The organism is Pararhizobium sp., assembly GCF_965279435.1.
Taxonomy (GTDB): domain Bacteria; phylum Pseudomonadota; class Alphaproteobacteria; order Rhizobiales; family Rhizobiaceae; genus Pararhizobium.
The window spans coordinates 1,207,722-1,262,702 of sequence record NZ_CBDIHY010000003.1 but is presented as its reverse complement, the minus strand read 5'-3'; the positions used below and the strand labels follow the sequence as shown (position 1 = coordinate 1,262,702).

Annotated in this window: 54 protein-coding genes, 1 tRNA gene and 1 pseudogene (2 of these 56 running past the window's edge); 25 read left to right on the top strand and 31 right to left on the bottom strand. The window is 60.6% G+C overall.

Going from position 1 to position 54,981, the window contains the following annotated elements; translation table 11 throughout:
* Positions 1–71, bottom strand: partial view of a GTPase ObgE gene (gene obgE, locus ACQY8Q_RS11650; protein ID WP_426238497.1) — the beginning only. Its footprint begins 940 nt before the window's first position; 71 of the gene's 1,011 nt are visible here — the first part of the coding sequence; the start codon lies at positions 69–71; its stop codon lies beyond the left edge, outside the window.
* A gap of 82 nt (positions 72–153) precedes the next feature.
* Between obgE and ACQY8Q_RS11645 the strand changes: the two genes are divergently transcribed.
* The gene (locus ACQY8Q_RS11645) at positions 154–1,014 is read left to right on the top strand and encodes an endonuclease/exonuclease/phosphatase family protein (protein ID WP_428426726.1); all 861 of its coding nucleotides are present in this window, start codon (positions 154–156) and stop codon (positions 1,012–1,014) included.
* A gap of 49 nt (positions 1,015–1,063) precedes the next feature.
* Here ACQY8Q_RS11645 and ACQY8Q_RS11640 read toward each other — a convergent pair whose 3' ends face one another.
* From ACQY8Q_RS11640 to rplU, 4 genes and pseudogenes are all read right to left on the bottom strand, one after another.
* Positions 1,064–1,645: a GNAT family N-acetyltransferase gene (locus ACQY8Q_RS11640; RefSeq protein WP_428426725.1), complete on the bottom strand. Its 582-nt coding sequence runs from the start codon at positions 1,643–1,645 to the stop codon at positions 1,064–1,066.
* Positions 1,642–2,298 carry a GNAT family N-acetyltransferase gene (locus ACQY8Q_RS11635; RefSeq protein ID WP_426129885.1) on the bottom strand — a complete coding sequence of 219 codons (657 nt, stop codon included), beginning with the start codon at positions 2,296–2,298 and terminating at the stop codon, positions 1,642–1,644. Before ACQY8Q_RS11635 ends, ACQY8Q_RS11640 begins: the two co-directional genes overlap by 4 nt.
* 129 nt (positions 2,299–2,427) lie before the next feature.
* On the bottom strand, positions 2,428–2,697 hold the full coding sequence (rpmA, locus tag ACQY8Q_RS11630; RefSeq protein WP_037096930.1) for a 50S ribosomal protein L27: 270 nt from the start codon (positions 2,695–2,697) through the stop codon (positions 2,428–2,430).
* Between the two features lie 101 nt (positions 2,698–2,798).
* Positions 2,799–3,107, bottom strand: a pseudogene (gene rplU / locus ACQY8Q_RS11625) (50S ribosomal protein L21); the annotation flags it as partial.
* Positions 3,108–3,394: 287 nt separating this feature from the next.
* Between rplU and ACQY8Q_RS11620 the strand changes: the two are divergent.
* The 7 genes from ACQY8Q_RS11620 (at position 3,395) to ACQY8Q_RS11590 (ending at position 9,949) form a co-directional block, all read left to right on the top strand.
* A tRNA-Ser gene (locus tag ACQY8Q_RS11620) sits at positions 3,395–3,484 on the top strand.
* A 237-nt stretch (positions 3,485–3,721) separates the two neighbouring features.
* Entirely contained in the window at positions 3,722–4,633 is a 912-nt protein-coding gene (gene osmF / locus ACQY8Q_RS11615) for a glycine betaine ABC transporter substrate-binding protein OsmF (protein ID WP_428426724.1), read from the top strand.
* 25 nt (positions 4,634–4,658) lie between these two features.
* A complete protein-coding gene (locus ACQY8Q_RS11610; protein ID WP_428426723.1) occupies positions 4,659–5,876 on the top strand; it encodes an ABC transporter permease in 1,218 nt (405 codons plus the stop codon).
* Positions 5,873–6,811, top strand: coding sequence for an ABC transporter ATP-binding protein (locus ACQY8Q_RS11605; protein ID WP_428426722.1), 939 nt, complete (start codon positions 5,873–5,875; stop codon positions 6,809–6,811). The genes ACQY8Q_RS11610 and ACQY8Q_RS11605 overlap by 4 nt, the downstream gene beginning before the upstream one ends.
* Positions 6,808–7,560, top strand: a complete 753-nt coding sequence (locus ACQY8Q_RS11600; RefSeq protein ID WP_428426721.1) for an ABC transporter permease — start codon at positions 6,808–6,810, stop codon at positions 7,558–7,560. The genes ACQY8Q_RS11605 and ACQY8Q_RS11600 overlap by 4 nt, the downstream gene beginning before the upstream one ends.
* 164 nt (positions 7,561–7,724) lie before the next feature.
* The gene (locus tag ACQY8Q_RS11595; RefSeq protein ID WP_428426720.1) at positions 7,725–8,861 is read left to right on the top strand and encodes a cache domain-containing protein; all 1,137 of its coding nucleotides are present in this window, start codon (positions 7,725–7,727) and stop codon (positions 8,859–8,861) included.
* On the top strand, positions 8,858–9,949 hold the full coding sequence (locus ACQY8Q_RS11590; RefSeq protein ID WP_428426719.1) for a hypothetical protein: 1,092 nt from the start codon (positions 8,858–8,860) through the stop codon (positions 9,947–9,949). The genes ACQY8Q_RS11595 and ACQY8Q_RS11590 overlap by 4 nt, the downstream gene beginning before the upstream one ends.
* Here ACQY8Q_RS11590 and uxuA read toward each other — a convergent pair.
* Positions 9,946–11,121 carry a mannonate dehydratase gene (uxuA, locus tag ACQY8Q_RS11585; protein ID WP_428426718.1) on the bottom strand — a complete coding sequence of 392 codons (1,176 nt, stop codon included), beginning with the start codon at positions 11,119–11,121 and terminating at the stop codon, positions 9,946–9,948. The two genes, ACQY8Q_RS11590 and uxuA, sit on opposite strands and share 4 nt — an antisense overlap.
* A 123-nt stretch (positions 11,122–11,244) precedes the next feature.
* Between uxuA and ACQY8Q_RS11580 the strand changes: the two genes are divergently transcribed.
* From ACQY8Q_RS11580 to ACQY8Q_RS11570, 3 genes are read left to right on the top strand one after another with little or no spacing between them, the layout of a single operon-like run.
* Positions 11,245–11,985, top strand: coding sequence for a FadR/GntR family transcriptional regulator (locus ACQY8Q_RS11580; protein WP_428426717.1), 741 nt, complete (start codon positions 11,245–11,247; stop codon positions 11,983–11,985).
* Entirely contained in the window at positions 11,978–12,763 is a 786-nt protein-coding gene (locus tag ACQY8Q_RS11575; protein WP_428426716.1) for an SDR family NAD(P)-dependent oxidoreductase, read from the top strand. Before ACQY8Q_RS11580 ends, ACQY8Q_RS11575 begins: the two co-directional genes overlap by 8 nt.
* Before the next feature lie 22 nt (positions 12,764–12,785).
* Positions 12,786–13,472 (top strand): D-lyxose/D-mannose family sugar isomerase, encoded by a 687-nt coding sequence (locus ACQY8Q_RS11570; RefSeq protein WP_428429754.1) that lies wholly within the window; start codon positions 12,786–12,788, stop codon positions 13,470–13,472.
* Between the two features lie 332 nt (positions 13,473–13,804).
* Here the strand turns inward: ACQY8Q_RS11570 and ACQY8Q_RS11565 are convergent, their stop codons facing one another.
* The 10 genes from ACQY8Q_RS11565 to ACQY8Q_RS11520 all read right to left on the bottom strand — a co-directional run bounded on the left by ACQY8Q_RS11565 (position 13,805) and on the right by ACQY8Q_RS11520 (position 25,196).
* Positions 13,805–14,455: a glutathione S-transferase family protein gene (locus ACQY8Q_RS11565; protein WP_428426715.1), complete on the bottom strand. Its 651-nt coding sequence runs from the start codon at positions 14,453–14,455 to the stop codon at positions 13,805–13,807.
* Positions 14,452–14,892, bottom strand: a complete 441-nt coding sequence (locus ACQY8Q_RS11560) for an SRPBCC family protein (RefSeq protein ID WP_428426714.1) — start codon at positions 14,890–14,892, stop codon at positions 14,452–14,454. The genes ACQY8Q_RS11565 and ACQY8Q_RS11560 overlap by 4 nt, the downstream gene beginning before the upstream one ends.
* On the bottom strand, positions 14,889–15,203 hold the full coding sequence (locus ACQY8Q_RS11555; protein WP_428426713.1) for an ArsR/SmtB family transcription factor: 315 nt from the start codon (positions 15,201–15,203) through the stop codon (positions 14,889–14,891). Before ACQY8Q_RS11555 ends, ACQY8Q_RS11560 begins: the two co-directional genes overlap by 4 nt.
* Before the next feature lie 119 nt (positions 15,204–15,322).
* Positions 15,323–16,066 carry a 2-keto-4-pentenoate hydratase gene (locus ACQY8Q_RS11550; protein WP_428426712.1) on the bottom strand — a complete coding sequence of 248 codons (744 nt, stop codon included), beginning with the start codon at positions 16,064–16,066 and terminating at the stop codon, positions 15,323–15,325.
* A gap of 115 nt (positions 16,067–16,181) precedes the next feature.
* Positions 16,182–17,552, bottom strand: a complete 1,371-nt coding sequence (locus ACQY8Q_RS11545; RefSeq protein WP_428426711.1) for an alpha-glucosidase/alpha-galactosidase — start codon at positions 17,550–17,552, stop codon at positions 16,182–16,184.
* A gap of 16 nt (positions 17,553–17,568) precedes the next feature.
* Complete coding sequence (locus tag ACQY8Q_RS11540) at positions 17,569–19,239, bottom strand: ABC transporter ATP-binding protein (protein ID WP_428426710.1); 1,671 nt, start codon at positions 19,237–19,239, stop codon at positions 17,569–17,571.
* 10 nt (positions 19,240–19,249) lie between these two features.
* Positions 19,250–20,371 carry an ABC transporter permease gene (locus tag ACQY8Q_RS11535; RefSeq protein WP_428426709.1) on the bottom strand — a complete coding sequence of 374 codons (1,122 nt, stop codon included), beginning with the start codon at positions 20,369–20,371 and terminating at the stop codon, positions 19,250–19,252.
* A complete protein-coding gene (locus ACQY8Q_RS11530; RefSeq protein WP_428426708.1) occupies positions 20,368–21,381 on the bottom strand; it encodes an ABC transporter permease in 1,014 nt (337 codons plus the stop codon). Before ACQY8Q_RS11530 ends, ACQY8Q_RS11535 begins: the two co-directional genes overlap by 4 nt.
* Before the next feature lie 79 nt (positions 21,382–21,460).
* Positions 21,461–23,548, bottom strand: coding sequence for an ABC transporter substrate-binding protein (locus tag ACQY8Q_RS11525; RefSeq protein WP_428426707.1), 2,088 nt, complete (start codon positions 23,546–23,548; stop codon positions 21,461–21,463).
* A gap of 175 nt (positions 23,549–23,723) precedes the next feature.
* Positions 23,724–25,196: an alpha-glucosidase/alpha-galactosidase gene (locus ACQY8Q_RS11520; RefSeq protein ID WP_428426706.1), complete on the bottom strand. Its 1,473-nt coding sequence runs from the start codon at positions 25,194–25,196 to the stop codon at positions 23,724–23,726.
* 210 nt (positions 25,197–25,406) lie between these two features.
* Here ACQY8Q_RS11520 and ACQY8Q_RS11515 point away from each other — a divergent pair, with 210 nt between their 5' ends.
* Positions 25,407–26,321 carry a helix-turn-helix domain-containing protein gene (locus ACQY8Q_RS11515; protein WP_428426705.1) on the top strand — a complete coding sequence of 305 codons (915 nt, stop codon included), beginning with the start codon at positions 25,407–25,409 and terminating at the stop codon, positions 26,319–26,321.
* 18 nt (positions 26,322–26,339) lie between these two features.
* Here ACQY8Q_RS11515 and ACQY8Q_RS11510 read toward each other — a convergent pair whose 3' ends face one another.
* Positions 26,340–26,516 carry a hypothetical protein gene (locus ACQY8Q_RS11510; protein ID WP_428426704.1) on the bottom strand — a complete coding sequence of 59 codons (177 nt, stop codon included), beginning with the start codon at positions 26,514–26,516 and terminating at the stop codon, positions 26,340–26,342.
* Positions 26,517–26,815: 299 nt separating this feature from the next.
* On the opposite strand from ACQY8Q_RS11510, the gene ACQY8Q_RS11505 reads away from it, so the two are divergent.
* Positions 26,816–27,364, top strand: a complete 549-nt coding sequence (locus tag ACQY8Q_RS11505; RefSeq protein ID WP_428426703.1) for a flavin reductase family protein — start codon at positions 26,816–26,818, stop codon at positions 27,362–27,364.
* A gap of 75 nt (positions 27,365–27,439) precedes the next feature.
* Here the strand turns inward: ACQY8Q_RS11505 and ACQY8Q_RS11500 are convergent, their stop codons facing one another.
* Together ACQY8Q_RS11500 and ACQY8Q_RS11495 are read right to left on the bottom strand one after the other, a co-directional pair.
* Positions 27,440–27,943 (bottom strand): pyridoxamine 5'-phosphate oxidase family protein, encoded by a 504-nt coding sequence (locus tag ACQY8Q_RS11500; protein ID WP_428426702.1) that lies wholly within the window; start codon positions 27,941–27,943, stop codon positions 27,440–27,442.
* Between the two features lie 26 nt (positions 27,944–27,969).
* Positions 27,970–28,530, bottom strand: coding sequence for a type 1 glutamine amidotransferase domain-containing protein (locus ACQY8Q_RS11495; RefSeq protein WP_428426701.1), 561 nt, complete (start codon positions 28,528–28,530; stop codon positions 27,970–27,972).
* A 126-nt stretch (positions 28,531–28,656) separates the two neighbouring features.
* Between ACQY8Q_RS11495 and ACQY8Q_RS11490 the strand changes: the two genes are divergently transcribed.
* Together ACQY8Q_RS11490 and ACQY8Q_RS11485 are read left to right on the top strand one after the other, a co-directional pair.
* Entirely contained in the window at positions 28,657–29,889 is a 1,233-nt protein-coding gene (locus ACQY8Q_RS11490; RefSeq protein WP_113247095.1) for a putative DNA modification/repair radical SAM protein, read from the top strand.
* Complete coding sequence (locus ACQY8Q_RS11485) at positions 29,889–31,397, top strand: UdgX family uracil-DNA binding protein (protein ID WP_428426700.1); 1,509 nt, start codon at positions 29,889–29,891, stop codon at positions 31,395–31,397. The genes ACQY8Q_RS11490 and ACQY8Q_RS11485 overlap by 1 nt, the downstream gene beginning before the upstream one ends.
* 2 nt (positions 31,398–31,399) lie before the next feature.
* Here ACQY8Q_RS11485 and ACQY8Q_RS11480 read toward each other — a convergent pair whose 3' ends face one another.
* The 3 genes from ACQY8Q_RS11480 to ACQY8Q_RS11470 all read right to left on the bottom strand — a co-directional run bounded on the left by ACQY8Q_RS11480 (position 31,400) and on the right by ACQY8Q_RS11470 (position 34,837).
* Entirely contained in the window at positions 31,400–32,527 is a 1,128-nt protein-coding gene (locus tag ACQY8Q_RS11480; RefSeq protein WP_428426699.1) for an NAD(P)/FAD-dependent oxidoreductase, read from the bottom strand.
* Positions 32,528–32,626: 99 nt separating this feature from the next.
* Positions 32,627–33,583 (bottom strand): LysR family transcriptional regulator, encoded by a 957-nt coding sequence (locus tag ACQY8Q_RS11475; RefSeq protein ID WP_428426698.1) that lies wholly within the window; start codon positions 33,581–33,583, stop codon positions 32,627–32,629.
* A 12-nt stretch (positions 33,584–33,595) separates the two neighbouring features.
* Positions 33,596–34,837 (bottom strand): M24 family metallopeptidase, encoded by a 1,242-nt coding sequence (locus ACQY8Q_RS11470; RefSeq protein WP_428426697.1) that lies wholly within the window; start codon positions 34,835–34,837, stop codon positions 33,596–33,598.
* 139 nt (positions 34,838–34,976) lie between these two features.
* On the opposite strand from ACQY8Q_RS11470, the gene ACQY8Q_RS11465 reads away from it, so the two are divergent.
* Positions 34,977–36,164, top strand: a complete 1,188-nt coding sequence (locus tag ACQY8Q_RS11465) for an acyl-CoA dehydrogenase (RefSeq protein WP_428426696.1) — start codon at positions 34,977–34,979, stop codon at positions 36,162–36,164.
* A gap of 8 nt (positions 36,165–36,172) precedes the next feature.
* The gene (locus ACQY8Q_RS11460) at positions 36,173–37,345 is read left to right on the top strand and encodes a CaiB/BaiF CoA transferase family protein (RefSeq protein ID WP_428426695.1); all 1,173 of its coding nucleotides are present in this window, start codon (positions 36,173–36,175) and stop codon (positions 37,343–37,345) included.
* Positions 37,346–37,352: 7 nt separating this feature from the next.
* Here the strand turns inward: ACQY8Q_RS11460 and ACQY8Q_RS11455 are convergent, their stop codons facing one another.
* Both ACQY8Q_RS11455 and ACQY8Q_RS11450 read right to left on the bottom strand, forming a co-directional pair.
* Positions 37,353–38,810 carry an NAD-dependent succinate-semialdehyde dehydrogenase gene (locus tag ACQY8Q_RS11455; protein WP_428426694.1) on the bottom strand — a complete coding sequence of 486 codons (1,458 nt, stop codon included), beginning with the start codon at positions 38,808–38,810 and terminating at the stop codon, positions 37,353–37,355.
* A 146-nt stretch (positions 38,811–38,956) separates the two neighbouring features.
* Positions 38,957–40,225, bottom strand: coding sequence for a 4-aminobutyrate--2-oxoglutarate transaminase (locus tag ACQY8Q_RS11450; protein WP_428426693.1), 1,269 nt, complete (start codon positions 40,223–40,225; stop codon positions 38,957–38,959).
* Positions 40,226–40,440: 215 nt separating this feature from the next.
* Here ACQY8Q_RS11450 and ACQY8Q_RS11445 point away from each other — a divergent pair, with 215 nt between their 5' ends.
* Positions 40,441–41,268 carry a MerR family transcriptional regulator gene (locus ACQY8Q_RS11445; RefSeq protein WP_428426692.1) on the top strand — a complete coding sequence of 276 codons (828 nt, stop codon included), beginning with the start codon at positions 40,441–40,443 and terminating at the stop codon, positions 41,266–41,268.
* Between the two features lie 142 nt (positions 41,269–41,410).
* Positions 41,411–42,190, top strand: coding sequence for an ABC transporter substrate-binding protein (locus ACQY8Q_RS11440; protein WP_428426691.1), 780 nt, complete (start codon positions 41,411–41,413; stop codon positions 42,188–42,190).
* Positions 42,191–42,252: 62 nt separating this feature from the next.
* Here ACQY8Q_RS11440 and ACQY8Q_RS11435 read toward each other — a convergent pair whose 3' ends face one another.
* Both ACQY8Q_RS11435 and ACQY8Q_RS11430 read right to left on the bottom strand, forming a co-directional pair.
* The gene (locus ACQY8Q_RS11435) at positions 42,253–42,687 is read right to left on the bottom strand and encodes a DUF1801 domain-containing protein (RefSeq protein ID WP_428426690.1); all 435 of its coding nucleotides are present in this window, start codon (positions 42,685–42,687) and stop codon (positions 42,253–42,255) included.
* Between the two features lie 43 nt (positions 42,688–42,730).
* Complete coding sequence (locus ACQY8Q_RS11430) at positions 42,731–43,726, bottom strand: MDR family oxidoreductase (RefSeq protein ID WP_428426689.1); 996 nt, start codon at positions 43,724–43,726, stop codon at positions 42,731–42,733.
* Positions 43,727–44,101: 375 nt separating this feature from the next.
* Here ACQY8Q_RS11430 and ACQY8Q_RS11425 point away from each other — a divergent pair, with 375 nt between their 5' ends.
* On the top strand, positions 44,102–44,224 hold the full coding sequence (locus tag ACQY8Q_RS11425) for a hypothetical protein (RefSeq protein ID WP_274534236.1): 123 nt from the start codon (positions 44,102–44,104) through the stop codon (positions 44,222–44,224).
* On the opposite strand, the gene ACQY8Q_RS11420 is transcribed toward ACQY8Q_RS11425, so the two are convergent.
* Together ACQY8Q_RS11420 and ACQY8Q_RS11415 are read right to left on the bottom strand one after the other, a co-directional pair.
* On the bottom strand, positions 44,221–45,630 hold the full coding sequence (locus tag ACQY8Q_RS11420; protein ID WP_428426688.1) for a sensor histidine kinase: 1,410 nt from the start codon (positions 45,628–45,630) through the stop codon (positions 44,221–44,223). The genes ACQY8Q_RS11425 and ACQY8Q_RS11420 overlap by 4 nt on opposite strands.
* Positions 45,630–46,304, bottom strand: coding sequence for a response regulator (locus ACQY8Q_RS11415; protein ID WP_428426687.1), 675 nt, complete (start codon positions 46,302–46,304; stop codon positions 45,630–45,632). Before ACQY8Q_RS11415 ends, ACQY8Q_RS11420 begins: the two co-directional genes overlap by 1 nt.
* Positions 46,305–46,382: 78 nt before the next feature.
* On the opposite strand from ACQY8Q_RS11415, the gene ACQY8Q_RS11410 reads away from it, so the two are divergent.
* The 5 genes from ACQY8Q_RS11410 (at position 46,383) to ACQY8Q_RS11390 (ending at position 51,059) form a co-directional block, all read left to right on the top strand.
* Positions 46,383–47,450, top strand: a complete 1,068-nt coding sequence (locus tag ACQY8Q_RS11410) for an ABC transporter substrate-binding protein (protein ID WP_428426686.1) — start codon at positions 46,383–46,385, stop codon at positions 47,448–47,450.
* A gap of 262 nt (positions 47,451–47,712) precedes the next feature.
* Positions 47,713–48,657 carry a Bug family tripartite tricarboxylate transporter substrate binding protein gene (locus tag ACQY8Q_RS11405; protein WP_428426685.1) on the top strand — a complete coding sequence of 315 codons (945 nt, stop codon included), beginning with the start codon at positions 47,713–47,715 and terminating at the stop codon, positions 48,655–48,657.
* Positions 48,654–49,145, top strand: a complete 492-nt coding sequence (locus tag ACQY8Q_RS11400; RefSeq protein ID WP_428426684.1) for a tripartite tricarboxylate transporter TctB family protein — start codon at positions 48,654–48,656, stop codon at positions 49,143–49,145. The genes ACQY8Q_RS11405 and ACQY8Q_RS11400 overlap by 4 nt, the downstream gene beginning before the upstream one ends.
* 9 nt (positions 49,146–49,154) lie before the next feature.
* Entirely contained in the window at positions 49,155–50,672 is a 1,518-nt protein-coding gene (locus ACQY8Q_RS11395; RefSeq protein WP_428426683.1) for a tripartite tricarboxylate transporter permease, read from the top strand.
* A gap of 219 nt (positions 50,673–50,891) precedes the next feature.
* Entirely contained in the window at positions 50,892–51,059 is a 168-nt protein-coding gene (locus tag ACQY8Q_RS11390; protein WP_318414815.1) for a hypothetical protein, read from the top strand.
* Between the two features lie 272 nt (positions 51,060–51,331).
* Here ACQY8Q_RS11390 and ACQY8Q_RS11385 read toward each other — a convergent pair whose 3' ends face one another.
* The 3 genes from ACQY8Q_RS11385 to ACQY8Q_RS11375 form a co-directional block, all read right to left on the bottom strand.
* Positions 51,332–52,396 carry a DUF475 domain-containing protein gene (locus ACQY8Q_RS11385; RefSeq protein ID WP_428426682.1) on the bottom strand — a complete coding sequence of 355 codons (1,065 nt, stop codon included), beginning with the start codon at positions 52,394–52,396 and terminating at the stop codon, positions 51,332–51,334.
* A 258-nt stretch (positions 52,397–52,654) separates the two neighbouring features.
* Positions 52,655–52,954, bottom strand: coding sequence for a hypothetical protein (locus ACQY8Q_RS11380; RefSeq protein WP_428426681.1), 300 nt, complete (start codon positions 52,952–52,954; stop codon positions 52,655–52,657).
* Positions 52,954–54,981, bottom strand: the 3' portion of a protein-coding gene (locus tag ACQY8Q_RS11375; protein WP_428426680.1) for an FdhF/YdeP family oxidoreductase. The gene runs 282 nt beyond the window's last position; 2,028 of the gene's 2,310 nt are visible here — the last part of the coding sequence; its start codon lies beyond the right edge, outside the window — the gene reads right to left on this strand; the stop codon is at positions 52,954–52,956. Before ACQY8Q_RS11375 ends, ACQY8Q_RS11380 begins: the two co-directional genes overlap by 1 nt.

Here is a 54,981-nt window from a genome sequence, read left to right as displayed (position 1 = left end):
CGGAACGACACAGCGCCAGCTCCGCCGTCGCCGGACCGGATATAGACTTTTGTTTCGTCAAGAAATTTCATCGCACTGCCATCTGTTTGGTGTATTTGCCGCCACAATTGTCGCCATCGATATAGGCGCGTGCTCCGGAGGTCAAAGAATATCGTGAAGTTTTTGAGCTATAACATCCAGTACGGCGTCGGTCTCGACGGCCGTTTCGATCCCGAACGCATCGCTGCAAGTCTTGAAGGTGCCGATGTGATCGCGCTGCAGGAAGTGACGCGGAATTTTCATCGCAACGGCTATGCGGATCTTCCCGCCATTTTTCGCGACCTGATGCCGCAATACTTTTCCACCTTCTGGCCGGCCTGCGAGATCGATGCCGGATCGGCGATCGAGAACGGCCGGGCCGTCGAGCGCCGCTTCCAATTCGGCAACATGATCCTGTCGCGTTTCCCGATTGCCGCGACCCGCCTCATTCCGCTGCCGCGCAGCCGGACGATTTCGCCGATGAACCTGCAGCGTGGCGCCACCGAAGCGTTGGTCGTCACCCCTGACGGTCCGCTGCGGGTCTATTCGGTTCATCTCGACCATGTCTACCCGGCCGAACGCATCACCCAGATCGCTCACCTGAAGGAAAAGGCTCTGTCCTATCCGCGCGAGGGCGGGGCGATCACCGGCGGCGGTGATTTCGGCTTTGCCGAGCTGCCGCATCCGGAAGACTTCGTGCTGATGGGCGATTTCAATATGGAGCCGGAAGGGCCGGAGTACTGCCTGATGACCGGCGCGCGCGATGCCTATTACGGCCGTTCGCTGCGGCTGGAAAACCCGGTGGATGCGCTGGCGCATCTGGGCCGGCTGACGCCTGAAAGCTACAGCTGGATCAATCCCGCCGATCATCAAAAGCGCATGCATCTCGACTATTGTTTCCTCAGTGCAGGTCTTGCGCCGCGCTTGCGGCATGCCTGGATCGATACCGAGGCCGCAGGCTCTGACCACCTGCCCGTCGGCTTCGAGCTGGACTAGCTTAAAGCGAAAAGGCCCGCAGTTTCGTTGCTGCGGGCCTTTGTTCGTTTCACGGTGCGATGAGGGCACCCGCCGTGATGCTGGTCTCGATATGGCTGACCATGCCGTTGCGGGCCAGCGCATAGACCTGGCTGCAGCCGGTGATCTCGAAGCCAAGCTTCTTCTGCAGCTTCAGCGATCCGGCATTGTCGGCAAACACGCCGGAATGCAGGACGGTGCCGGGCATACGCCGGAAGAACCGCTCGATAGCCGCATACGCCGCCTCGCTGGCATAACCGTGGTTCCAGTAGTAGCGGTTCAGCCAGTAGCCGAGATGCCATTGGCCGTGCATCAACTCGATGCCGACGCAGCCGATATGGACGTCGTCGCCGGTGGTGATCGCCAGCGTCCAGCCGGCAATCAGCCCAGAACCCTGCCGGACCAGCCAGTCATGTGCGTCCTGCCGGTGATAGGGCACAGGCACCCGCGCCAGCATGCGCGAGACCTGAAAGTCGGCCAGCGATTGCGCCACCGCATCTGCATCGGACAGCTTGTGCGGACGCAAGACCAGCCGTGCGGTTTCGATGACCGGGCAGGGGCCTGGATCGGGACGAACGGCAACCTTCGGCCGTTCACGCAGGTGAGCGGTCATCTCAGACCTCCCCAACTGCGCAACGACATCCAGGTCTTGCGATCGAGCCGGTACCATTCGACGGCCATCATGCCGCCCAGTGCCAGGCTGTCGACCATGCCGGAGCCCTGGAACTGGAAGCCGCACTTCTGGATGACCCGCCGCGAGGCGACGTTCATGACCCGGCAGCGCGCATCGATCTGGTCGATGTCGCGGGTGCGGAAGGCCATGTCGGTCAGCGCCTGCGCCGCCTCTGTGGCAAAACCCTTGTTCCAGTGCGGTTCGCCCAGCCAGTAGCCGAGCTCCGCCGTCTTGCCGTCGGGATGCGGCTCGATACCGCAGCAACCCAGAAATGCGCCATTATCCGCTTTGGTAATCGCATAGACGCACTTGCCAATCGTGCCCGTTTTCGTACGGCGTACGAAATCCGCAGCATCGGCCACCGTGTACGGGTGCGGCATGCGCGAAACCATGGTGGCGATATTGGCGTTGTTGGCAAGATGGGCAAGGGCGTCGATATCGTCTTCGTGGGGGGCGCGCAAAACGAGCCGGGGCGATAACAATATCGGGCAATCGGTCCTTGACCGTTGGGGCCGCAGCCGTTCCTGAGAAGATTCCAGGGAATCTTCCCGGGGAGACCGTGATTGGCTCTCCCTCAACAGTTCGCTTTGCATGTTCAGTCCTCCAAGACGTGAAAAAGGGGAGATCGGGCATTGCCCCATCTCCCCTTTTGATCTTGGCCTGAACACAGTAAGCGTCAGCCGGGTCGATGAGACGCCGGCTGTTTTAAGAGCGCTACCGGCTTATTCCGCTGCTTCGGCTTTCGGCATTACAGACACGTACACGCGGCCATTGGCCTTCGTACGGTAGTTCACATTGCCGGCCGTAAGTGCAAAAATGGTGTGGTCCTTGCCGAGGCCAACATTGGCGCCCGGATGCCACTGGGTTCCGCGCTGACGCAGAATAATGTTGCCCGGAATGACGACTTCGCCACCGAACTTCTTTACGCCGAGGCGCTTGGACTGTGAATCGCGACCGTTGCGCGAGGAACCGCCAGCTTTTTTATGTGCCATGGATGTTCTCCTTTAAACCTTGGATCCGTGTCTCAGTTTGCGGCTTCAGCGGCAGCGTCGTCGGACTTCTTGGAAGTCTTCTTCGCCTTCGCGCCGGCAACAGCAGCGATGTCCAGGATGCGGACAGTCGTGTTGTGCTGGCGGTGACCGCGGGTGCGCTTCGAGTTCTGGCGGCGGCGCTTCTTGAAGGCGATGACCTTCTTGGCGCGGCCATGTTCCACAACTTCGGCGCTGACAACGGCACCTTCGACAAACGGAGCACCGATGGTTGCATCGGCGCCGACGCCGACCATCAGGATCTCGGTGAATTCAATCTTGTCGCCTGCGGCGCCTTCCAATTTTTCAATCGTCAGAACGTCGTTGGCTGCCACGCGGTACTGTTTACCGCCGGTTTTGATGACTGCGAACATTTTTTATCCTTTCATGTTCGTTCCGGCTCTTCACTCAGGGTGAGGCCGTCTTTTTCTTCAGTCGGACATAACAAGGCGTTTCGGCCTTGCCGGTGAACGGGCACAATAGAAACCCGGCGCGGTGAGGACTTGCCACACCACTTCGATTTCGCGAATTACGTGAAGCCGGCAAAACTGTCAAGGTGAAAGACGCGGATCCGATTGATTTTCCTTGATCCACCCTCTTGTCATTGCCGAAAACTGCCGCTATGAACCGCCTCGCGCTAACGGCGCCGACCAGCATATCCGGAGAGGTGGCAGAGTGGTCGAACGCACCGCACTCGAAATGCGGCATACCTGCAAGGGTATCGTGGGTTCAAATCCCACCCTCTCCGCCATTACCTCATGACATTATCATGCTCATCCGGAATGCCGTTCTGCGGCCCGATCGGGTAGCGGATATTGCATTTCGTCGTGTCGCCGTAACTTCCGCAAGTTCCACAATCCACCGACTGCGCAAATTCGCTTTTCTGCGCTCTATTTTTCTCCGAACCACGCCACATATGGCAGTTTATGCCCCGACGAATGCGGGCGGGCGTGGGAGAAATTGTGAACAGTTTCAAGGGAGAACTATCGTGCGTCTGAAAACAACATTGATCGGGGCCGCTTTCGCCGTGCTCGTTTCCACGGCTGCGGCCAATGCCCAGGTCGTCGTGTCCTCGAAGATCGACACCGAAGGTGGCGTACTCGGCAATATTATCCTCGCCGTGCTCAAGGCCAATAATATCGAGACGACCGATCGGGTACAGCTTGGCGCGACACCTGTCGTGCGCAAGGCGATCGCTGCGGGCGAGATCGATATCTATCCGGAATATACCGGCAATGCCGCGTTCTTCTTCGAAAAGGCCGACGATCCGCTCTGGAAGGATGCCGCCAAGGGCTATGCCGAAGCCAAGAAGCTCGACTATGATGCCAACAAGATCGTCTGGCTGACGCCGTCGCCGGCCAACAACACCTGGGCGGTCGCGGTGCGCAAGGATCTGGCCGATGCCAGCAGCATCAAGACCTTCAGCGATTTCGGAAAATATGTTGCCGGCGGTGGCACGGTCGTGCTGGCGGCCTCCTCGGAATTCGTCAACTCGGCCGCGGCTCTGCCGGCATTCCAGACGACCTATGGCTTCACGCTGAAATCGGACCAGCTGATCACCCTTTCGGGCGGCGATACCGCAGCGACGATCTCGGCTGCGGCCAACCAGACGAATGGCGCCAATGCCGCCATGGTCTACGGCACGGACGGCGGCATCGCGCCATCGGGCCTCGTCGTTCTTGAAGACGACAAGGCGGTGCAGCCCGTCTACCAGCCGGCGCCGATCATCCGTGAGGCAGTTCTGAAGGACCATCCGGAGATCGAAACCCTGCTGAAGCCGGTGTTTGAGAAGCTTGATCTGGTCACCTTGCAGGATCTGAACGGCCGCGTTCAGGTTGGTGGTGAACCGGCAAAGGCAGTCGCGGAAGACTTTTTGAAGAAGAACGGTTTTCTGAAATAAGCCATTTGAAATAGGCTGCCGTAAAATGGTCGGCTCCCGAAATGGAGCCGGCCTGGATGGGGATGGGGATGGCAGTTTGAGCATTCGCTTCGACAAGCTCGGCGTGGTCATTGCGCTGCTGATCGCTTACGCGGTGCTGGCCGCGCCGTTTGCGACCTTTCGTGCCAATCGCATCGTGCCGGGCGATGCGAAAGGCATCCTTGATGCCTTGCCCGTTGGGGTAGGTTTGCTGCTTTTGGGGCTGATGGCCGGTGCGGCGCTGATCGTTCTTTTAAAGACGCCGACGCGTTCTCGGCTGCTTGTCGCGGCAGCGGGTCTGGCTGCCATTGCGGTGTTCATCGGGATGGCTGCGACGTTTCTGACCCCGCCATCCAACAGCTACGCCCGGGTTTCTCCGGCTTCCGGCTTCTGGATCCTGCTGTTTTCCTTCGCCCTGCTGGCGGCCGATTCGATCACGCGGCTGCGGCCTCTGCCCTTGGTCAGGGTCCTGCTTCTGGCGATCACGCTCGGTGGGGCATCAGTGGTCCTGATGTCGGGCCTGTGGGACGGCCTGTCGATCCTCAAGGAATATTCAGGCCGTGCGGATGTCTTCTGGCTGGAGGCTGGAAGGCATGTGACGCTGGCGCTTGGGTCGCTGTTTGCCTCGGTTCTGCTCGGGTTGCCGCTCGGCATTCTCTGCCACCGGGTAGCGCCGTTGCGGGCCGGCGTGCTCAACACGCTGAACCTGATCCAGACGATCCCGTCCATTGCGCTGTTCGGCATTCTCATCGCACCGCTTGGCTGGATCGCCGTCAATGTGCCGGGGGCTGCCGCTATCGGCATTCGCGGTATCGGTGCAGCCCCTGCCTTCGTCGCACTGTTTCTCTATTCGCTGCTGCCGGTGGTTGCCAATACCGTCGTTGGTCTTGCCGGCGTGCCGCGCGAAGCCAACGAGGCCGCCCGCGGCATTGGTATGACGGATCGGCAGCGGCTGTTCGACATTGAGTTTCCACTGGCAATGCCGGTCATTCTCACCGGTATTCGTATCGTGCTGGTGCAGAATATCGGCCTTGCCACCATCGCGGCCTTGATCGGCGGTGGCGGTTTCGGTGTGTTCGTGTTCCAGGGCATCGGCCAGACGGCGATGGATCTGGTGCTGCTTGGCGCGGTGCCGACAGTGGTGCTGGCCTTCGCAGCGGCGACCGTGCTCGACGCGCTTATTGAAATGAACGCTCCTCAGCGAGAACGAAGCAGGACCGCATGATCGAAATCGACGGGATCACCAAACGCTACGACGGTATTACCGTCGTCAACAATGTGTCGATGACGATCGAGCCGCGCACCGTGACGGTCATTGTCGGCACGTCCGGTTCGGGCAAGACGACGCTTCTGCGGATGATCAACCGGCTGGTCGAGCCGACATCCGGCGCTATCCGCCTCGATGGAGAGGACAACCGCTCGATGCCGGGTTTCGAACTGCGCCGCCGGATCGGCTATGCCATCCAGGGGCATGGATTGTTTCCGCATCGTACCGTCGCGCAGAACATTGCCACGGTACCGGTGCTGCTCGGCTGGGACAAGGCGCGGATCGATGCCAAGGTGGCAGAACTGCTCACGCTGTTCCAGCTTGATCCTGCCGCGTTCGCAGCCCGGTTTCCGCACGAGCTTTCCGGCGGCCAGCAGCAGCGTGTCGGCGTGGCGCGGGCCTTGGCCGCCGAGCCGAACGTGCTTTTGATGGATGAGCCATTCGGTGCGCTCGATCCGATCATCCGGGCAAAGGCACAGGCCGACCTGTTGGCCATCCAGCGGTTGCTGGGCACGACGATCGTGTTGGTCACGCATGACATGGACGAGGCGTTTCACCTCGCCCACAAGATTGCCGTCATGGATAAGGGCGCGCTTGTTCAATACGGCAAGCCCGCCGAACTGGTGAAAGATCCGGCGACAGAATTCGTCCAGACGCTGATCGGCACCAGCGAGCGGCCGTTCCGCCTGTTGTCGATCGAAACCGCAGGGGATGCCGTCGAGCCTGGAACGGCGGACGGAAAACCATTGGCGGAAACGATCAGCCAACGCGATGCGCTCTCCGAACTCCTGTGGGCCGGACGCGCCGCATTGCCGGTCGCAGCCTCGGACGGGACGATCCTTGGCAAGGTAACCCTTGAGGGGCTGACCAGACGGGCGGCAAAACCGCAATGAGGGCATGGATCCCGCATCTTCTGCGCGCAGCGCTGCTGGCTGTCCTAATAGCCTTTCTGGTATCGCCGGGCTGGTTTGATCCGTTGTTAAAACCGTTGGTGCAGGACAATGCGCCGGCGATCTACAATCAGGGCAGCCTGCTGACGCTGACGCTGCTGCATCTGCGCACCGTCGCCATTGCCACGACCGGTGCCATCATTGTCGCTGTAACGCTGGCCATCCTTGTGACGCGGTCTTTTGGTGCCGAATTCCTGCCGCTATCGCGCAGCCTGGTGAATGTCGGGCAGACATTTCCGCCAGTCGCGGTATTGGCCCTGGCAGTACCTATCCTTGGTTTTGGCGAAAAGCCGACGCTGGTGGCGCTGTTTCTCTACGGGCTGCTGCCGATCTTTGAAAACACGCTGACGGGACTGACGACCCTGCCAACTTCGGTGATGGAGGCGGCTCGTGGCTCGGGCATGACGGATCGCCAGCGCCTGTTCAAGGTGGAACTGCCGCTGGCCATGCCGGTGATCCTGGCCGGTATCCGGCTATCGGTGGTGATCAGCCTTGCCACAGCAACGATCGGTTCGACGGTGGCGGCAAAGACACTGGGCGAAGTCATCATTGCCGGGTTGCAATCCAACAACATCGCCTTCGTTCTGCAGGGCGGGTTGATTGTCGGTGCGCTTGCCGTGCTGATCTATGATGGCTTTTCAGCAATCGAGCGCATTCTGGCGCGGCGCGCAGGGCTGTCGGTGCGGAGTTAGCCGGCAACCATCTTCGACAATGAAGGCCTGCGAAATCAGCTAATGTTCAAAGGATCGTGGGCACCGCGTCCATTACACCAAAAATGACCCAGGTCCTGCTCTGTTGGCGGGGAATCCGGCACTGTAGAAGACGCCGTCTTTCCCCCTTCAATGACAGGTTTTTGATGAAGTTCCGGCGCAATGCACCTACCGCAATCATCCTTGCGATCGTCCTAACTGTGGCGGGAGCGGCTTTCGTTTCAAGCCGGTTGTTTTCCGGCATGACCGATGCCGTCGAGGCGGATCAGTTCCGGGTGATGGGGGCGATCGTGCAGACCGCGATCAGCGACGCCGAGAACAAGGCACTTGCCCGCGCCGAATTGCTCGCCGACCTGCCTGCGGTACAGACGCTGCTTGCAGCGGGGAACCGCACTGGACTTGAGGCCGAACTCGCCAAGATGTTCGCCAACCAGAAGGCGCGGCATGGCGTTGATCAGGCACAGTTCCATGTGCCGCCTGCGATCTCGTTTCTCAGGCTCCAGGATCCGGCAAGCTTCGGTGACGATCTGTCGGCATTCCGGCCGATGGTCGTGGCGGTCAATCGCGACCGGGTGCCGCTGAAAGGGGCTGCGGTTGCCCGCAGTGGACCGGCGATCTTCGGCGTTGCGCCGATGTTTGACGCCGCCGCCAAACATATTGGTAGTGTCGAGATCGGTATCGCCTACGGCCCTTTGCTGGCTGGCCTGAAAACCGCCTACGGCATCGATCTGGCGCTGTTCATCGAGGAGCAGGCGCTCAAGCAATATGCGCAGGGTGTCGATCCCGAACGGATGGGCGAGCAGAATCGGGTTGGCCGCTACATCCGCTTCGAGTCCACCAATGCCCAACTGATGGCGGAGCTTGCTGGAGCCGAAGATGTCGCGGTGGTCAACGAGCCGGTCCGTTATGTCCGTGATGCGCAGGGGTTGGTGCGTGGCGTGCTGCTTTTGCCGGTCAACAGCAGTTCCGGAACGCCGCTCGGCGTGATTGCCGCCACGGCGGATTTCAGCGCCTCGCGCGCCGCCGTCAGCCGCTCGCTGATCTGGCAGGGCGTCATCACCTTGATCGCCATCCTCGTTCTTTGCGGCGTCATACTCGTCGTGCTGCGCGGGTTTTTGCTCAGGCCGCTGCAGGTGCTCGGGCAGCGCTTCGATGCCGTCAGCGCCAACGAGCCGCTGGCACCGATCGCCGGTTCCGAAACGTTTCCGCATGAAATGCAATCCTTTGTCGCGCTCTACGAGAAGATCAGATCGCGGCGTTCGGAAGCGGACAAGGCACAATGAGAGCCGTGGCGAACGCTATTCTGGTTGTTCTCGGCTGGGCCGCCGTTGGGATATCTCTGCTCTTGTCCGGCCCGGCGCTGGCCGGGATGGATCTGCCGCGCGGCAATGGCCTGCCGGTGATAGTCCAGGCAGGGGCGTCTTTCCTGTCGCTGGATGGTTTCGATGAGAATGCCGGCACGTTCCGCGCCACGGTCGATGTTCGGCTGCGCTGGACGGATCAACGGCTGGCGCGGACCGGCCCTGCAGCGGGATCGCCGCCTGAAACGCTGCGGGACGCCGAAGCCCAAGCCCGGATGCGCGAGATCTGGGTGCCGCCTGTCGTCCTATCCAACCAGATTGGTGAAGCCGCGCTCTCGGACGACGGCCTGCGTATCTATCCGAGCGGCCGGGTCGAGCTTTTGCGGCGCGTCACCGCCGATTTTTCCGTCGATGTCAATGTCGAGCGGTTTCCCTTCGACCGGCAGCGGCTTCCGCTCAAACTGGTGGTCAGTGGCTTGACGGTTGCCGAAGTGGCGCTGCGTTTCGACCAGTCCGACATCGATTATAGCCGCCCCTCGGCCAATGCTGCGCTTGCAGGCTGGAGCGTCGGCCTTGTCGATCTCAAGAGCCAGCCGCAGCCCGGCTGGTATAATGGCACGCATGCGCAGGTGGTTGCCTCACTCGATATCGCCCGGCAGCCGGGCGTCGTCGTCGCCTCCATCTTCATCCCGCTGTTTGCCTCGCTGGTCATTCCGCTGCTGGCAATCTGGCTGAACCGGATGGAGGATGGTGTCTTCCAGGTCGATACTTACGAGATGGTCAATATCATCATCGGCGGTCTATTTGCCGTCATCGCGCTGAATTTCACCGTCTATAGCAGCTATGCCGTGCTTGCGAGCGGTGACAACACAGTCAACCGGCTGTTTGCGCTCAACTATCTAACACTGGCCTCAGCGCTGTTCGTCAATATCCTGTTTGCCCGCTTCAACGTCGTGAGCCGGCTGTTCGGACCTTATGTTCAGGAACAGGCCTATGTGACGATCATGTGGGCGGTGCCATGCCTGATCCTCACGCTCGCCACGGCCTTCATGCTGGTCGCCTATGTTTAGGTCAGTTGATCGACAGCGGCGATGACGCCGCGCAGTTCGGCGAGACCCTTGAGGCGACCGATGCAGGAATAGCCGGGATTGACCGTCTTTTTCTGATCATCGATCAACAGGTGGCCATGGTCCGGCCGCATCGGGATGACGCTATCGCTGCGGCCTTCCTTTTCGCGGCGCCGTTCCTCGGTGCGCAAAGCCGAGATCAGCGAGACCATGTTGACATCGCCTGCCAGATGTTCGGATTCGATGAAGGAGCCGTCCGGTTCCTTGCTGACGTTGCGCAGATGGGCGAAATGAATGCGGCTGGCGAAGCGTTTTGCCATTGCAACGACATCACTGCCGGTGCGCGAACCATAGGAGCCGGCGCAGAGGGTGATGCCGTTTGCCGGCTCATCGACTGCATCGAGGATGGTTTGAACGTCGTCCGCTGTGGACACGACACGGGGCAGGCCAAACAGCGAGAACGGCGGGTCATCCGGGTGGATGGCAAGCCGGACGCCGTTTTCGGCCGCGACAGGTACAACTTCCTTGAGAAATTCGATCAGATTGCCGCGCATATCATCGGATGAGACGGCATCGAAGCTGGCAATCTCGGCACGGATTTTTTCGCGCGTATGGCTGTCCTCGCCGCCGGGCAGGCCAGCGATGATGTTCTTTTCGAGTGTCAGGATTTCGTCTTCGCTTTTTTGCGCCAGACGTTGCCTTGCGGCTTCGATGACATCCGGTGTGTAGCCGTCTTCGGCGGCGCGGCGCTTGAGCACGAAAACGTCGTAGGCGACGAAATCGATCATGTCGAAGCGCAGAGCAAAACCGCCGGCCTCGGTCGGATACATCAGGTTGGTGCGGGTCCAGTCGACCACCGGCATGAAATTGTAGCAGACCACGGGCACGCCGCCCTTGCCGAGATTGGCAAGGCTCTGTTTCCAGTCATCGAGAGTGCGCCGCCATTCGCCGTCGCGCCGCTTGATCGCCGAGTTGACGGGAATGGACTCGCAGACGGACCATGTCATGCCGGCTTTTTTGACCAGCGCCATGCGCTCGGCGATATCGTCCGGGGTCCAGATGCGGCCGTCATAGATATGGTGGAGTGCGGTGACGACGCCGTGCGCGCCGGCCTGGCGCGCATCCGACAGGGTGACCGGATCCTGCGGTCCAAACCAGCGCCAGCTTTCGAGCATGCCCATCTCTCCCGTTATAATGTTGGACAATTAAAGCAATAATTTTCAGAAAATCAATATGGAAGAGTTGATCCGTTCATTATGTCGGACATATGCTGCCGCAAAACGGGCAAGGAGAATGACATGGAGAACGGCGTGCGGGGTTCCGCCGTTGACGGAATGGTCGATCGCATCCGCGGCCTTATCCGCGAGCGCGGCCTGACCGTTGGCGACGTGCTGCCGAGCGAGGCGGAGCTTGCCGTCATGTTTGATGCCAGCCGCAACACGGTTCGCGAGGCTTTCCGGACGCTGAAGGCCTATGGCGTTGCCGAATCGCGGCAAAAGGTCGGTGCCGTTCTGACCGATCAGCATCAATCGGCGATGCGCGACCTGTTTTCCTTTGCCATGGACATTTCCGTCGATGCCTTCCGCGATATCCAGGGCTACCGGCGGCTGACCGAGATGAGCCTGTTTGATCTGCTTTCTACCCGGATCACCCAGGAAACACTTGCCGGAATGGAGACGCTCAACGCGCTTATCCTGCGGGCCGGTACACCTGAAGAAGCCTCTGAACTCGACTATCAATTCCACAAGCTGATGGTGGATGCGGCCGGAAACCGGACGCTGTCGGAAACCTACGGCATGCTGAAGCCGGTGATCCAGCGACTGATGCTGGCGGGCAAGTCGCAGCGGCTGGTGCTTGAGAGTGTCGCGGCCGAGCATGCCGATATAGTCAAGGCACTGCGCGAACGCGATCGGATCGGATTTGCCTACCATATGGACCGGCATCTCGATGCTGGGCTGGAATTCATTCCGGCGGCGGAGGCGAGACGGGGCGGGCGGGCGGCCGGAACGTCAAAGGGATGGGAGACAGGCGATGCGTGAATTTGCCGGAAAAATCGCGGTAGTCACCGGAACGACGGGTATCGGCCGGGCCGTTGCCCTGTATCTCGCCCGGCAAGGCGCGGCCGTTGCCTCGCTGGGGATCGATCAGGCTGCCAATGCCGAGCTTCAAACGATGGCCGCTGCCGAGAACCTCGCGCTCACCGTCTTTCATGCCGATGTCTCCGTCCCCGCCGATGTGCAACGGGCCATGGCGTCCGTCGTGGCAGCGTTCGGCGGCATCGACATCATCGTCAACTCGGCCGCTGTTCATCCTTATGGCACTGCGGAGACGACACCATTCGAGATCTTCATGCGCTGCATGGCCGTCAATGTCGGCTCGATCCACCTGACGGCAGAATTCGGCGTGCCAGAGATGCGCAAGCGCGGCGGCGGCGTCATCGTCAATCTCTCCAGCGTGCAGGGCCATGCCTGCCAGAGCGGCGTCTCTGCCTATGTTGCCTCCAAAGGCGCGATCCATGCGCTGACGCGGGCGATGGCGCTGGATTTTGCCGCTGATCGCATCCGGGTCGTGTCGATCAGTCCGGGCTCGGTGCGCACGCCGATCCTGGAGCTGGCGGCGAAGACATTCGAGGGGGATGATGCCGATATCGATGCTGTGTTTCAACGATTCGGTGCCGCCCATCCGCTGGGCCGGATCGGCGAGCCGGAGGAAGTGGCAGTGCTTGCCGCCTTCCTCGCCTCGGACAAGGCCGGCTTCATCACAGGATCGGATCACAGGATCGATGGTGGCCTGACGGCCGGTATCGGTGTTCGCTGAGGGAGAGACCATGACCATTCCGATGAAACGCAGCGCCATCAATGCTATCATGCGCGAGAGCGAGGCTTTCATGCGCTCGTTCGGCTTCATCCTGCCGCCGTTTTCGCGCTGGTCGCCGGACGAGATGCGGGCACGCAAGGGCGAGATCGACGGAATTACCGGCGCTTCTCTTGGCTGGGATATCACCGACTTCGGTCTCGGCGGTTTCGAAAAGACCGGACTGTTCCTGTTCACCATCCGCAACGGCCGCTTTGCCGATCTGCAGCGGGGGCGGGGCATGCTTTACGCCGAAAAGGCGATGATCGCCCGCAAGGATCAGGTCACGCCGATGCACCGGCATCTGTTGAAAGCCGAGGACATCATCAATCGCGGCGGCGGAACGCTGGTGGTTGACCTGTTCGGCGATACCGGCGGGCAATGCGACCGCGGCAAGGGCACTCGCGTGGCGACCGACGGCATCTGGCGCGATCTGTCACCGGGCCACAAACTCAAGTTGGCACCTGGCGAAAGCGTGACGCTGATGCCGGGCGACTGGCATGCCTTCTGGGGCGAAGGTGCCGACGTTTTCGTCGCCGAGGTTTCGACCGTCAACGACGACACTACCGACAACATCTTCGAAGACCCCGCCGTAACGCGGTTTTCCGGGATTGACGAGGATGAGGCGCCGCTGCATCTGCTGGTGCCGGATTATCTGGAATGGTTGCGGTAGGGCTGCGTTTTGAGCGGGGCCTTTTGGGGACGTTTTTGTTTTGCGTGAAGTGCATCATTTTCCCCGTCATCCCGGATTTGTTCCGGGATCCAGCGCGCCGCGTCTGCGGCGCAAGGGGTTCTTTTGTCTGGCGCGGTCAGTTTTCTCACCGCGCGGACGCGCGGTGGCTGGATCCCGCCACAAGGGCGAGGAAGACGGAGAGTGGGGGGAGGCACTGAGCCAAACAACAGGCTCATATTTGCGGCAAAGACGGAGCCGATCAAAGGTAGAGTTGGGCAACGATAGAATCGGCTAATCTTTGGAGAGGGGGCACCACTCTGCGCTGAAGGATTTTATCGCGCTGAATCTGCCGCTGCAAAGTGGGCCATCTGGTCTGCATGTGCCTTTTTAAACGACGGGCGGGCCGTGGCGCGGGCGACATAGTCGCGGCAGGCGGGATATTTCGCAAGCCCATCGAACCGATCGACGAGGCGCAGCACATCCGCCATCAGGATGTCGGCCACGGAAAAGCTTCCAGCCAACCATTCGCGTCCCGCCAGTACCGGCTCCAGGTGCGTGAGCCGGTGCTGGTGGAGGAAGCCGTCAAACAGCTTCCATCCGGGCGTGTCGCCGGTGTTGCCGGAAAAGATAAACAGGGACCATGGCAGACTTGCCGCCTCGACGGAATTCAGACCCGCGAATAGCCATTCCTTAGCCTTGCTGCGGCCGTGCGGATCGGCAGGCATCAGCGCGTCACTCCGTTCGCCGAGATGAAGCAGGATCGCGCCGCTCTCGAAGATCGAGATGTCTCCATCGGTCAGCCACGGCACCTGACCGAACGGTTGGTGAGCGAAATGCTCGGCAGTCCGATCGCCAAACGGAACGCTCTCGACCCGATAGGCCAATCCGGCCTCTTCCAGCGCCCAACGCACCCTTATGTCACGCACATAGCCGCGCGGCATTTCGGGAACCCAGTCGAAGGTGGTGAGGATCAACTCGCTCATTTGGCATCTCCAAGAAAAACTGGCAGCTTATCGAGGAGGCCGCTCCAACCTGCCTCATGACTTTTGCGCGCTTCTTCGTCGGGGAGCTGTTCGTGGATCAGGGTCAATTCGGTACCGCCGTCAAATGGCTCAAGCAGAAACGTGACCAGCGACTCCCGTTCTGGCATTCCTGGCCATTCCCAGGTGAAAACAAGCTTCTTATCAGGAATAACGTCCTGATAGACCCCGGTGGGGTTATGCTCATCGCCGTTCAGCAGCCGGAACACCAAGCTGAAGCGGCCTCCTGGTCGCACGTCCGCCTCAGCGCTAATGGTTGGCCCTGCATCCGGACCCCACCACTGCATCATGAGTTCGGGTTGTGTGATCGCCGCGTAAACCTTGGCAGGCGGGGCCTTAATTCTGCGTATAATGGTTACACTCGGAAGATTTTTGGTCATTGCCCGCCCTCCTCTTCCACAAGCGCAGCAAGCCGATCAATGCTCACCGTCCACAAGCGTTCATATCGATTGAGCCATTCCATCGCTGCTTGCATCGGCTCTACGGAAAGGTTCACCGAGACCGTGCGACCGGTTTTCGCCCGTGTGATCAATCCCGCCTCAGCCAAGACATCCAGATGTTTCATCATGCCGGGAAGCTTTTGCGAAAACGGCTTGGCTAGCTCGCTCACCGAAAGCCCGGGTTCATCCTTCAGCCGCAGCAGAATGGCCCGACGGGTGGGGTCGGCGAGCGCTGAAAATGTGCGGTCCATCTGTGATGCTTGATAGTTCACCATATAGCGAACTATTGCTGACTGCGTGGGTAGAGTCAACTGGTCTGAAGGATTCCACCCAGCGCCTCAGGTTTGTGGTTTTGTCAGATAAAACCGCATCAATCCTCGCGCGTCGATGCGGCCGTGACCGTCAGCGTCGTAAACCCGCTGATGGCGATAGCCGCGCGGGCGGGCGTCGGGATGGCGCCGCAGAGGCTGCCGGTGGTGATGATGCGGCCCTTGGCGACGGGTTCGGTCAAGGTATTGGCGAACAGCAGGAAGGCGGCGACGGGGTCGTCGTTGGGGTGTTTGCCGGGGCCTGTAAAGACGGTGTCGCCGTTGATGGTGATGCTCAGCGGATAGGCTTGGCCGGGTTCGATCACTTTGGCAGGAAGTTCTTCGCCCAAGACATAGCCGGCATTGCCGAGACGGTCGGCGAGGAACAGCAGGGCAGGCGTCTTGCTGCCGTCGTCCAGCCGATGGCCCAGAAATTCGATGCCTGAATAGATGGCGGCGACATGGTCGAGCAGCGTTTCGCGGGTATAGGCCGTGCTGCCGGGGGCGAGGTCCTTGCCGAGCACGAAGCAGATTTCCACTTCCAAGGCATCGACGGCGGGCCGCTCGAAGCCGGCGGTGCCGGACGTGCTGGCATGGGTGATATGGGCCATTGGCGCCGAGACCGAGCTGCCGTCCGGGCGGATCGCCACCTTGTAGCCGCCGGTCAGCCAGCCGTTCAGGGAGAGCGTTTCGCGCTGCACGGCAAAGGCTTCCGCCGGTGTGGCAGGCTCGGTGAGCGCTGCGGAGGTCAGCCGGATACCCTGGTTATCGGCGTCTGACAGTTGGCGGGCGAGGGTGGCGGGCATTTTTGTCTCCTGCAGATATGGCGGTGCGTCAGTCCTTTCGACCACACCCGGCGCAAAAGGAAAACCCCGGAATTATTGTTCCGGGGTTTCCTTTTTCGCGCAACGGGGAGAGACGTTACGCGGCTTGGACCTTCTTCGACACGCGGGCCCATTCCGGGATCCAGGTGCCGTGGGCGGCGAGCAGGTCGTCGGTCAGCGACCAGATCTGGTCGAGATCGAGTTCGGCGGCCGTATGCGGATCCATCATCGCGGCATGATAAAGGTGCTCGCGGTTCTGCGTCATCATCGCCGCGACCGTCAGTTCCTGCACGTTGATATTGGTGCGGATCAGCGCCGTCAGCTGCGGCGGCAGGGCACCGATATAGGTCGGCTGGATGCCGTTTTCATCGACGAGGCAGGGCACTTCGGCGGCGCAATTGTCCGGCAGCGAGGTGATGCAGCCATTGTTGCGCAGGTTACCGTAGATCACCGAAGGCTCGCCGGTCCAGACCGAGTTCATGATCGACGAGGCATATTCCTTCGACTGCGCGACTTCGATCTTGTCGGCCGAGCGATAGGCCGCAGCCTGCCCCTTCCATTTCGCGACCTGCTCGATGCAGCGCTTGGGATATTCATCCAGCGGAATGCCGAATTTCTCGATCAGGTCCTCGCGGCCTTCCTTGATGAAATAGGGTGTGTATTCGGCAAAATGCTCGGAGCTTTCGGTGACGAAATAGCCGAGCCGGGTCAGCATCTCGTAGCGCACCTTGTTGGGGCAGCGCGGGTTCCAGGTCGGCTTCGGCGCCCGGCCTTCGCGGTAGCCACGGACGAGATCCGGATAAAGGTCACGGTACGAGCCGTCGGGCTGGCGGTGCTCGAACTTCAGGAAGAAGGCCATGTGGTTGATGCCGGCCGAGCGGTAGCGGATTTCCTCGTAGGGGATGTCGAGGTCATCGGCCAGTTCCATCGCCGTGCCCTGCACGGAATGGCACAAGCCGACCTGCTTGATCTTCGGGTACTTCTCGGCGATCGCCCAAGTGTTGATCGCCATCGGGTTGACGTATTGCAGCAGGATCGCCTCGGGGCAGACCTGCATCATGTCCTCGCAGATCGACCAAAGATGCGGCACGGTGCGCAGGCCGCGCATAATGCCGCCGACGCCCAGCGTATCGGCAATGGTCTGGCGCAGGCCGTATTTCTTCGGCACCTCGAAATCGGTGACCGTGCAAGGCTCGTAACCGCCGATCTGGAAAGCGACGACGACAAAATCCGCGCCCTCGAGCGCCTTGCGCTGATTGGAGTGCAGTTCGATGGTGGCCTTGGCGCCGAGCGTCGAGATCAGCTTGCTGACGACGACTTCGCTTTCCTCCAGCCGCTGCGGGTTGATGTCCATCAGCGCGATCTTTGCGCCGGATAGGGCGGGACGCTGCAGCACGTCGCCGATGATGTTTTTCATGAACACGGTCGAGCCCGCGCCGATGAAGGTGATCTTGGGTTGTCTCGTCATGGATAGGCCTCTTTGCTTATGCGGCTACTTCGAAGGCGGCGCGGACGAGCCGTTCGGTGTAGGCGGTCTTGGGATGGGTAAGCACGTCTGCGACCGGACCCTCTTCGACGATCTTGCCGTGCTGCATCACCACCACCCGATGGCAGAGCGCGCGCACGACCTTGAGATCGTGGGAGATGAAGAGATAGCTCAGTCCTTTCTCGTCCTGCAGCTTGCGCAGCAGTTCGATGATCTGGGCCTGCACCGAGAGATCGAGCGCCGAAGTGGGCTCGTCGAGCAGGATGAATTCTGGTTCCAGCGCGATCGCACGGGCAATGGCGATGCGCTGGCGCTGGCCGCCGGAGAATTCATGCGGGAAGCGTGACAGGATATTGTTGGGCAGGCCGGCGCTGTTCAGCGCTTCCTTCACCCGCTCCAGCCGCTCGTTGCGCGTAGCGCCGAGCCGGTTGACGATCAGGCCTTCCTCGATGATCTGGCCGACCGACATGCGCGGATTGAGCGAGGAGAAGGGATCCTGGAAAACGATCTGTATGCGTGAACGTAGCGGGCGCATCTCGTCGCGGGTCTTCTTTTCGATCGACTGGCCATCGAACAGGATCTCGCCGCCGTCTGCGGTGAGCAATTTCACCAGCGCCTGGCCGAAGGTGGTCTTTCCTGAGCCGGATTCGCCGACAATGCCAAGTGTTTCATGGCGGTGCAGCTTGATCGACAGACTGTCGACCGCAACGAGTTCCTTCAGTTGCGGCCTGAAGAAGCCACCGTGCTTGAGCATGAAGGACACCCGGACATTGCGACCTTCGAGTATGGCCGCGGAATCGACCGGCATCGGATTGGCCACGCCCTTCGGTTCGGAATTGAGCAGGTGGCGGGTATAGGGGTGCTGCGGGTTCTCAAACAGCGCTGAAGTGGTGTTGTGTTCCTTCACCTCGCCGTTCTGCATCACATAGACATAGTCGGAGAATTGCCGCACGACGGTGAGATCATGGGTGATCAGGATCACGGCCATGCCGAGGGTCTTTTGCAGATCGCGGATGAGGTTGAGGATCTGCGCCTGCACGGTGACGTCGAGTGCCGTGGTCGGTTCGTCGGCAATCAGTACGTCGGGGCTGTTGGCGAGCGCCATGGCGATCATGATGCGCTGGCGCTGGCCACCGGACAGCTGGTGCGGATACTGGTTGAGGCGGGCTTCCGGATCGGGGATTTGTACCTGGCGCAAAAGCTCCAGCGTGCGTTCCACCGCCTGTTTGCGGCTCATCCTCTGGTGTACACGGATCGCCTCGATGATCTGGGCGCCGATCGTGTAGACCGGATTGAGCGAGCTCATCGGCTCCTGGAAGATCATCGAGATGCGGTTGCCGCGCAGCGCCCGGCGCTGGCGATCGGAGAATTTCAGCACGTTCTTGCCGTCATAGGCGATGCTCGACTTGTCAGAGAGCGAGGCGCGCTTGGTGAGCAAGCCCATGACGGTGCGGGCCGTCACCGATTTTCCTGAGCCGGATTCACCGACCACGGCAATGGTCTCGCCGCGGTAAAGCTGGAAGGAGACGTTCTTCACCGCATCGACCGAGCCGCCCTCGACCTTGAAGGTGACGGCGACGTGGCGGGCGTCGATGATTGGTGTGCCGATCGATGCGGCATGGTCGTGCCGTTGTTCGGGAGCGAGCGTGCTGATGTCCACGAGTGCCATGGTCGTCTCCTCAGTATGGGTCGACGGCGTCGCGCAGGCCGTCGCCCAGCGCATTGAACGCAAAGACGGTGATCAGCACGAAGGCCACGGGGGAAAGGATCCAGGGGTAGGATCCAATGACGGAATAGGTGGCGGTATCCTGCAGCATCAGCCCCCAGGACATCAGCGGCGGTTTGACTGCAAAGCCGAGGAAGCCAAGGAAGGATTCGAGCAGAACCACGCTCGGGATCGCCAGCGTCACCGAGACGATCACGTGGCTCATCACATTGGGGAAAATGTGCTGGAAGATGATGCGCCGGTCGGTAGCGCCGATCGCCATGGCGGCGCGCACATATTCGATCCGGGCGAGCGCCAGCGTCTTGCCGCGCACCTCGCGCGACATCTGCGCCCAGCCGAGCGCCGACATCACGAAGATGACGAAGGCGAGGAAGACGTGGGTGGGCGCCGTCACCGGGATCAGCGAGGTCAGGGCCAGATAGAGCGGCAATTGCGGAAAGGCGAGGACCAGTTCGACGAAGCGCTGCATCCACGTATCGAAGCGGCCGCCGAAATAGCCGGAGACCATGCCGACCGTGGTGCCGACGACGGTGACGATGAACACCACGGTCAACGCAATCATCAGCGAGACGCGCGAGCCGTAGAAGATGCGTGACAGCACATCGCGGCCGAACTTGTCGGTGCCGAGGAAATTGACCGGCGTGCCGTCGGTCGCCCCGAAGAAATGGCGGTCGGTCGGGATCAGGTCGAGAAGGCGGTAGCTAAAACCCTTGACGAAGAAGCCGAGGTTTTTCGGGTTGGCATAGTCCGGGCCGACGATCGGCTGGAAGGTGATCGGGTCAAGCTCGGTGCCCTCGCCAATCTGATAGGTGCGCGGCCAGACGAGGTTGCCCTCCTGATCGGTGATTGCGATCGTCTGCGGCGGGGCAAACGCAACGCCGGTGAGCTTTGGATCGACGGGCGAGAAGAACTCGGCAAAGATCGTCATCAGCATCAAAAGGCAGACGAGGATCAGCCCCGCCATGCCGGTCCAGGAGCGTTTCAGGCGGCGCCAGACCAGTGCGGAATAGGTCTCGTTGCCGTGATGAGGTGCCGGTACCGGCACGGTGATGGTTGTTTGAACATCGGCTTTCATGCGTGTGCTCCTCCACCCAGGCGGACGCGCGGATCGAGCAGTGCCAGCAGCATGTCGGCGATGATGTTGCCGACGATCAGGGTTGCGGAGAGGACCAGCATGAAGGTTGCGGTGACGTAGACGTCACCAACCCACATAGAGCCGACAATGGCCGGGCCAACGGTCGGAAGCGCAAAAATGATTGCTGTCTCGATCTCGCCGGTCAGCATGTAGGGTAGCACGACGCCCTGATACATCACCAGCGGATGCAGCGCGTTGGGTACGGCGTGGCGCATGATGACGGCGCGTTCGGAGAGGCCCTTGGCGCGGGCGGTCTCGACATATTGGGCGTTCAGCGTATCGAGCAGATTGCCGCGCATGACGCGCATATTGTAGGCGAGGCCGCCGAAAGTGGCGATGGCGATGACCGGCCAGACATGTTTCAGGAGATCGACAAACTTGTCCCATGACCAAGGCGCGCCGCCATATTTGGCGGAGTGGAAGCTGTTGATCTCTGTGACGTTGAAATGGAACACCATGATGTAGACGATGATCAGCGCCATCAGGAAGCGCGGCACCGTCATGCCGAGGAATGAGATACCGGAGAGCAGGCTGTCGACCCAGGTATATTGCCGGGTTGCCGCCAAGATGCCGAAGGTGATGCCGATGATGGAGGCGAGGATATGGCAGACCAGCGCTAAGGCGAGCGTGCGCGGCAGGCGTTCGCCGACAACCTCGGAAACGGGCTTGTTGTAGAACAGGCTATGGCCGAAATCGCCGCGCGTGATGATGCCCGTGATCCAGTTGACATACTGGACGACCATCGGCTTATCCAGCCCGTTGGCGACCTTGTAGGCCTGTGCCTGGGCGTCGGCTTCCTCGAAGGACGCGCCGCCCTGGTTGATCATCTGCGACCGGATGTAGTCGCTGTAGTCGCCCGGCGGTGCCTGGATGATCGCGAAGGTCACGACGCTGAGCACGAAAAGGACGGGGATGGCTGACGCGATGCGCACAAGCAGAAATCGGAACATGGCTGTTAGGTTCTCTTGTGTGTTTTGGGATTTCCCCAGGCCGGGCTGATGGCACGGCCTGGGAAGCGATGTTTCCTGATCAGTTCATCGGGCCTTTTTCGCCGGGCTTGCCGGGCAGCCGCTGCGGGAACAGTTCGTAGTCACCCTGCTTGTCTGCGGCGACAAACACCCGCTCGCGGATGATGGTATCCTCCGCCCAGTTGAACATGAAGATCGGCGCACCGACCGGAATGTTCGAGAAGCGCTTGTTGACGACCAGCGCGCCGGGATATTCGGTGAGGCCGACCGAGTTGACGTTGGTGGTGGCGACCTTCTGGTACTGTTTCATCAGGTCCGTGCGCTCGTCATTGTCGCTCGAGGCAATGAACTTGTTGACGATATCGACAAGCTCCTGCTCGAACGGCATCAGGTCCAGTTGGCCGCCTTCCGGCACGCGGTGGTTCCAGCTGGTGCGTGGACCGGTTGCGGCGAGCTGCGGGGTGTTCTGCACCACGGATGACAGTTCGGCGCCGTTGCGCAGCACCATCCAATCCCAGCGACCACCATAGTTGGCGGCGTCGCGCTGCTTGCCGTCGAGCGAGTTGAGCACGACGCGAATGCCCAGCTGTTCCATCTGGCCGACGACGCCTTCGGCGAGGTTCTTGTCCGTGTTGTAGTCGGAGGTGACCAACAGCACGACCTCGACGTCCTTGCCGCCCAGCTTATCAGCGGGGTAGTTGACGAAGCCGTTGCCGTCGGTGTCCTTCAGGCCGGCCTTTTCGAGCAGGGCCTTGGCGCCTTCGAGATCGAAGGGATAATAGACGGTCGACTGGCGGTCGTAGAAGCTGGTGCCGGACGACAATCCGCCCGGATAGATCGCGGTGAAGGGACCTTTGACCAGCGATTCGCCGATCTTCTTGCGATCGACCGCCATGGTGATGGCCTTGCGGAAATCCTCATTGCGGTTGAGCTCGCGCACGGCCTGACCGCGCTCATCCGGTTCGCCCCAGCCATTGCCGGAGAAGTTCATGAAGATATTGTAACCGATTAGCCGGGCACCGAAGGCAAGGCGAGCAGGTGCTGTATCCTGCGCTGCACGCTTCAAGCTTTCGACGAAATTCTCGGGCTGTTCGAGATTGGAGAAGTCGCCGGACCCGGCAATCGCCTGCACGTCGCGGTCGGCCCATGTCGAGAGCTTGTAGTGAAGCTCGTTGAGATAAGGCAGCTGGTTGCCGGCTTCGTCCACCTTCCAGTAAAAGGGATTGCGGCGCATCACGATGATGTCGTCCGGGCGATATTCGACCGGAACCCAGGCACCCATGATCGGGATGTTCAGATATTCCGGCGGGAAGCCATTCTTGTACTGGTCGTAGGTGAAGCCCTTGGCGTATTTCGGATGCTTGGTCTTGAGGATATGCGCCGGACCCGGGCAGAAGGTGCCATAGGCCATCGAATAGAGATACTGGCGCGGGAAGGCGTCCTTGAAGGTCCATTCGACCGTGTTGGCGTCGATCGCCGTCAGTGTCGTGCCTTCGCCGAAGGTTTCCGGCGTTGCGCCATTGAGCGGCGAGACGTTGGGGTCGACGACGTTGTCATCCCAATAGAACATCACGTCCTCGGAGGAAAAGGGAACGCCATCCGACCATTTGGCGCCTTCGATCAGGTGCATGGTCAGCTTGTGGCCGTCTTCCGACCATTCCCAACCCTTCGCCAGGTTCGGAAGCGGTTCCACGTCCTTGGCTTCGACCTGGTACAGCGGTGCCGTGCGGGTCAGGCATTCCGACATCTCGATATCGATGCCGCCCCACCCTTGCGTCTGCCCGGCGGAATAGTTCCAGCCTTCCGGACGTCCGCCGATGACGTGGCGCATGGTATCGCCATAAACACCGACGCCATCCGGCATGTTGCCGGTCTTGAAGACCAGCGGTTCCTTCGGCAGGCGCTCGGCGACCGGCGGCAGCTTGCCGGTCTTGACGAATTTCTCGGTGACCCAGTCGGGCTCGTGATACTCCGGCAGGGCCTTGTATTCGAGGATGGAATCGCGCGGCACATAGGTGATCTTGCCCTGTGCCGGAAATGCCGGCTGCTCGGGCACCACGGTTGGCTCGGAAGCCATGGCCGTCATGGCGAATGCCGACACGCCCAAAAGCAGCGCGCTGGTCGTTTTCAGATGGCGAAAGCTGTTCATTGTCGTTGTTTCTCCCTCATGCTTCAGACCGGCCCGGTATGGGCGGCTCTCCTCCTAAAAGCACCCGGCTCGACGGCATCCTGCCCTCTGCCGGAAGAGAGTGGACGACGGATCGCCCACTCCCAGACCTGTTTCCTCCTCAGGAAAACGGGTCTCGCATGCATGCCGCTGCAGCTCAGCTTGCGGCTTTCAGCTTCGTTGCTTCCTTCTCGGCGCGCAGCTCGTCGATCGAGCGAACCTCGCGGCGGGCAACACCCTTCCAGTCACGGGTCTTGACGGTTCCCTTGGCCAGGCGCTCCTTGGCGGCCGGGACGGCGTGGGCATATTGCGGCAACCACTCGGCCTGGGCGACGACCATTTCATCGACCATCTGCCAAACTTCTTCCGGCGTGCAGATGGCGCCGACCAATGGGTCGTGCAGCACGGCGAGTTTCAGAAGATCGATATCGCCTGATATGGCGGCATGAACCGACATGCGCTGGACATTGATCGAGGAGATACAGGTGGCGGCGCAGGCTTCCGGCAGCGTGATACCGGCGACCATGTTGATGCCGAAGCGATCGACGAAGCCGGGGCTCTCGATGATTGCATCCGATGGCAGATTGGTGATGACGCCATTGTTCTTGACGTTGAAATGGCCGCGGTAGACCCGCCCGGTTTCCAGCGCTTCCAGAATATGGCTGGCATGCTCGTTGGAGCGGCGGGCCGGATCGATCGGTTTTTCGGCATCCTTCAAGAACTGCGGGAACTCGGTTTCGAACCAGTTGCGGGTCTCGGTCGAATAGCGCAGGTAGCCGCCGGTTTCGCCGTGGATCCAGTCGGACATATCGATCCAGCGGGTAATTTCCTCCGGCCGCTTGCGGTACCAGGGCAGGTATTCCGACAGATGGCCGTTGCTCTCGGTGGAGTAGACGCCGAAGCGCTTCAAAACGTCGATGCGCAGTTTTTCCTGCTGTGAGAAAACCGGGTGCGCCTCGAAGGCTGCGACCAGTTCGTCCTTGCCGATCTTGCGGCCCTTGACGCGGACATCGGTGAACCAGGTCTGATGGTTGATGCCGGAGCAGATGTAATCGAGCTCGCCATCCTTGGCGCCGAGGATTTCGGCGATCTGTTCGGCGCCGTGCTGGACGCCGTGGCAGAGGCCGATCGTATCGACCTTGCCGTATTCGATCGCAGCCCAGGTGTTCATCGCCATCGGGTTTGCGTAATTGAGGAATTTCGCACCGGGCTCGGCCAGTTCGCGGATGTCCTTGCAGAAATCGAGGATGACCGGGATGTTGCGCTGGCCGTAGAGAATGCCGCCGGCGCAGATCGTATCGCCGACGCACTGGTCGACGCCGTATTTCAGGGGGATGCGGATATCATCGGCATAGGCGGCAAGGCCGCCGACACGGACGCAGCTGATGATATAGCGCGCACCGGCAATTGCCTCGCGGCGGTCGGTTGAGGCCGTGACCTTGGCGGGCAGGTTGTTGGATGAAACGATCTTGTCGAGGATCGACTTGATCATGCCGAGATTGTGCTCGCTTAAATCGGTGAGCGCGAACTCGACATCGCGGAACTCCGGCACGCAGAGAATGTCGGTGAAAAGTTTCTTGGTGAAGCCGACGCTGCCGGCGCCGATTATGGCTATCTTGAAGCTGCTCATGCTGTCCTCGTCGCTGGTCGTTTGGCCGGGAAAACGGACAGGGTAAAATCAATGCGCGGGAAGCAGCGCGCCTTGGCGCCTATTGCCTCCCAACTCTCCCTGCCGATGCCGCTCCAACCCGGTTTATTTTGCCTTATTCAGGGCATCTTGCTTTGTTGAGGGGCATTATGCGTATATTGAAAGGTGCCGCCAGAGAGGTATTGTGCTTTCATGGGTAATTCTATGCTGAAACGACTGATCGAGAATGGACCGGTGATGCGGACAGTTTCGTTGCCGCGCGGACGCCACAGCCTGCACACCATGCCGACCAGTACGGGCTACGAAATCCGCACGGACGCGACCTATGACTGGGATGGGCGCAAGCGCGGACAGACACCGTTCACCGTGCTTCAGCATACGATCGGTGGTGCCGGAAACCTGCGCTACGAGAACCGCACCTATCGGGTGCGCGAGGGCGAGACGCTGCTTGTGTTGGTCCCGCACAATCATCGCTACTGGCTGGAGCAGAACGGCCGTTGGGAATTCTTCTGGATTTCCATGAATGGCGAGGAGGCGTTGCGGATCCACAAAGCCATTCTGGCAACCACCGGGCCGATCCTTAACCTGAAGCCGGAGACAATCGAGCGCCTCGCCGATTGCAGCTTGCGGCTGATTTCAGGCGGTGCGGATGCGCCGGGCAGTGCCTCCGCCATCGCCTACGAGTCGGCGATGGTGCTTTATGACGATGTTTTCGGTTCACATCCTGTCTTCAGTCAGGAATACCGGACGATGCAGCATGTCATTGATCATATCACCGCGAATTTGCAACATCCGTTGCCGGTGGAAAAACTGGCAGATGTTTCCGGTCTTAGCCGGGCACATTTTTCCCGTGTGTTTGCGGCCAGCGAAGGCATGCCACCGGCAGAATTCGTGCTGCGCAAGCGGCTGCAACGAGCGACCAAGCTGCTGACTAAGGCAGCAGATCTATCAGTGAAGGAAGTGGCTGTAATGTCCGGCTTCGAGGATCCGAACTATTTCGCCAAGGTGTTTCGCCGGTATTTCGGCGCCAGCCCGACGGAATTCCGCACGACGGGCATGTATTCAAGCATCGGCGCCAATGGCCGAAGCGCGGCGGCGGTTGGATAGCTCAATCCGCTCTTGGGATCAGTAGAAAAGATGCCAGGGGGTAAGAAACGCGCGGCTCAGCTCCTGGTCGCGTTCCTGCTCAAATTCGGTCTGCTCTTCGCGGGCTTGGCGAACCGGCATTTCTACACGGATGGCTTTTTCCTTTTTCGCCGGAGGCGTCAGGTAACCGAGGGTCATTCCACCGTGATAAAACATGCAGTTCTCCGCTGTTGGATGCGATCGGTTAACGGTCGTTAACACAATCCTGACACAATTGGCCGTCCTGTCAATAGTCTATAGTTTTTATGACGTATTATGAAGTGCCGCGTTCCGGCACCGTGCAACGGTCGCAGAGTGCCGCGCTTTCGGGAAAATAATATAATCTATAAAATTTATCATGATTGAAAAATCGATCCGGCATCGCCGATGACGACGGGTATTCTTTGCTTGAGACGGGGTCTCGTTTCGTGCGTAAATCCGGCACTATGAACGAGACGACAAAAGAGTGGACCCGCATGAATGTCGCTTTGAGAAATTCGCTCGACCGGATCGCCCCGCGCCAGGAGCAATCCTTTCCGCACGTGGCGGATGAGGATGCCTTGAAATCGGCCATGCGGCGGATGTCGGGCGGTGTCTCGGTGATTACCGCTGGCGTCGGCGACGAGCGTACCGGCGCGACTGTGACGTCTGCGACCGCGCTGTCCGTTGATCCGCCGACGATGATCGTCAACATCAACCGCAGTTCTTCCAGCTGGCCGGTGATCAGCCGCTACGGGCATTTCTGCGTCAATATTCTGAGCGCCGACCAGCAGGATGTGGCCGACCGGTTTGCCGGCAAGGGCGGCTTGAAAGGGATCGAGCGCTATGACGGCGCCGAATGGTTTACGCTGGCGAGCGGTGCTTCGGTTCTACGTGGTGCGCTGGCCGGGATCGATTGTGAAGTCGATGAAATCATCGAGCGTCATAGCCATGCGATCATTCTCGGCCGCGTGGTTTCGATCGTCGCAGGTGATGGGCACTCGCTGATCTATAGCAATGGCCGTTACGGCCGGGTTTCCCTGTAGACGAGAATGCCCCGCCCGAGGGGACCGGGGCGAGGCACTCCATCCGCACCATCGAGGGGTCGGTGCGGGTAAGCGTTAGTGCGGCAGAGAAATCTGCGTGTGGTAGCCGAGTTCCGGCTCTTTGCCAGTCAGATTGGCCTTGGCAATTTCCCAACCGAATTTCAGCGTGCTGTTGGTCGAAGCCCAGATCGCCACGTCGTCAAGCTTCAGCTGCAACATGGTCAGCGACGGGTCGTCCTTGCCGCCTTCAAACCAGGCAGCCACCGGAGCCGACCAATATTTGTCGATATGCTCGCGGGATTTGACCTCATCGATCGCACCGGCCAGGCACGCATGATAATCATGGTCCTTGCTAATGACACAGAAATGCGCCCGGTTGCCGTTCCGAGCCGCTTTGATCAGGTCGCTGTCCGTGCGGGTGAAAAACCAGATCGAGTTGCTCTCCTTTTCGACGAACGGCGCCATTGGCTGCATGTGCTGGCCGGAACCCTCGACGCCCAGCATACCGGCATGGATATCGCCAAGCACGTCCCAGAGCTGCTGTAGCGGATCGGTTTTCGTCTTCGATATATCAGCCATTTATTGTTTCCTTTATCGATTGGGGATCAGGCAGCGCGGCGCTCATGGCGGCCTTCTTCGATTTCCTCAACGATCTTTTTCACAAAGGCGTCGAGATCGTCCGGATTGCGCGAGGTGATGATGCCCTTGTCGGTAACGACGGGCTCGTTCGACCAGATAGCTCCGGCATTGATCATGTCGGTCTTGATCGAGATATAGGAGGTCATCTTGCGGCCGCGCACGGCATCGGCCTCGATCAGCAGCCAGGGCGCATGGCAGATGGCCGCGACGACCTTGCCGGATGCGACAAATTCCTTGACGACGCGCATGGCGTCTTCATCGTGGCGCAGGATATCCGGGTTCATCTGGCCGCCGGGCAGGACCAGCGCGTCGAAATCGCCGATATCAAAGTCCTTGGCAAGAAGGTCGACATTGATCGCGTCACCCCAATCCTTGTTGTCCCAGCTCTTGATCGGCTCACGGTCGATCGCGGCGATCTTGACGTCGGCGCCGCGCTTTTTCAGGTCGTCGAGCGGCACGCGCAATTCGGAACGTTCGTAGCCATGGGTGGCAAGGATAAGGATTTTCGATTTGTCGATGAACGGCATCGCGCCATCTCCTTTGACAGCTTGGGGAGGGTTCGCGCTTACAACGGACGCCTGCGCCAATCGTTCCGATATTTCCGGGTTTTCTCATATTGACCCAAACTCAATAAGAACATAACATGAACGGTTATGAAGAAGTCGCTGAATGAACGGTTGGCCATCCTGTCCGATGCTGCCAAATACGATGCTTCCTGCGCCTCAAGCGGGACAGTGAAGCGCGATTCGTCGAAGTCCGGCGGGCTCGGATCGACGGAAGGGTCCGGCATCTGCCACGCCTATGCGCCGGACGGACGTTGTATCTCGCTGCTCAAGATCCTGATGACGAATTTCTGCATCTATGACTGCGCCTATTGCATCAACCGCTCGTCCAGCAATGTCGAGCGTGCGCGGTTCAGCGTCGAGGAAGTCGTCTGGCTGACCCTGGAATTCTACCGGCGCAACTATATCGAGGGTCTGTTCCTCTCGTCCGGGATTATCCGCTCGTCGGATTACACGATGGAGGAAATGGTCCGCATCGCCCGCGAATTGCGCGTAACCCATAATTTTGGCGGCTATATCCATCTGAAATCCATTCCGGAGGCCTCGCCGCTGTTGATCGAGCAGGCCGGGCTTTATGCCGATCGCCTGTCTATCAACATCGAACTGCCGACCGATACGGGCCTAACCCGGCTTGCACCGGAAAAGCGGCCGGCCAATATCCGTAAATCGATGGGCGAACTCAGGCTGAAGATCGAGGCCGCCAATGATCCGACGCTGCAGACCAAGCGGCGCAAGCGGTTCGTGCCGGCCGGGCAGAGTACGCAGATGATCGTCGGGGCCGATCAGGCCAATGACAAGGTCATCCTTGGCACCAGCGCCCGGCTCTATGGCAGCTATGGCCTGCGCCGGGTGTATTATTCCGCGTTTAGCCCCATTCCCGATGCCTCGAAAAACCTGCCCTTGATCAAGCCGCCCCTGATGCGCGAGCACCGGCTTTATCAAGCCGACTGGCTCTATCGCTTCTATGGTTTCGGCATCGAGGAAATCACCGAAAACCAGCCGGACGGCATGCTCGACCTGAAGCTTGATCCGAAACTCGCCTGGGCGCTCGTCAATCGCCATCGTTTTCCCGTGAATATCAACACGGCCGAACGCGAGATGCTGCTGCGGGTGCCAGGCCTGGGAACGAAGGCCGTCAACGGCATCCTGTCTGCCCGGCGTCACCGCCGTTTGCGGCTGGAGGATCTGGCGCGTCTGCATGTCTCGATCAAGAAAGTGCAGTCGTTTGTCGTGACTGAGGGCTGGACGCCGCATCGGTTGATCGACCGCTCCGATCTGCGGGCCATGTTCGAGCCGAAGCCCGAGCAGCTGGCGCTGTTGTGATGAAGACGATTTTGCTGGAGGGCCGGGGCGATCTGACCGAGTGGCGAGAAGCTGCCCGGTCTCTGCTGCTTGCGCGCACAGAACCGCGAACAATCGACTGGCGTTGCAGAAACGGCGCGGCGGACGATCTGTTCGGACCGGCTGCGCAAGTGCCGGAGACGGCTGTTGCTACTGCTGCGACAGCGTCCACCGTGACAGTACCGAAGGCTTTCCTGTCATTGGCGCAAGCTGTGATCTGCCACAGCGATCCTTTACGGTTCCAGCTTCTCTACCGGGTTCTCTTTCGGCTGCAGGAGGATCGCACGCTACTGGAGGTCCTTTCCGATGCCGACGTGGCGCAATTGCAAGCGATGGAAAAATCCGTGTGGCGCGATTGCCACAAGATGACGGCTTTCGTCCGGTTCAAGGAGATCGATGCGAAGCAGAAACATGCACGCCGGTGTTTTCTGGCCTGGTTCGAGCCCGACCATCATATCGTCGCCCGCGCCGCGCCGTTCTTCCAGCGCCGGTTTACCGACATGGACTGGATCATTGCCACGCCCAAGGGGACTGCGGCCTGGGACGGCGAGGCGTTGACGATTTCGGCGGAGGCGGCAGAAAATCCGATGCTGACCGATCAAACTGATGCGCTATGGCGCACCTATTTTTCCAACATCTTCAATCCGGCCCGCCTGAAGGTGAAGATGATGATGACGGAGATGCCGAAGAAATACTGGAAAAACCTGCCGGAGGCGGAACTCATTCCGGGCCTGATTGCCGGTGCGGAAGCGAACGTCATTGCCATGGCCGAGCGGGCCGCCAGCGAGGCGCCATTGTTTCACCAGCGGCTGCAGGCCATTGCCCAGGCCGAGCCGGAGATTGTCCGGCCGCCGGCAGGAACGCTTGATGAGCTTCGTGAGGAGGCACGGCATTGCACACGTTGCGCACTTCATTGCACTGCAACGCAGACTGTCTTCGGCGAGGGGCCGCAGGACGCCGATATCATGATTGTTGGCGAACAACCGGGCGACCAGGAGGATCTTGCCGGCCGACCCTTCGTCGGCCCGGCCGGTACGGTGTTCAATGCTGTCGCTGAAGAGGTTGGGCTGGAACGTCAGAGCACCTATGTCACTAATGCAGTCAAGCATTTCAAATACGAGCCGCGCGGCAAGCGCCGGATCCATCAGAAGCCGAATGTTGGCGAGGTCCAGCATTGCAAATGGTGGCTGACGCGGGAACTGGCGCTGATCCAGCCGAAACTAGTGGTGGCAATGGGATCAACGGCGCTGATGGCTCTTACTGACAGCCGGCAACGGCTTGCGGATTTGCGCGGTCAGATGCTGCAACTCGGCGCCGGACAGTCGCTGCTTGTCACCGTGCATCCCGCCTATCTCCTTCGCATCCCGGATGAGGGGCGCAAGCAAGAGGAAATGGCACGTTTCCGCTCGGATATTGCCCGTGCAGCCGCATTCGGGCGCCGGACAATGTCCGATGCGCGGCTGGAGCAACACAATGCTCGCAACGGGTGACATCAGGCTTTCAACCGGCAAGGGCTGAACTGCCTAGGATCGAGTACCTGCGCGCCAAACCCTTCCGGTTGTGGTTGGCCGGTCAACAGGCTTGCCGCCAAGGCGCCGAGGGCCGGCGAGGTGAGGATGCCGTAGCCGCCCTGGCCTGCCAGCCAGAAGAAATCCGGTTGATCGGATGCCGCGCCGATCACCGGAAGTTTGTCGGATGAAAAGCTGCGCATTCCGGCCCAGCTCTTGGCAACGCGGCGAACCGGGATCGTCGTTGCCTCCTCGACATAGTGTGCTGCCCAGGCGACATCGAGTTCCTCCGGCTGCACGTCGCCGGGTTCGCAGGGCGTGGCATCGGCCGGGCTTGCGAACAGGCGGCCGGCGTCGGGCTTCATGTAGAAATCCTCGTCGATCTCATTGATCTCCGGCATTGCGAAAATATCGATCCTTTCGGGAAGATCGACGGTAATGGCCGTGCGGCGATGCGGGATGATACCGAGTGGCTTGACGCCAAAAATTTCCGCCGTTGGATCGGCCCAGCCACCGGCGGCATTGACCACGGTTTTGGCGCGGACAGGGCCGGTTGATGTCTCGATGGTCCATGCCTGTCCATCATGGCTGGCGGAAAGAACAGCGTGGCGTTCGCGGACCTCAGCGCCGTTGCGGCGGGAGCCTTTCACATAACCCTGCAGCAGGCTCTCGACCTCTATATCCCAGAAGTTCGGATCGTAGAACGCGGCAGCGGCGTAGCCCGGTTTCAGGATTGGGATGCGGGCCAGTACTTGCGCCTCGTCGAGCGGTTCGAGTTCCGGCGTGAAAGCCAGCTCGGCACGGAAAACCTCCTGCAGACGTGAAGCCTTTTCGGCATTGGCAATCATCACGCCGCCGCGCTGTTTCAGAAGCGGAATGTCCGAAAATCCTTCAGGCGGACTATCGAAGAAGTCCTTGGCGATCGCGGCAAGTTGGCAGATTTCAGGCGCATTGTAGCGCAGCACGAATTCGGCGGCGGAGCGGCCGGTGCTGTGATAGCCAAGCGCCGTTTCCCGTTCGAGCACGACGACAGAGCGATGGGGGCTGAGGAAATAGGCAAGCGACAGGCCGGCGATGCCGCCGCCAATGATTGCCACGTCGAATGTCTGCATGTCAGCCCGCCCTTTACGGTATTTGCGATCTCCCATCGCGCCGCCGGACCGTAACGGTGGGGAGCCCGATGTTCAAATTTATAGTGGCGAAGCTGACTATCAGGCAGATTGATGCTCTGTGCTGTGATCAAGTGGTTCCGTGTCTGCGACATGGCGCAGGAAGGCAGCTTCGGCGGGATTGAGGATCGCATTGGGATTGGTGATGCGGAAAACATCCGTGGTCGGCAGGAGGTCGTAGGGTGGCAATTGCCAGAGGTCACCTACGGCCAAGCCCGGTGCGGCCAGATGATCCGGCACCATGCCGATGCCGATATTGGCTGCTATCAGGCGCAGGACTTCCTCGACATTGCAGGAGACCGCGCGCACCTGCTGGCCGAAGGAGCCCATGGCGCGCACGGCGGTAATCGCATTCATATGCTGGCCGCCGAGAACATCGGCGATGAAGGCGATGTAGGGATCGCCACGCAGGTCGTTTAGGGTGGCAGTCTTCGCGCCGAAAAGCCGATGGCCCCGGCCGCAGTAGAGACCGTATTGCTCGCGGATATGGAAGCTCTTGCCGAGCGCTTCGGGAATGTTGCCGTCGCACAGGCCAATGGTGGCGATGTTGCGCTCGACCGCACTGATGACGCTGACGGTGGTTTCCACGGTGATGCTGAGCGTTGCCTTCGGATAGAGCTGGAAGAAGCTTTCGAGCTTGCTGTCCCAGGCTGGATTGTGCGCATGGCTGACCGAGTGGATGCTGACATGGCCGGTTACGTCGTCGCCTGCGGTTTCCAGCGCATTCGGCAGGCGCACCACCGCCGCGAAGATATCGCGGCACTGGTGAAGCAGCTTTTCCCCGGCTTCCGTCAGGTCGAACCGGCCCGGACGCCGGTCGATCAGCTTTTGGCCGACGGTCTGTTCCAGCCGCTTCAACGCCATGCTGACGGCGGGTTGCTGCAACAACAGCCGGTTGGCCGCAGCCGTGATGCTGCCCTCTTCGACCACGACGACAAAGGTGCGCAGCAAATTCCAGTCGAGATTGTGGGCGAAGCGTTCGAGGCGATTGTCAGGCATGGAAAGCCGTGATCAGAGGGAAACGAGACCGGACGGTAGCCGGTTCATGATCTCGTGGCCATCCTGCGTGATCAAAAGCTGGTTCTCGATGATCATGCCGCCGACGCCATCGACATACCACGGCGTCTCGAAAGCGAGCACCATGCCGAGCTCGATGATGACATCCGATTGGCGCGACAGGAACGGCCATTCCTCGCTGCCAAGCCCAGCGCCCAGCCCATGGCCGAAATGGCCGCGTGTGTAGCCTGGAAAGCCTGCCTTCCCCATCGCCTCGGTCGTCACCCGGTGCACCTCGCTCATGGCGATGCCGGGCTTCAGCAGCGGCAGGCCCGCGTCATAGGCCGTTTGCAGGGCATCGAACAACCGGGCTTGAAGGGCAGACGGCTTGCCACAGACGAAGGTGCGGCCGGTGTCCGATGTATAGCCGGCAATCAAGCAGCCGACATCGACCTTGATCAGATCGCCGTGTTCGACCACGCCACCCTTAGTCCACGGGTTCTGGCCAACGGAGACATATTCCCAGAGCCCGGTGAGATTCTGGATATTGCGCCGGGCTGCTTCCGCCCTGGCACCCTTTTCCCAGGCGGCCGCCAGGGCGTCACGGTTGACACCGATGTCGATGGTTTCGCGCAAGGCAACGATTCCGGCTTCGGCCAGTTCGACGGCCGTGCGCAGGTAACCGATCTCGGTTGGCGATTTTATCATCTTCAATCGCCGGACAAGATCGGAGGCGTCAAGCAATTCGGCATCGGGCAAGGCGGCGGACAACAGCCGGAAATCGGCAACGGAAAGGCCATCGAATTCAATGCCGATCCGGCCTTCGCCGAGCCCCTTGTCCGCAAGAAGCTCTGCGGCCAGCTGGAAACCCACATTCGCGTCAAAAGTCTCCGGACGTTGAAAACCGGATGCGCGCCCCTGTTTTGCCCAGGCGGATTTTATCAGTGCTTCCGGCGGCTGTGCTTCCATGCCCCGGATATCGCCGGTCTCGACCCAGATCGGATTGATACGGATATCTTTGATCGCGCTGGAGGTGCGGAATGCTACCTCGAACAGATCCGTGACCACGGCTGCTGGCGGAAGGGCGGGATCGGCAGGGATGATGGCGGCCACGGCACCGGCACGCCGCCACATCGTCGCGACGCCGGCGGGGGCGCCTGTTGCGTAGGTAAAGCTTTCCGGCGAAAGCAGCAGCAGCGCGTCGAGCCCGGCGGCTTCCATCAACTGCGATGCGCGTGTCCTGTCGAGGTGAGCCATGCCGTTTCCTTGTCCTGTATCTTCGAGGTCTTGCGTGCCGCCATTCCCGCAGCGCATGAGGCAGTGCCGCATTTTCGTTTGTATCACCCTGCCCGGCTTGCCATAACGGTTACAAGAAGGAAAGTGACGGGAGGACGATATGGCTTCAAGACAGGAATTCCAGTGGGACGACGCATTTCTGCTGGAGGATCAGCTTTCTGAAGACGAGCGGATGATCCGCGATACGGCCCGCGCCTATGCGCAGGATAAGCTGCAGCCGCGCGTCATCGATGCCTACCGCAACGAGACGACCGATCCCTCAATCTTCCGCGAAATGGGCGAACTCGGCCTGCTCGGCGTCACCGTGCCGGATAGCTATGGCGGCGTTGGCGCATCCTACGTGGCCTATGGCCTGGTTGCCCGCGAAGTGGAGCGTGTCGACTCAGGCTACCGCTCGATGATGAGCGTCCAGTCTTCGCTCGTCATCTACCCAATCCACGCCTATGGCTCGGAAGAGCAGCGCCAGAAATATCTGCCGAAACTAATCAGCGGCGAGTGGATCGGCTGTTTCGGCCTCACTGAGCCGGATGCCGGTTCCGATCCGGGCGGCATGAAGACGCGGGCGGTGAAGACCGATGGCGGCTACCGGTTGAGTGGCTCCAAAATGTGGATTTCCAACGCGCCGATCGCCGATGTCTTCGTCGTCTGGGCGAAATCCGAGGCGCATGGCAATGCCATTCGTGGCTTCGTGCTGGAAAAGGGTATGAAGGGCCTCTCTGCCCCGAAGATCGGCGGCAAGCTGTCGCTGCGCGCCTCGATCACCGGCGAAATCGTCATGGACAATGTCGAAGTCGGCGAAGATGCATTGCTGCCGAATGTCGAGGGCCTGAAAGGTCCGTTCGGCTGCCTCAACCGCGCCCGCTACGGTATTTCCTGGGGCGTGCTCGGTTCGGCGGAATTCTGCTGGCATGCGGCCCGCCAATACGGGCTTGACCGCAAGCAGTTCGGCCGTCCGCTAGCGCAGACCCAGCTTTTCCAGAAGAAGCTTGCCGACATGCAGACGGAAATCACCCTTGGGCTTCAGGCATCACTGCGCGTCGGTCAGCTGATGGATGCAGGCCGGATGGCGCCGGAGATGATCTCGATCGTCAAGCGCAACAATTGTGGCAAGGCGCTGGATATTGCCCGCGCCGCCCGCGACATGCATGGTGGTAACGGCATTTCCGAGGATTACCAGGTGATGCGCCACATGGTGAACCTTGAAACGGTCAACACCTATGAAGGCACCCATGATGTACACGCCCTGATCCTCGGCCGCGCCCAGACCGGGCTGCAGGCTTTCTTCTGAGCGCCGGTATGGAAACGCCGCTGAAGGGCCTGAAGGTTCTCGAGCTTGCCCGCATTCTGGCGGGACCATGGATCGGCCAGACGCTGGCCGATCTCGGTGCCGATGTGATCAAGGTGGAAAGCCCCGCCGGAGACGATACCCGCACCTGGGGCCCGCCCTTTATCGAGAGCGACACCGGCGGCCATCTGGATGCTGCCTATTTCCACGCCTGCAATCGCGGCAAGCGCTCTGTCATTCTCGATTTCACCACCGAAGAGGGGCAGGAGGCGGTACGGCGGCTGGCGGCGCAGTCGGATGTGCTGCTAGAGAACTTCAAGGTCGGCGGGCTGGCAAAATACGGGCTGGATTATGAAAGCCTGAAAAAGGTCAATCCGCAGCTGATCTACTGCTCCGTCACCGGCTTTGGCCAGGACGGGCCTTATGCCCATCGCGCCGGTTACGACTATATCATCCAGGGCATGAGCGGCATCATGGACCTGACGGGCGATCCAGAGGGCGAGCCGCAGAAGATCGGCGTCGCCTTTGCCGATATTTTCACCGGCCTTTACGGGGTTATCGCCATACAGGCGGCGCTACATATGCGCGAGCGGACCGGCGTTGGCCAGCAGGTCGATATGGCTTTGTTCGACAGCATGACCGGGGTGCTTGCCAATCAGGCGCTGAATTTCCTCGTCTCCGGCCAGTCGCCACGCCGCCTCGGCAATGCGCATCCGAATATTGCGCCCTATCAGGTGTTCCCGGTCTCCGATGGCCATTTGATCGTCGCCGTCGGCAATGACCGGCAGTTCGTCAAATTCTGCACGCTGCTCGGGCTCGACAGCCTGGCGACCGATCCGCGTTACCTGACCAATGCGAGCCGGGTGAAAAACCGCGACACGCTGACGCCGGAATTGGCGGCGCGTACTGTGATTTATAGCCGGAATATGTTGCTTGCCATGCTGGAAGCAGCCGGCGTGCCCGGTGGCCCGATCAACACGGTGGCGGATGTGTTCTCGGACCCGCAAATCATTCACCGTAGCATGCGGGTGGATACGCCACATACGGGATCGGCATCAGGGACGGCGCCGGGCGTGCGGACGCCCATTCAGTTTTCAGGGGCCGAACTTGCCCTTGAGCGCGGTGCGCCAAGGCTTGGGGAGCATACGCGTGAGGTGCTGGCTGAGATCGGGATGAAGCCCTGACGGACCCTCAAATATTCCCCATGCAGAGATATTTCATCTCCAGATAATCCTCGGCGCCGTGGCGGGAGCCTTCGCGACCAATGCCGGATTGCTTGAGGCCGCCGAAGGGGGCGGCCTCAGACGACATGCGGCCGGTATTGATGCCGATCATGCCGTATTCCAGCGCTTCGGCGACACGCCAGACCTTTTTCAGTTCGGTCGCGTAGAAATAAGCGGCCAACCCGTAGATCGTGTCGTTTGCCTGCAGGATGACGTCTTCCATTGTCTCGAAGCGAATGATCGGGGCGACCGGTCCGAAGGTTTCGTCGCAGGCAACCAGCATGCCCTTGCCGACGTCTGAAAGCACGGTTGGTTCGAAGAAGGCGCCGGAGACGCGCTTGCCGCCGCAAAGAAGCTTTGCGCCCTTGCCGATCGCGTCGTTGACATGGGCTTCGACCTTCTCGATTGCCCGGCTATCGATCAGCGGGCCGATGGTGACGCCGGGGGAAAAGCCGTCGCCCACCTTCAATTTGGCAACTTCGGCCGCCAGCTTGGTGGTGAATTCATTATGGACCCGGCTCTGCACATAGATGCGATTGGCCGAGGTGCAGGTCTGGCCGGCATTGCGGAATTTCGCCTGGATGGCGCCATCGACAGCGGCATCGATATCGGCGTCGTCGAAGACGATGAAGGGTGCGCTGCCGCCGAGTTCGAGGCTGACTTTCTTGATCTGGTCGGAGCACTGCCGCATCAGGATGCGGCCGACTTCGGTCGAGCCGGTGAAACTGATCTTGCGCACCCTCGAATTGGTGCAGAGCTCGCGGCCGATCGCATCGCCCTCCGAGGCGAGCACGAGGTTGAGGACGCCCTTCGGAAAACCCGCCCGAAGGGCCAGCGCATGCATGGCCAGCGCCACCAGCGGCGTCTGTTCCGCGGGTTTGAGGATGATGGTGCAGCCAACCGCCAGCGCCGGTGCGATTTTTCGCGCCACCATTGATGCCGGAAAGTTCCAGGGCGTGATTGTGCCGACCACGCCGACCGGCTGCTTGATCACCATCATGCGGCGGTCGGTGGAAGGGGCGGGAATGGTCTCGCCGTAAACGCGCTTGGCCTCTTCCGCATACCATTCGATATAGGCGGCGGCGTGCTGGACCTCGGAGCGGGCTTCGTTGAGCGGCTTGCCCATTTCCGCAGTCAGGATTGCGGCGAGATCATCGATATGGGCAATGACCAGATCGTGCCAGCGGCGCAGGATCGTGCTGCGATCGCCGGCCGGGCGCTCGGCCCATGGAAATTGCGCCGCATAGGCATCATCGATCGCGGCGCGCGTTTCCATAACGCCCATATCCGGCAGTGTGGCGAGCAGGGCGCCATTCGATGGGTTATGGACGTCGAAGGTCTTTGCCGCAGGCGCCCATGGCGCGTTCACCAGTCCGAGCAGATGCGGATCCCTGACATGGGCGATCAATGTCTCGGTAAAGATCATCGGAGATCCTTTCTGGCGGTCCGCGCAGGCAGCGCAGGGCGGCATTTTCGTCGCGGGGACAATGCCGATAGCCGATAAAAGCAACCGGGTCTATCGGGCAGCATGGCGCCGCTACCCGATAGACTATGTTATGCCAACGCCTGAAATCAGGCGCGTGCTTCCAGGATCGACGCTTCCAGAATGTCCATCGCTTCGGCGAAGACGTTATCCTGAATGGTGATCGGCGCGAGGAAGCGGATAACGTTGCCATGCACGCCGCAGGTGAGCAGGATCAGGCCCTTTTCGAGCGCGATCAGACGGACGCGGTTGGCGAAATCGGCGCTCGGCAGATTGGTCTTCACGTCGTTGAACTCGACGGCGTTCATGAAGCCCGGGCCGCGAATGTCGATGATTTCCGGTGTCTGTTCGGCGATGGCCGCGAGGCGCTGCTTGAGGCGGCCGCCCAACTGTTCGGCGCGCTCGCACAGTTTTTCGTCTTCGATGATGTCGAGAACGGCGTGGGCAGCGGCAACGCCGATCGGGTTGCCGGCATAGGTGCCACCGAGGCCGCCGGGGCCGGGAGCATCCATGACCTCGGCGCGGCCAGTGACGGCTGCGATCGGGAAACCGCCGCCAAGGCCCTTGGCCATCGTCACGAGGTCAGCGGCAACGCCGTGATGTTCCATGGCAAACAGCTTGCCGGTGCGGGCAAAGCCGGTCTGCACTTCGTCGGCGATCAGAAGGATGCCGTGCTGGTCGCAGATCTCGCGGATCGCCTTGATGAAGGAGGTCGGCACCGGATAGAAGCCGCCTTCACCCTGCACAGGCTCGATGATGATGGCAGCGACGCGGTTCGGATCGACGTCTGCGGCGAAAAGGCGCTTCAGGGCAGCCAGCGACTGATCAGCGGAAACGCCCTGCAGCTCCACCGGGAAGGGCACGTGGAAGACGTCGGCCGGCATGGCGCCGAAGCCGACCTTGTAAGGCACGACCTTGCCGGTCAGGGCCATACCCATGAAAGTGCGGCCGTGAAAGCCGCCGCCGAAGGCGACGACGGCCTGGCGGCCGGTTGCGGCGCGGGCAATCTTGACGGCGTTCTCGACGGCTTCCGCACCCGTGGTGACGAAAATCGTCTTCTTGGCAAATTCACCCGGCAGGATGGCATTCAGCCGCTCTGCCAGCTCGACATAGTTTTCGTAAGGCACGACCTGATGGCAGGTGTGGGTGAAGCGATCGAGCTGCTTCTTGACGGCTTCGATGACGCGCGGATGGCGGTGGCCGGTGTTAACGACAGCGATACCGGCGGCGAAATCGATGTAACGATTGCCTTCCTTGTCCCAGATTTCGGAATTCTCGGCACGATCCGCATAGATCTGCGTGGTCATGCCGACACCGCGGGAAATGGCTGCGTTCTTGCGATCGGTCAAACTGGTCACGGGTATCATCCTGATGTTGCGTGGAGCGTTTTCGGTTGCAGATTTCTCGGAAATCCTATATTTTTTCTGTAGGTTTGCAAATCAAATTTTGTGATTTGAGAAGCAGCGCCGGGAATGGGTTTTCCGGGCTGATTTCTCGCGTCCGCACTGGCTGTTTGCTGCGCCAGGGCAGAAACAGCGCGCATGGATGGCTTGAAGATGTCACAGGACGGCTTATGAGTGATGCCATGAAGATACGCTACAAGGTCGCGGAAGCCGCACGGCTTGCCGGTGTTTCCGCATCGACCTTACGTCTGTGGGAGACACAAGGTCTGGTCGTACCGGATCGCTCGGTCACCGGCCATCGGCAATATAGCGAAGGCGATGTTGCCCAGTTGAAGCGGATCTCTTGGTTTCGTGCCGAGCGCGGGCTCAACCCCGCGGCGATCCGCGAGGCGCTCGAACTGGAAGCGGGAGAACTCGACGATGCCGGTCAGCCCGCCAATGGCGATACCACCCCGCAATCGCAGGTCGGGCGCAAGCTCAGGAGCCTGCGCCACGCTGCCGGCAAGACGCTGGAGCAGGTGGCCGGCGATATCGGCATCGCGGCTTCGGTGCTCTCCACGCTGGAGCGGACGTCGCAGGGTGTTTCGGTTGCCGTCCTGCACAATCTCGCCGAATATTTTTCGACGACGGTTTCCAGCCTATCCGGCGAAGACGAGCCGGATGTGCGAGCATTGGTGCGCTCGGGAGAATGGCGGACATGGCCGCGCACGACGCCGGGCGTGACTGTGCAGCTGCTGGCCGAGGGCCGCAACCAGATGGATTGCCACCGCTTCGTGCTGGAACCGGGCGCCTCCAGCGAGGGCGCCTACAAGCATGACGGCGAGGAGTTTGTCTACGTGCTCTCCGGCCGGGTAGAGTTCGTGCTGGATTCCGATCAGTTTCACGATCTGAGCCCCGGCGATTCCCTCTATTTCAACAGCCGCCGTCACCACGCCTGGTCAAACCGCCATGACGGCGAGACGGTGCTTTTGTGGATCAACACGCCACCAACGTTCTAGCCTCTTACGCCACGTTTTCCCAATTTGGCGATCAAGCGGATTTATACTGGCTATTATCTCTATCTATTTCGTTTATGTGCATTTCAGGCATAGAGTTTCCATCAAGCACCGGCAAACGGTGCGCCAAAGGGGAACTGAACGCATGAAAAAACATATGATCGCACTGGTTCTGGCCTGTGCCGCAGCCTTTTCCATGACGCCTGCCAATGCTGCCGAAAAGCTCCGGATAGGCACTGAAGGCGCCTATCCTCCGTTCAATTTCATTGACACCGCCGGAAAGATCGGTGGCTTCGACGTCGATATCGGTCTGGCGCTCTGCGCCAAGATACAGGTCGAATGCGAGGTGGTGGCGCAGGATTGGGATGGCATCATTCCGGGACTGGTCGCCAAGAAATACGACATGATCATCGCCTCGATGTTCATCACCGACGAGCGCCGGAAGCAGGTTTCCTTCAGCGATCCTTATTACATGGCGGCGATGACGCATGTGGCGGCAAAGGGTGCCGGTATTACCGCGTTTACCAACGAGGCGCTGAAGGGTAAGGTGATCGGCGCGCAGGCGGGCACGACGCAGGCCGAATATATCGCCGCCGTCTATCCCGATGCCGAGATCAAGCTTTATCCGACGCAGGACGAAGCCAATCTCGACATGGCCAATGGCCGCCTCGACATGGAAGTCGGCGACATGCTGCCGATGCTCGACTGGGTCAGCAAGAACAATGACGGCAAATGCTGTGAGCTGATCGGCGCGCCGATCACCGACCCGAAATTCGTCGGCGATGGCGTCGGCATCGCCCTTCGCCAGGAAGACAACGATCTTCGCGAAAAGCTCAACAAGGCGCTCGCTGAGATTCGTGCCGACGGCACCTACAAGACGATCAACGACAAGTACTTCACCATCGACGTCTATACGATGCGGTGAGGCCCGGAGCCGGTATCCGGTGAGCATCGGCATCGCGCCTGCCTCGGAACTGGCGGGCGTGGTTATGCCTTGTGGATTTTCTGTGCCGCCTTCTGCCGATGATAGGTCAGTGCGGCGCGAAGGCAGAGCGCCAGCGGCTCCCGGCGCAGATCGCCAGCTGCCGGGAGAAGCAGCGCCCGCTGGCCCTCAAAGGCAAAATCATCGGCAAAGTGCGCACGAAAAGTGTCGATCAGCGTAGTCTGGCAGTTGACGAACACAGCGCAGTGATCGGGCGCCAACTTGGATACGCCCAGCCGGATGGTCGTTCCGCTTCTGCTGGCTTCAGTCAGATAGGCCGGTTCGCACCATTTCAGTGTTTCAGTCAGAGGGCCGACGCCTTCGGTTTCTGCTGCCACAGCAAAGATTAGGTCTCGGATTTGCAGCAGCCGTAGTCTGATCGGCTCGGCATACCGCCCAAGCGCTTCGGCGACTTCTTTGGGAACGGGCAGGCTTGTCATTCCGTGTTCCTCGGTAATGGCTGTCCCAGCCTCTGGGGCCGGTCTATTTCGTGACGTCGATGACGACACGGCCGCGGATTTTTCCGGCGACGATGTCTTCTGCCAGTTTCGGCAGGCGAGACAATGGTTCAACCGTCGTCATGGTTGCCAGCTGCTTCCGGTCGAGGCTTTCGGCCAGAATGGCCCAGGCCCTGTCGCGTTCGGCATGCGGTGCCGTTACCGAATTGATGCCGAGCAATGCGACGCCGCGCAGGATATGCGGCATGACGGTTGCCGGAAGGTCGGCACCGCCAGCGAGACCGCAGGCCGCAACCGCGCCGCTTTGGAAGGTCTGCGCCAGAACATTGGCAAGCGTCGTGGAGCCGACGGAATCGATGACGCCTGCCCAACGCTCCTTTTGAAGTGCGCCGCCCTTTGCGGCAAGTTCAGCGCGATCGATGAAACCGGTTGCGCCGAGGCTCGAAAGATAGTCGTGGGCTTCCGGCCGTCCTGTTGAGGCGGTGACTGTGTAGCCTCGCTCGGCGAGCAGCGCGATGGCGACAGAGCCGACGCCACCGGCAGCACCAGTGACCAGGATTTCGCGATCATCCGTCTTGATCTTGCCCCAGGCTTCCAGGGCATCGATCGCAAGCGCTGCCGTATAGCCGGCGGTGCCGATCGCCATGCTTTCTTCCAGCGTGAAGGCGTCGGGCAGGCGCGTCAGCCATTCGGATTTCAGCCTCTGGAACCGCGTATAGCCGCCCCATTCGGTCTCCGACATGCCCCAGCCGTTGACGACAACCTTGTCGCCGGTCTTCCAGTCGGGATTGCGGGATTCGATGACAATACCGGAAAGATCGACCCCGGCCACCATCGGCAGGCGGCGGGCGATACGGCCCTTGCCCGAAACGGCGAGGCCATCCTTGTAGTTGAGCGTCGAGAACAGCACCTCGACCAGCACGTCGTGATCCGGAAGATCCGCAAATGTCAGATTCCGGAAATCTGCCACCGGTTTGCCGTCACGATCATCGATCACGAGCGCCCTGAAATGGTCCGTCATGGTTTTCTCCCGTCAATTCTGACGCAGCATGGCATGAGAAAAAACCAAAAGCCATTTCGACCAAAGGCATGAAAGGCGCTGCGATCCGCTGGCGATACGCAATACCGGTTCTTTGGGGACCCTGAAAGAGCGTGAAGAAACCTTCCGGCGGTGCTGGTTCGCACTTCATAAGCAAACCGTTGATTCGTCAGGCAATTATCGACGAAAGAACACTTATGATTTCTGCGAATTTACTTGTAACAGTATGTATTTCGTATGGATGAATTTCGAGATTATCTGCCATGCTTGCCATGCAGGGCAGATTTGCTTTTCACCCTCTGGCGAAATACATGGCGGAGTGTTATCTCACCCTCGCAACAACCAATGGAGCATATCATGTTTTCGCAGCGCAAGCTGTCGAGCCCGTCTGATCGCGGTTTTGTCCAGATGATCTGGAACGCGATCCTTCTCGTTCAGACCCGTGAAACGACCTCTCTCATGACAGGTCGCAACCGCTAGGCAGATATAGCGGCCGGGCCAGCTGTCGCGGCTGGAAATGTGACCGAGGCTTTCAGTCCCTTGCCCTCCGGCCCTTCTCCTAGCGCAAGATGTCCGCCGAACAGTCCGGCGATTTCTTCGACGATCGGAAGTCCCAACCCCATCCCCGGTGCTTGCCCGCGTCCGCCGCGGGCAAAACGCTGGCGCACGACCTGCCGGTTCTCCGGCGGGATGCCTGGGCCGTTGTCTTCCACATCGAGCCGGACGCCGTTCTTTTCGGTTTCCACCCGGACCGTGACTTCCGCCCCCTTGCCGGCATAGGCGATGGCGTTTTCAATCAGATTGCGCAGCAGTTCGCCGATCAAGAGCGGCTCCGCGCGGATCAACGCCTTACCATCACCCTCGAAGCCGAGATCGATGCCGGCCTCACCGGCACCGGGCACGCGGTCGCCGGTAATCTCCTGCGCCAGCGCGATCAGGTCGATGATCTCGAGCGGCTGCGGCTCCTTCGAGCCGGCAGCGTCGATCTTTGCCATCAACAGCAATTGCGCCAGGATGCGTTCGGCATGGGCAACGGCCTCGTCGCCCTTGCGGGCGGCGGCCTGTGCCTCCTCCAGCGTCGTGGCGCGGGCCGATAGCGCCAGCTGGGTGCGGATGATCGCCAGCGGCGTGCGCAGCTGGTGGCTGGCATTGCCGGAAAAGTGGCGCAGCGCATCGAGCGCCGATTGCAGACGCACCATGAAGGAATTGACCGTTTCGACCAGTCCCTCGACTTCACTCGGTACTGATTGATCGATCGGATGCAGATCGTCGGGGCTGCGCTCGGCAATGGCGTCGCCGAGCCTATAGAGCGGCCGCAGCGAAAAGGTGACCGCGATCCAGACGATAACGGCTGCCCCAAGAATCATCATCAGCAGCCGGAAGGCGGAGCGCAAAAGGATCGCCTGCGTCAATTGCCGCCGGGCAATCGTGGTTTCTGCGACGGTAACGACGAAGGGAACCGAATTGATGCCGGTCGAGGCGGATCGTTCCAGAGCTGCGACCCGGATTGGCTCGCCGCGAAATTGCGCATCGGTATACACGGCCGACTGGCCATTGAGATTGGCGACCGAGGGCAGGTTCTGGTAGCCGGTGATGAACTGGCCCGGCGGTCCGTCGACCCGGTAGAAGACGCGGTCCTGGGCGGCCGAGGTCAGCATCTCAAGTGCGACATAGGGAATATCGACTTCAAGCGAACCGTCTTCGGCGACCACGACCCGCTCGGCGATGGCCAGCGCCGACCCAGCAAGCACCCGGTCTGAGACAATATTCGCCGTCTTCACTGCCTCGCGATAGGTGTCGATCAGGGCAAGCGCTCCGATGACGACGGTCGAGATCAACAGCCAGGCCAAAAGCCCCCGGCGCAGCGAATAGGCGCGCCGCGCCATCAGGCGTCCGCCATCTTGTCGAGATAGTAGCCGATACCGCGCGCGGTGCGCACCGTCAGCCCGTGCGGCGCCAGGCGCTTGCGCAAGCGGCTGACATATTGCTCGATGGCATTGGCACTAAGATCGTCATCGAAGGCCGTCAGCGACTGGATGATCGCCTCCTTGGCAACCACCTTGCCGGCGCGCATGAACAGGATTTCGAGTAGGCCCAGCTCCCTCGCCGGGATATCCACCGTGATGCCATCGGCGGAAAAGGTGCGCGAATTGAGATCGAACGAAATCTTGCCATAGCTGACCAGCGACGAGCGCAGCCCCGCCTGCCGGCGCAGGAGAACGCGGACGCGAGCCTCGAACTCGCTGATGTCGAAGGGTTTGATCATGTAGTCGTCGGCGCCGAGATCGAGCCCCTTGATCTTTTCTTCCTGCGTGCCGCGCGCCGTCAGGATCAGCACCGCCGCCTTGTTCTGCCGCGCCCGCATCGATCGCAATACGTCGAGCCCATCCATTTCCGGCAGATTCAAATCGAGGATGACGAGGTCGAAGGTTTCCGTCGCGGTGACCGCATTGGCCGATGCGCCGTCGTGAACGACATCCACGGCATAGCCGCTGCCGCGCAGGATCGCGACAAGTCCTTCCGAAAGCGCCGTATTGTCCTCGACCAGTAGTATTCGCAAATGCCTGTTCTCCCTGATGTCACTCTATCGGGCGTGCTGGCGCTTGTGAACGGGCGGAGGCTGCGGCAATATCGTTTTATGCGTTTCCTTTCCCTTCTCTGCGTTCTCTGTGGATTTTCAATGCCGGCCGCCGCCCAGCTGACGCTTTTTCCGGCGCGCTCAGGTGATTTGGCGGCGCCGACCGTGGTTGTTTATTCCTCACTCGACGAACCCCTGGCGCGGCCGATGATCATCGGCTTCCAGACAGCCAATCCGGATGTGGCCGTGCGCTACGAGGATATGCTGACCGGCGAGATCTATGACCGGATCGTCAAGGAGACCGATGCCGGCGAAAGGACTGCGGATTTTGCCTTTTCCTCGGCTATGGACCTGCAGGTAAAGCTCAGCAATGACGGCTATGCCCAACGCAGCGACATGCCGATGAGCGGCCGCTGGCCGGCCTGGGCCAATTGGCGCAATACTGCCTATGCGCTGACCTTCGAGCCAGCGGTGTTCGTCTATCACAAGCCGAGTTTTACCAAGGAAAAGCCACCTTCGACGCGGGCAGAGCTGGTTGATTACCTCAAGCGCCAGGGCAGCGCCGTGTTCGGCAAGATCGGCACCTACGATATCGAGCGTTCCGGCGTCGGTTTCCTGTTCATGGCGCGCGATCAGGAGCAGTTCGGCGATATCTGGTCGGTGATCCAGGCGATGGGCGCTGCCGGGGTCAAGCTCTACTCTACCAGTTCGGCCATCCTGGAGCGTGTGTCCGACGGCCGCTTCGTGCTGGGCTATAATATTCTCGGCTCCTATGCCGCCGATTGGGCCTCGCGCCACCCCGATGTCGGCATCGTGCTGCCACGCGACTACACCGTCGTTATGTCGCGCATCGGGCTGGTGCCGCAGGCGGCAGCGACGCCGGATCTCGGCCGCCGCTATCTGGAATTCTTCATGTCGAAGGAAGGCCAGACGATCATGGCGCGCGAACTGCAGATTCCGGCCGTCAGCCCGGATGTGGCAGGGGTCAACACCGCCAACACGATGCGCGAGATGCTCGGTGGTCAATTGAAGCCGGTTCCGGTCAGCCCCGGACTGATGGTCTATCTCGATCAGGTCAAGCGGGCGCGGCTGATTGCCCGTTGGAACGAAGTTTTACGGCTGCAGTAGACGAAAACCAAAAATTAAGGGACATTAACCTCGCAAGGCGCCGCCCGATGTCAGGTAAATGTCAGCTTCATATGGTGGCTTGCAGTTCTTCATTATCCGTGGAGGCGGATGATCGAGGCGTATGGGAGGAGTTTCACCAGACCCGGCGCTACGGCGAGCCAAAAAGGCCGCCGCAGCCGATTCGTTGTGAGCCATCCCCCGTCCGCAAAGATGAACAATGTGCGCGCCAACTGAACGAGCGCGCCTGACGGAGGACTACCCTTTGAAACAGTTTTTTCTGGCATCCATTCTCGCCGGCGCTCTCGCCCTGCCGGCTGTTGCCGCTGACTACACCATCATCGCACCGGCCAATCCGGGCGGCGGCTGGGACCAGACGGCCCGCTCGATCCAGTCCGTGATGCAGCAGGAAGGCATTTCCGGCAACGTTCAGGTTCAGAACGTACCGGGCGCCGGCGGCACGATCGGCCTCGCACAGTTCGCCAGCCAGTCGGCCGGCAACGCCAATGCCCTGATCGTCGGCGGTTACGTCATGGTCGGCGCCATCCTCACCAACAAGTCGCCGGTATCGCTCAACGACGTTACCCCGATCGCGCGCCTGACCGGCGAATACGAAGCCATCGTCGTTCCGGCCGATTCGCCGCTGAAATCGATGGGTGATCTCGTCGAGGCGCTGAAGAAGGATCCAGGTGCAGTATCCTGGGGCGGCGGCTCGGCCGGCGGTACCGACCATATTGCGGTTGGCCTGATTGCCAAGGCAGCTGGCGTTGACCCGACCAAGATCAACTACATCGCGTTTTCCGGCGGCGGCGAAGCCCTTGCGGCCATTCTCGGCAGCCAGGTAACGGCTGGTATTTCCGGTTACGGCGAATTCGAATCGCAGATCAAGGCCGGCACGCTTCGCCTGCTCGCCATGTCGAGCCCAGAGCGCCTGCCCGGTATCGATGCCCCGACCATCAAGGAAGGTGGCCTCGACGTCGTGGTTCAGAACTGGCGCATGGTTGCTGCTGCTCCTGGCCTGACCGACGAGCAGAAGGCTGCTGTTTCGGCTGACGTCGAAAAGCTTGCCAAATCGGCCGGCTGGCAGGAAACCTTGAAGACCAAGGGCTGGACGGATACCTATCTGGCCGGCGACGCCTTCAAGGAACAGTTGGCCAAGGACGTTTCGGCAACCGAAACCATCCTCAAGGACATTGGTCTGGTTAAATGAGCAAGGGCAACACCCCTTCGACGCAGACACGCCGCCCTGACAGGGCGGCGCTTGTCATTGCCGTCTTCCTGGCCGCTCTCGCCGGCCTGATCTTCTGGGATACGTCGCGGCTTGCGCAGATCACCAGCTATTCCGGCATCGGCCCGGCAACCATTCCCTTCGTGATCGCCAGCGTGCTGCTGCTTTTGGCGGCCTGGACCGTATTCGAGGCGCTGCGCGGAGATTTTCCGGCACGGGAGCGTCAGGAGTTCGGCCCGGTGATCTGGATCGTCGGCGGCCTCGCCGCGCAGATGCTGACGCTGAAGCCGCTGGGTTTTTCCATCGCCACCGGCCTGCTGTTCGCTGCGACTGCGGCCGGGTTCGGAAAGCGCAAGCTCTGGTTCACGATCCCGATCGGCATTGTGCTCTGTCTTGGCGTCTGGCTGGTCTTTGCCGGGTTGCTGCAGCTCTCGTTGCCTGCCGGTCCGCTCGAACACCTGTTTTGGTAAGGCACTGACATGACCACATTCGATTTCCTGATGCAGGGCATGCTCGTCGCCGCCCAGCCGATGAATCTGTTCTACGCATTGATCGGCGTGACGCTTGGGACCGCCGTCGGCGTCTTGCCGGGTATCGGCCCGGCGCTGACCGTGGCGCTGCTGCTGCCGGTGACCTACCGGCTGGATCCGGGCGGTTCGCTGATCATGTTCGCCGGTATCTACTACGGCGGCATGTATGGCGGCTCGACCACCTCCATTCTTCTCAATACACCCGGCGAAAGCGCTTCGATCGTTACGGCCCTCGAGGGCAACAAGATGGCCCGCAAGGGGCGCGGCGGACCGGCACTGGCAACGGCCGCCATCGGCTCGTTCGTCGCCGGCCTGATCGCGACGCTCGGCCTTGCCTTCATCGCGCCTTTCGTCGTCAAGCTGGCGCTGGTCTTCGGTCCGCGTGAGTATTTCGCGCTGATGGTTCTGGCCTTCGTCACGGTGTCTTCGGCCTTCGGTGATTCGACGCTGCGCGGTTTGACCTCGCTGTTCATCGGTTTTGCGCTTGCCATCATCGGCATCGACCAGCTCACGGGCCAGGCCCGCATGAGCTTCGGCATTCCCGATCTTCTGGACGGCATCGAAGTGACGACGCTGGCGGTCGCGATGTTTGCGATCGGTGAATCGCTCTATATCGCCGCACAGGGCGATCAGGGGCCGGACAAGATCGAGGCCGTCAAGGGTTCCGTCTGGATGACCGGTCAGGACTGGGCGCGCTCGTGGAAAGCCTGGCTGCGCGGAACGGCGATCGGTTTTCCGATTGGCGCCATGCCTGCCGGCGGTGCCGAAATCGGCACATTCCTCTCCTATGCGGCTGAAAAACGGCTGTCCAAGCATCCCGAAGAATTCGGCCACGGCGCCATCGAAGGTGTGGCCGGTCCGGAAGCAGCCAACAACGCCTCGGCCGCCGGTACGCTTGTACCTTTGCTGACGCTTGGCCTGCCGACCACCGCGACTGCGGCGATCATGCTGGCCGGCTTCCAGCAATACGGCCTGCAGCCCGGTCCGCTGTTGTTTGCCACCAATCCGCAGCTCGTCTGGGGTCTGATTGCATCTTTGCTGATCGCCAACTTCATGCTGCTGGTTCTCAACCTGCCGCTGGTTGGCCTCTGGGTAAAGCTTCTGACGATCCCGAAGCCGTGGCTTTATGCCGGTATCCTGTTGTTTGCGACGCTCGGCACCATCGGCGCCAATCCGTCGGTATTCGAACTCGGCATGCTCCTGGCGTTCGGTGTTCTCGGCTACGGCATGCGCATCTTCGGCTATCCGATTGCGCCTGTCGTCGTCGGCCTGATCCTCGGGCCGCTGGCCGAGCAGCAGCTCCGCCGCGCGCTGGCGATCAGCCAGGGCGATGTCACGGTGCTGTTCACTTCACCGGTCGCAGCCGTACTGCTGGCCGTTGCAGCCGCAGCGCTGATCGTGCCGTTGATCCTGCGCGCCCGGGGCCGTGGCCAGGTGCTCTCGCAGCTTGCTGCCAACGAAGACTGACGGTTCCTCCCAAGGTCGTCACACAGCAAGGGCCCGGTTGACTCAAGTGAACTGATCTCCAAAAGTTGGACGCCAACGATTGGAGATCGGTTCACGGGTTAACCGGGCCCTTGCTATTTGCATGGCTGGGATGAATTCCTGTGCATTGTAAACAAGGGTTGCAGACCGCATATTCATCTCGTCAACAAGACACAGCAACTTAGGAAAGTGAGCAAAGAGATGAGTGCCCGTAAATCTGCCCGAGGCTTTTTCGGTAATGCCATCGCCATCTTTGGCGCGGCCACGGCCGCTGCCGCAGCAGTCGAAGGCAACCGCCGTCCGCTGGACCGCGACCTCTATACGCTCGGTATCAACCCGGCAAACTTCCATTCCGTCAAGCGCGGCTAATTCAGCCGCTGCATGAAATCAGAAAAGCCCGCCAGGCAATTGGCGGGTTTTTTGCGTTTCAGGGCCGTTGTTCGAGCGCGGGTAAGGTCCGGGTACTGGCGGTACTGGTATACCGGCGGCAATTCACGGTCATGGAGGATGGGGTTCGTACCCTCTCAATTGCCCTTGATGCCGTGAAGGATACTTCGGTGTCTGAAATGCCCGGTATCCGGACAATAAAAAATGCCGCCCGCTTTTGACGGACGGCATCTCTGTTTGTGCGTGCTGTTTGGTTAGTGCGCGCCGCTCAGCTTTTCGCGGCGGTTGTGCTTGATCGACGACCAGAGCGAGATACCGATCAGTGCCGCACCGCCGAGGCCGGTGATGACTTCCGGGATATGGAATAGCGTCTGGACATACATGATCACCGACAGGATCAGGATCGCGTAGAAAGCGCCGTGTTCCAGGTAACGGTATTCAGCAAGCGTGCCCTTTTCCACCAGCATGATGGTCATCGAGCGCACATACATGGCACCGATGCCGAGGCCGATGGCGATGACGAAGAGGTTCTGCGTCAGGGCGAAGGCACCGATGACACCATCGAAGGAGAAGCTGGCGTCCAGGACTTCGAGATAAATGAAGGCGCCGAGACCACCCTTTGCAGCAGCATTCATCGTCTGCTGCGAGGCATCGAGCAGGCCGCCGACAACTTCGACCGCGAGGAAGGTCAAAAGGCCGTAGATGGCGCAGTAGACGAACGTGGTGGATTCTTCGCCTTCAAGCAGCGACGAAAAGATCAGGATGACAGTCAGTACGAAAGCAATTTCGACGCCCTTGATCGAGGCGAACCGGGAGAGGTTCCGTTCCAGAACTCCAATCCAGTGCACATCCTTCTCATGGTCGAAGAAGAATTTCAGGCCGACCATCATCAGGAAGGTGCCGCCGAAGGCGGCGATCGGCAGGTGTGCCTCGTTCATGATGCGGGCGTACTCTTCCGGTCGCGCAGCGGCCAGAACCAGCGCGTCGATCGGTCCGATCTTCGCGGCGATGACGACGATGAGCAGCGGGAAGACGATACGCATACCGAAAACGGCGATCAGGATGCCCCAGGTCAGGAACCGCTGTTGCCAGACCGGTGTCATTTCCTTGAGCTTGTTGGCATTGACGATGGCGTTGTCGAAGGAGAGCGAGATTTCCAGTACGGCGAGAACCGTACAAATAAAGAAGACCGTGGCCATGCCACCGATCGTTCCCGTCGTCGTCCAGCCTAGCCAAGCGCCGAGCGCAAGGCCGGCTGCGGTGACAATGAAGGACCATTTGAAATAGCTGAGCGTCGACGTCTGGGGAGCGGTGTTCATGGCCGCACCTCCTGTCCGATGAGGCCAAGCGCCGAATAGCTGGAGAAATCCCCCATGCCACGAACGGCATGCGAAGAACGCAAGATATGGAGTGTCATTTGCTTACAATCCGCCGGCTTATTTGCGGGGTAATACCGACATCGCGAGAGCGCCGTAAATTCTCGCCAGAGGGGCCCGGTATCAGGTTTGCTCAGCAGGCGTGTTAAAATGCCCTGCGCTGCCGGAGTCGATGTTTACTTAGCAAGCCTTTGGCCAAGGTCAAGGGATGAGGCGGCAAAGTGCCTCACCTTTTACCGTAAGCTTAAGATATGTTCGCTGTGTACGGGCATCCCGGCGGGCAATGACGACTGGCGCGTCCGGATCGGTCAGCTGGTTGATCTCGCGCAGAACGAGGGCATGTTCAATGCCAAACAGCTTTGCGAATATGCGGCTATCAGCGGCGATCTCCAGGAATAGAGCCGTCACGATCCCCGCCATCAGCGGCGAAAGCACCGGATCTTGCGCCTGTACCGCAGCGACATGCGCCAGGAACTCTGCTTCGGTAAAACTCTTCGGCATCAGGCTGCAGTGGCAATCGTAGCTTGGGTACGGAACGACACGAGGACCGATTTCGATGTCGGCGTATCGCTCTCGTCGCCGGCGCTCGACAAGGGTACGAGCACGTTCAGTTCGGGATAGTAACCGGCAACGCAACCGCGCGGGATATCATAGGGCACCAGCCGGAAATCGCTGGCGATGCGGGAAACGCCATCGTCGTGCCGGCCGATGACATCGACCCGGTCGCCGGCTTCGGCGCCAAGTTCGGCGAGATCGGCCGGGTTGATAAAGACGACGCTGCGCTCGCCGTAGACGCCGCGATAGCGGTCATCCATGCCGTAGATTGTCGTGTTGTACTGGTCGTGCGAGCGGAAAGTCTGGAGCACGAAGACGCCGTCCTGACCACGGGCGACCTGATGCTCGACGGCCGTTGGCAACGGGCCTGTCCAAAAGGTGGCGCGGCCGCCCGGTGTTTCCCATTCGCGGTGGGAGGCGGCATTGCGCAAATGAAAACCGCGCGGCTTGCGGACGCGCGCGTTGTAATCTTCGAAGCCGGGAATGACATTGGCGATGTGATCGCGGATCAGATCGTAATTATCGGCAAGTGCTGCCCAATCGACCTTGGCAGAGCCGACGGTGGCGGCCGCGATACCGGCGATGATGGCGACTTCCGAGCGCAATTCCGGGGAGGCTGGTTTGTTAATGCCGCCGGAGCCATGCACCATGCTCATCGAATCCTCGACGGTGACGATCTGACTGACGCCCTTCGAGTTGCGGTCGATCTCGGTGCGGCCAAGGCAGGGCAGGATGAAGCTCACTTCGCCCGGCATCAGATGCGAGTGGTTGAGCTTGGTGGCGATATTGACCGTCAGCTTTTGCGTGACGAGTGCCTTGGCGATGATCGGGCTGTCCGGCGTGGCGCGGGCGAAATTGCCGCCAAGGCCGATGAAGGCCCGGGCCGAACCATCCAGCATGGCACCGATCGCGGCGAGTACATTATGGCCCTCCTTGCGCGGTGCCTTGAAATCGAATTCCTTTTCCAGCGCATCGAGAAAGGCTGGCGGCGCTTTTTCGTTGATGCCGACGGTGCGGTCACCCTGCACATTGGAATGGCCCCGTACCGGGCAGAGACCGGCGCCGGGCTTGCCGATATTGCCGCGCAACATCATGAAGTTGGCGATTTCGCGGATAGTGATGACCGAATGCCGGTGCTGCGTCACGCCCATCGCCCAGGTGCAGATCACCCGCTCGGCGCCAAGATAGGTGTCGGCTGCCCGCTCAATCTCGAGACGGGTCAGGCCGGACTGGTCCTCGATCTCGGTCCAGCCGGTCGTTCCGACAGCAGTACGATAGGCTTCGAAATCGGCGGTGTGCTGCGCCAGAAATTCGTGATCGAGAACCGAGGGTTCGCCCGCTGCAAGGGCTGCATCGTCAGCCGCAAAAACGGCCTTGGCCATGCCGCGCACAGCCGCCATGTCGCCGCCCAACCGTGGCTGGAAATAGTCACTGGCGATCTCGGTCGAGCCGCCGCGCAGCATTTCCAGCTTGTCCTGCGGATCGGCGAACCGTTCCAGCCCGCGTTCGCGCACGGGATTGAACACCACAATTTTTGCGCCGCGCAGTGCGGCCCGGCGTAGATCGCCCAGCATGCGTGGATGGTTGGTGCCGGGGTTCTGGCCGATGACGAAGATGGCGTCGGCCTTTCCGAAATCTTCCAGCAACACGGTGCCCTTGCCGACGCCGATCGCCTGCTTCATGGCGACGCCGCTGGCCTCATGGCACATATTGGAGCAATCGGGGAAATTGTTGGTGCCATAGAGCCGGACGAACAGCTGATAGAGGAAAGCGGCTTCGTTAGAGGCGCGACCGGACGTGTAGAATTCCGCCCGGTCCGGGGTATCGAAGCTGTTGAGGATTTCGCCGATCTCGGCAAAGGCGTCGTCCCAGCTGACGCGCACATAGGTGTCTGTTGCGGGATCATAGCGCATCGGATGGGTGAGCCGGCCCTGCTGCTCTAGCTCGTAGTCACTCCAGGATTGGAGGGCGTT

What these genes read in the sequence shown, in the direction of transcription:
- ACQY8Q_RS11640 (WP_428426725.1), bottom strand. Translation starts at nt 1,645, where the DNA reads ATGACCGCTCACCTGCGTGAACGGCCGAAGGTTGCCGTTCGTCCCGAT.
- ACQY8Q_RS11635 (WP_426129885.1), bottom strand. Translation starts at nt 2,298, where the DNA reads ATGCAAAGCGAACTGTTGAGGGAGAGCCAATCACGGTCTCCCCGGGAA.
- rpmA (WP_037096930.1), bottom strand. Translation starts at nt 2,697, where the DNA reads ATGGCACATAAAAAAGCTGGCGGTTCCTCGCGCAACGGTCGCGATTCA.
- ACQY8Q_RS11610 (WP_428426723.1), top strand. Translation starts at nt 4,659, where the DNA reads ATGGTCGGCTCCCGAAATGGAGCCGGCCTGGATGGGGATGGGGATGGC.
- ACQY8Q_RS11605 (WP_428426722.1), top strand. Translation starts at nt 5,873, where the DNA reads ATGATCGAAATCGACGGGATCACCAAACGCTACGACGGTATTACCGTC.
- ACQY8Q_RS11600 (WP_428426721.1), top strand. Translation starts at nt 6,808, where the DNA reads ATGAGGGCATGGATCCCGCATCTTCTGCGCGCAGCGCTGCTGGCTGTC.
- ACQY8Q_RS11595 (WP_428426720.1), top strand. Translation starts at nt 7,725, where the DNA reads ATGAAGTTCCGGCGCAATGCACCTACCGCAATCATCCTTGCGATCGTC.
- ACQY8Q_RS11590 (WP_428426719.1), top strand. Translation starts at nt 8,858, where the DNA reads ATGAGAGCCGTGGCGAACGCTATTCTGGTTGTTCTCGGCTGGGCCGCC.
- uxuA (WP_428426718.1), bottom strand. Translation starts at nt 11,121, where the DNA reads ATGCTCGAAAGCTGGCGCTGGTTTGGACCGCAGGATCCGGTCACCCTG.
- ACQY8Q_RS11580 (WP_428426717.1), top strand. Translation starts at nt 11,245, where the DNA reads ATGGAGAACGGCGTGCGGGGTTCCGCCGTTGACGGAATGGTCGATCGC.
- ACQY8Q_RS11575 (WP_428426716.1), top strand. Translation starts at nt 11,978, where the DNA reads ATGCGTGAATTTGCCGGAAAAATCGCGGTAGTCACCGGAACGACGGGT.
- ACQY8Q_RS11570 (WP_428429754.1), top strand. Translation starts at nt 12,786, where the DNA reads ATGAAACGCAGCGCCATCAATGCTATCATGCGCGAGAGCGAGGCTTTC.
- ACQY8Q_RS11565 (WP_428426715.1), bottom strand. Translation starts at nt 14,455, where the DNA reads ATGAGCGAGTTGATCCTCACCACCTTCGACTGGGTTCCCGAAATGCCG.
- ACQY8Q_RS11560 (WP_428426714.1), bottom strand. Translation starts at nt 14,892, where the DNA reads ATGACCAAAAATCTTCCGAGTGTAACCATTATACGCAGAATTAAGGCC.
- ACQY8Q_RS11555 (WP_428426713.1), bottom strand. Translation starts at nt 15,203, where the DNA reads ATGGACCGCACATTTTCAGCGCTCGCCGACCCCACCCGTCGGGCCATT.
- ACQY8Q_RS11550 (WP_428426712.1), bottom strand. Translation starts at nt 16,066, where the DNA reads ATGCCCGCCACCCTCGCCCGCCAACTGTCAGACGCCGATAACCAGGGT.
- ACQY8Q_RS11545 (WP_428426711.1), bottom strand. Translation starts at nt 17,552, where the DNA reads ATGACGAGACAACCCAAGATCACCTTCATCGGCGCGGGCTCGACCGTG.
- ACQY8Q_RS11540 (WP_428426710.1), bottom strand. Translation starts at nt 19,239, where the DNA reads ATGGCACTCGTGGACATCAGCACGCTCGCTCCCGAACAACGGCACGAC.
- ACQY8Q_RS11535 (WP_428426709.1), bottom strand. Translation starts at nt 20,371, where the DNA reads ATGAAAGCCGATGTTCAAACAACCATCACCGTGCCGGTACCGGCACCT.
- ACQY8Q_RS11530 (WP_428426708.1), bottom strand. Translation starts at nt 21,381, where the DNA reads ATGTTCCGATTTCTGCTTGTGCGCATCGCGTCAGCCATCCCCGTCCTT.
- ACQY8Q_RS11525 (WP_428426707.1), bottom strand. Translation starts at nt 23,548, where the DNA reads ATGAACAGCTTTCGCCATCTGAAAACGACCAGCGCGCTGCTTTTGGGC.
- ACQY8Q_RS11520 (WP_428426706.1), bottom strand. Translation starts at nt 25,196, where the DNA reads ATGAGCAGCTTCAAGATAGCCATAATCGGCGCCGGCAGCGTCGGCTTC.
- ACQY8Q_RS11515 (WP_428426705.1), top strand. Translation starts at nt 25,407, where the DNA reads ATGGGTAATTCTATGCTGAAACGACTGATCGAGAATGGACCGGTGATG.
- ACQY8Q_RS11510 (WP_428426704.1), bottom strand. Translation starts at nt 26,516, where the DNA reads ATGTTTTATCACGGTGGAATGACCCTCGGTTACCTGACGCCTCCGGCG.
- ACQY8Q_RS11505 (WP_428426703.1), top strand. Translation starts at nt 26,816, where the DNA reads ATGAATGTCGCTTTGAGAAATTCGCTCGACCGGATCGCCCCGCGCCAG.
- ACQY8Q_RS11500 (WP_428426702.1), bottom strand. Translation starts at nt 27,943, where the DNA reads ATGGCTGATATATCGAAGACGAAAACCGATCCGCTACAGCAGCTCTGG.
- ACQY8Q_RS11495 (WP_428426701.1), bottom strand. Translation starts at nt 28,530, where the DNA reads ATGCCGTTCATCGACAAATCGAAAATCCTTATCCTTGCCACCCATGGC.
- ACQY8Q_RS11490 (WP_113247095.1), top strand. Translation starts at nt 28,657, where the DNA reads ATGAAGAAGTCGCTGAATGAACGGTTGGCCATCCTGTCCGATGCTGCC.
- ACQY8Q_RS11485 (WP_428426700.1), top strand. Translation starts at nt 29,889, where the DNA reads ATGAAGACGATTTTGCTGGAGGGCCGGGGCGATCTGACCGAGTGGCGA.
- ACQY8Q_RS11480 (WP_428426699.1), bottom strand. Translation starts at nt 32,527, where the DNA reads ATGCAGACATTCGACGTGGCAATCATTGGCGGCGGCATCGCCGGCCTG.
- ACQY8Q_RS11475 (WP_428426698.1), bottom strand. Translation starts at nt 33,583, where the DNA reads ATGCCTGACAATCGCCTCGAACGCTTCGCCCACAATCTCGACTGGAAT.
- ACQY8Q_RS11470 (WP_428426697.1), bottom strand. Translation starts at nt 34,837, where the DNA reads ATGGCTCACCTCGACAGGACACGCGCATCGCAGTTGATGGAAGCCGCC.
- ACQY8Q_RS11465 (WP_428426696.1), top strand. Translation starts at nt 34,977, where the DNA reads ATGGCTTCAAGACAGGAATTCCAGTGGGACGACGCATTTCTGCTGGAG.
- ACQY8Q_RS11460 (WP_428426695.1), top strand. Translation starts at nt 36,173, where the DNA reads ATGGAAACGCCGCTGAAGGGCCTGAAGGTTCTCGAGCTTGCCCGCATT.
- ACQY8Q_RS11455 (WP_428426694.1), bottom strand. Translation starts at nt 38,810, where the DNA reads ATGATCTTTACCGAGACATTGATCGCCCATGTCAGGGATCCGCATCTG.
- ACQY8Q_RS11445 (WP_428426692.1), top strand. Translation starts at nt 40,441, where the DNA reads ATGAGTGATGCCATGAAGATACGCTACAAGGTCGCGGAAGCCGCACGG.
- ACQY8Q_RS11440 (WP_428426691.1), top strand. Translation starts at nt 41,411, where the DNA reads ATGAAAAAACATATGATCGCACTGGTTCTGGCCTGTGCCGCAGCCTTT.
- ACQY8Q_RS11435 (WP_428426690.1), bottom strand. Translation starts at nt 42,687, where the DNA reads ATGACAAGCCTGCCCGTTCCCAAAGAAGTCGCCGAAGCGCTTGGGCGG.
- ACQY8Q_RS11430 (WP_428426689.1), bottom strand. Translation starts at nt 43,726, where the DNA reads ATGACGGACCATTTCAGGGCGCTCGTGATCGATGATCGTGACGGCAAA.
- ACQY8Q_RS11425 (WP_274534236.1), top strand. Translation starts at nt 44,102, where the DNA reads ATGTTTTCGCAGCGCAAGCTGTCGAGCCCGTCTGATCGCGGTTTTGTC.
- ACQY8Q_RS11420 (WP_428426688.1), bottom strand. Translation starts at nt 45,630, where the DNA reads ATGGCGCGGCGCGCCTATTCGCTGCGCCGGGGGCTTTTGGCCTGGCTG.
- ACQY8Q_RS11410 (WP_428426686.1), top strand. Translation starts at nt 46,383, where the DNA reads ATGCGTTTCCTTTCCCTTCTCTGCGTTCTCTGTGGATTTTCAATGCCG.
- ACQY8Q_RS11400 (WP_428426684.1), top strand. Translation starts at nt 48,654, where the DNA reads ATGAGCAAGGGCAACACCCCTTCGACGCAGACACGCCGCCCTGACAGG.
- ACQY8Q_RS11395 (WP_428426683.1), top strand. Translation starts at nt 49,155, where the DNA reads ATGACCACATTCGATTTCCTGATGCAGGGCATGCTCGTCGCCGCCCAG.
- ACQY8Q_RS11390 (WP_318414815.1), top strand. Translation starts at nt 50,892, where the DNA reads ATGAGTGCCCGTAAATCTGCCCGAGGCTTTTTCGGTAATGCCATCGCC.
- ACQY8Q_RS11385 (WP_428426682.1), bottom strand. Translation starts at nt 52,396, where the DNA reads ATGAACACCGCTCCCCAGACGTCGACGCTCAGCTATTTCAAATGGTCC.
- ACQY8Q_RS11380 (WP_428426681.1), bottom strand. Translation starts at nt 52,954, where the DNA reads ATGCCGAAGAGTTTTACCGAAGCAGAGTTCCTGGCGCATGTCGCTGCG.